Raw genomic sequence first — 55,506 nt, 5'->3', positions numbered from 1 at the left:
CGGTGCAGCAGGTACCGCAACCCGTGCTGCCGCCGCAGCGCACGCCGCCGATGGTTCCACCCCAACCGCCGGCGCAGCAGGTGCCGCCGACGCCGGTGCAGCAGGTGCCGCAACCGGTACTGCCCCCGCAGCGCACGCCGCCGATGGTCCCGCCGCAGCCTCCGGCGCAACAGGTGCCGCCGACGCCGGTGCAGCAGGTACCGCAACCCGTGCTGCCCCCACAGCGCACGCCTGGCCCCGCGACGGTCATTGTCCGGCCCGATATGCGGCCGCCGATTCCGGTGCAGACAGGTCCGGTCGCGATCACCAGGCCAAGACCGGTTACCGTACAGACCGTGACGGTACCGATGCGAGGCCCCGATACTCTGGTGAGACCGGTCACCGATATCCCGCCCCGTCGCGGCTTCGTGGCGGTCGAGCCCGGCCGGCATGACCCTCATGCCCTGCCCAGCTTCGAGGACGATCGCGGGACGCACCAGTGCCTCGCCAGCGGCTTCGGCCGACGGCATGTTCCGGGCGATGGCGACGAGACGCGCGCCGCCGGCGTCGTTCCGATATTACGGACCCCCGACATGGTGATGCGCGACATTCCCGCGTTGCGCCACCGCGGCGCCGAATGCGTGATCCTTATCCGGCGGCGTCACACCGGGGAATGAGGGCCGCGCAGGCCGCCGGAACCTTATCTTGGCTTCATGCGCTCTATTCCTGCCAAGGCGCGACGTTCAGCGCCTCAGAACCGATGGAGTAACCGTATGAAAACGCTCGCTATCATAGCCGCCGCCCTCACCTTCACCGCCACTGCGGCCTGCAACACCGTTCAGGGCGTGGGTGAGGATGTCGAATCGGTCGGTGAAACCGTCCAGGACGCTGCCGAGTAAACACCATGTCCCCCGGCTGCCGCGCGGCGGCCGGGGCCGTTTCCCCCTTTGCGGCAACGCGCATTTGCCCGGCCGCCCGTCTCGCCCTATCGATACCGTCCGATCATAGAGACGAGATGGGGACCTGATCATGCGCATATCGATACTGGCTCTGGCGGCGACACTTGTGCTGGCGACGCCGGTCGAGGCGCAGGAAGACCTGTCGGCACAGGTCGATGCCGATTACGAGGCTCTACTCGAAGACCTGTTCCTCGATTTCCATCGCAATCCCGAACTCAGCTACATGGAAACCCGGACGGCCGGGATCATCGCCACGCAATTGCGCGAAGCGGGCGCCGAAGTCACCGAAGGCGTCGGCGGCACCGGCGTCGTCGGCATCATGCGCAACGGCGAGGGGCCGACCGTGCTCGTCCGGGCAGATATGGATGGCCTGCCGGTCATGGAGGATAGCGGGCTCGACTATGCGTCGACCGCGCGCCAGACCGGGGTCGACGGCGTCGAGGCGCCGGTCATGCATGCCTGCGGCCATGACGTGCACATCACTTCGCTGATCGGCACGGCGCGGCAGCTGGCGCGGCTGCGCGACAGCTGGAACGGCACGGTCGTCCTGATCGCCCAGCCCGCCGAAGAGCGGCTCGGCGGAGCGCGGGCGATGATGGAAGATGGGCTCTATGAGCGCTTTCCCAAACCCGACTATGCCCTCGCCTTTCACGTCTCCGCTGCACTGCCGACCGGCAGCATTGCGATGCAGCCGGGCCTGATCGCGTCGTCCTCGGACAGCGTCGATATCACGATCCACGGCGTCGGCGCGCACGGCGCCTATCCGCATATGGGCATCGATCCGATCGTGATGGGCGCGGAAATCATCATGAGCCTGCAGACGCTGGTCAGCCGCACCGTCTCGCCGCTCGACCCTGCCGTCATCACGGTCGGCGCGTTCCAGGGCGGCATCAAGCACAATATCATTCCGGATCGCGCGACGATGCAGCTGACGGTCCGGTCCAACGATCAGGAAGTGCGTGAGACTCTGCTCGAAGGCATCGCGCGGATCGCGGAGAATGTCGGGCGAATGAGCGGGATGCCCGAGGACCGGCTGCCCGAGGTCGTCGTATCGAACGAGTCCACACCGCCGACGATCAATGATGAGGCCCTGTCCAACCGGCTGCGCGGCGTTTTCGCGGACGGGCTCACCGACGCCGTGCTGCTCGATCCGATGGAGCAGACCGGCATGGGCGCGGAGGACTTCGCCTATTTCGTCCAGCCGGACACGGGCGTCCGCGGCGCCTATTTCAGCGTCGGTGGGACCCCGCAATCGGCCTTCGACGCGGCCGAAGCGGGCGGCCCGCCAGTGCCCTCGCACCACAGCCCCTTCTTCCGGATCGACCCCGAACCCTCGGTCACACTGGGTACGGAGGCGATGGTAATCGCCGTGCTGGACCTGCTGGCGCCGGAAACAAGCGGCGCGGACGACTAGCGCCGGTCGAGCATTCCAAGCGCCGTATCGACGATCGAGCGGGTGCTGTCCGCATCGCGCTTCAGGCGGAAGATAACTGCCGACGCGGTGATCGTTCCGATCAGAAACCGCGCAAGTTCGTCGGCGGGCCTATCGGCCATTATCTCCCCGGCCTGCTGGGCTTCGGCGATCAGCGCTTCGAGCTGCCCTTCGATCGTACGGAAATGATCGCGTAGCAGCGTGTAGATCACGCTATCCTGCTGATAGCCGAATTCGACCGCGCTGTTGGTCACAAGGCAACCGGCCGGTGATGCCGGGTCGGTCGCGATCCCGATAAAGCTCTCGACGAACGCGCGGACCCGCGCCATCGGCGTGCCGTCGCAGGCTTCCGTCGTCTCCTCGAGCGCGGCTTCGAGCTTGGCGAGATAATGGTCATAGGCCTTGTGGAACATAGCCTCCTTGTTGCCGAACGTATTGTAGAGGCTCTGCTTCTTCACGCCGGTTGCCGCGACCAGATTGTCGAGCGACGTCGCTTCATATCCCTGTCGCCAGAAGACGCTAAGGATCGAGTCGAGAACCGCGTCCTCGTCGAATTTTTTCACATTGGCCATGGCCGGCCTCCTGCATTTCCGTCCGTCTTCAGGTCCCAAAATAATTATTTTGACCAGATAGTCAAATTATCTTGACCGTTCGGTCTATTTTGACTATCTGGTCAAATATGCCGCCGGGACAGCCGACAGCACAACGCGAAAATCGGAAAGGAAAGATCATGAGCAATCGACTGACAGACAAGACAGCCATCATCACCGGCGGCACGACCGGCATCGGTCTCGAGACCGCCAAACGCTATATCGCGGAAGGCGCGCGGGTCATCATCACCGGGCGCACCCAGGACAAGGTCGACGCGGCGGTCGCCGAACTCGGCGAAAACGCATTCGGGATTGCCGCCGATTCCACGAAACTCGACGATCTCGACGCGCTCGCCGTCTTCGCCAGGGAAAAGTTCGGCACGGTCGATATCCTGTTCGCCAATGCCGGCAACGGCATGTTCGCACCGATCGCCGATGTCGACGAGGCGCTCTATGCGCGCCAGTTCGATCTCAACGTCAAGGGCGCCTTCTTTACGGCACAGAAGATCCTGCCGCTGCTCGCAAAGGGCAGCGCGATCATCTTCACCGCCTCTGCCGTGCACGCCAAGGGCGCACCCGGCGCGAGCCTCTATTTCGCGAGCAAGGCGGCCGTGCGGTCCTTCGCGCGGACGCTGGCGGCCGAGCTTGGCGGCCAGGGCATCCGGGTGAACACGATCAGCCCCGGCATCGTGCCGACCAATTTCTTCGACAATTCGAATGTCGGCACCGAGACCTTCGACCAGTTCGAGGAGATGGCCGGCAAGTCCGCACCGCTCGGCCGGGCCGGCACGCCGACGGAAATCGCCAACGCCGCGGTATTTCTCGGCTCGGACGAAGCGAGCTTCGTGACCGCAGAGGATCTCGTCGTCGATGGCGGCTGGATGAATGTGTGACCGGGCGCGCGGGCCGGACGCCCCTTCCGCCCGGCCCGCCCCAAACGTGAAAGGATAGGATCATGACTGACATTGCTCTTCAACAGCCCCGCCGCCCCGGTATCGGCTGGGTGGTGCTCGCCATCGCCGCACTATGGGGCGGACTCGTTACGCTCGGCTCGCTCTCGGGCTTTCTCGGGCGGTTTCCCACCGAGCTGGTCGCGCCGGCCGCGGCATTGCTCTTGGGCGGCGTGCTGCTCGCCTATTTCCGGGTCACCGCCTTCCAGCAATGGGTGGCCGAATTCGGGCTGCGGCGGCTGAGCGCGCTGCATATCTGGCGCATCGGCGCGACCGCTATCTTCTTCTACTATGGTGCGCACGCCCTGCTGCCCGAACAGTTCGTGTTCAATGCGGGTTGGGGCGACCTCATCGCCGGTCTGCTCGCGATCGTCGCGATCAGCCTGCCCTTCAGCCTAAAAACCTATTGGACGTTCCACACGATCGGCTTCGCCGATTTCGTCCTCGCGGTGGGCACGGGCATGTTCTTCGCGGTGACGGGCGGACCCGGCATCGAGAATCTCGCCAGCTTCCCGCTCGCGCTGATCCCGCTTTTCGGCGTACCGATCTCAGGCGCCACGCACATCATGGCGTTTCACATGATGCGCAAGGGCATCACGCACTGATCGCAAGAAGACGAGAAGCCGGCGCGCTTGCCCCTCTAGCGCACCGGCTTCCCGCCTGTCCGCTAGAAGCGCATCCGTGCGCTCGCAAAGGCGCGGAAGGGATCGCCGTAAAAGGCGGTCAGCGTGCCTTCGAGGCCCAGCGTCGGGACGAAGCCGCCCATCCCGTCCGGCGCGACGAAGTTGTAACCCGAAACGATATAGCGGTGATCGGTGATGTTCTTCAGATGCACGCCGAGCTGCCAGTGATCGTCGTCCGACGTCCAGACAAGGCTCGCATCCCAGAGTGCATAGCCGGGCTGATCGAGCGGGCTCCGGACTTCGAACTGGCTCGTTTCGCTGCGATAGCTGAGCGTCGTCAGGAAATTGAGATCGCCATCCCATAGCGGCACCGAATAATCGAGCGTGCCGGAGAGCGTCCATTCGGGCGTGTTCTGGAACACGCGCTGGTCGGCAACATCGACGCCGAACGCATCGATAAACTCGTCATATTCGGCGTTGATATAGCCGGCCGCCCAGTTGAAGCCGAGCCGGTCGCCGGCCGCCGCGAGATCGCGGCCGACACGCGCCTGGCCTTCGAACTCGATGCCCCAGATCGTTGCCGCTCCGGCATTGGACGTGATGCCGATAAAGCTGTCATTGACCCCGTCCCCGGTCGTATCGACGCCGACCGAACCCGGAATCTGGATATCGGTATAATCGGCATAGAAACCGGCGAGCGCGAGATTGACCGCGCCGTTCGCCAGCGAGGCGCGATAGCCGAGCTCGAAACTGTCGACCGTTTCGGGGTCGAAGCGCATGAACTCGAAAATATCGGCATCGTCGATATCCCCGTCGCCGTCGAGATCGGGCGCGGCGGTCGTCTGGCCGCGCGGATCGAACCCGCCGCCCTTGAAGCCGCGGGCATAGCTGAAATAGATATTGTGATCGGGCGTCGGCCGGTAGGAGACGGAGGCACGGGGCGTGAACTCCTCGAAGGTTTCCGTGCCGTCGAAATCCGACGTCGTCGCGATCAGCAGCGCATTGTTGCCGCCGAACTGCGCGGTCGGGCCGAACAGGAAGGTCTGGCGCAGGACGCGCGACGAGCGCTCGTCATGGGTAAAGCGGCCGCCGACCGACACGCTCCACTGATCGGTGATGTCGAAGGTGAAATCGCCGAAGATCGACCAGGTTTCGGTATCGACGTCGCCGAAGGTCTTGGCCGTCAGCCCGGGCAACGGGCCGCCGGGCGGCGGAATGATCGCCCCGGTCGTCGCCAGGATCACGTCGAAATCGGTCGAGGCCGTCGCGTCCAGATAGTAGAAGCCGAGCAGGCCCGCGAGCCGGCCGTCATCATAGACGATCTGGAATTCCTCGGAGAACTGGTCGTTCGCATAGGCCGCGGGCACGTCGAGATCGGCCGCCGGGAGGCTGTCGAAATCGATCGGCGTCGTGCTCTCATCGTCGCGATAGGCGATGATGTTGCGCAGCGTGATATAGTCGCTGACCTGCACCTCGATGGTGCCCGAAATGCCCCAGGCCTCGACGCGCTGGCGCGGAAACTCCAAGCCGGCGCGCGTATCGAAGACATTGTCGAGTACCGGCGCGCCGGTAAACAGGCTCGGGATCAGCCGGTGGCCCTGGCGCGGGTTCGACCGGTCATCGGTATAATCGCCCGTGATCCGCACGAAGACATCGCTGTTCGGGGCATATTCGATCGTGCCGCGCGCGGCGAACACATCCTTGTCGTAATTGTCGATGCCGAGATTGAGATTGTCGCCGAAGCCGCCCCGGGTCAGCAGCGCGGCCGCGCCGCCGACATAAAAGCCGCTATCGCCGACGGGGATGGCGAGCGAGGCGATGCCGTCGAACTGGCCATAGGTGCCGGCATTGGCGCGGAATTCGCCGAGCGGGCTATCCTCCAACCGCCGGGTGACGAATTTCACCGCGCCGCCGATCGTGTTGCGGCCGTACAGTGTGCCCTGCGGCCCGCGCAGCACTTCGATCCGCTCGACATTGAACACATCGAGCACAGCGCCCTGCGGCCGGTTGAAATAGACATCGTCGACATAGAGGCCGACGCCGTTTTCGAAGCCGGCGACCGGATCCTGCTGGCCGACGCCGCGGATGAAGGTCGTCAGCGTCGTATTGGTGCCGCGCGAAACCTCGAACGTCACGTTCGGCACGCTTTCGGCGATTTCGGTGATGTCGAGCGTGCCCGTCTGTTCGAGCTGCTCGCCGCTCACCGCCGTGATCGACAGCGGCACCTCGACCAGCGCCTCGTCGCGCCGCCGGGCGCTGACGATGATCGGCGGATTGTCGCTCGTCTCGGCGCCCGTCGTTGTTTGCGCCTGGGCGGCGCCGGGCAACGCGAAGGCGAGCGGCGCAAGGGCGATCCCGCTCAGATAGCGGATGGCGCGGTTGCTGCGATTGGTCATTTTTGGCTCCCTGTCAGATATCGTTTTCATTGGTCGCTGCCTTCCATGAAGGCGCGGACATCGGCGGCGGTCTCGGCCGGTATTTCCTCCTGCGGCGCATGCCCCACGCCCGGATAGGTGATGAGCCGCGCATCGGGGATCGCGGCTTCGATCCGCCGGGCATGGTCGAGCGGGATCACCCGGTCTTCGTCGCCCCAGAGGATCAGCGTCGGCGCGGCGACGCGCGCCAGATCGGCTTCGGGATCGGGCAGGACGAACTCTTCGAGATGCCCGACAAACGCCTCGCCATTGCCGGGGTGCGCCATCATCTGCTGGATCTGTTCGATCCTACCTTCGGGCAGGCGCGCCGGATCGGCGTAAATCTGCATCGCCGAAGCCTGCACGCCGGCGAGCGGCACCGTGAGCAGATAGCCGCGCATCGCATCGGGCACGGGCACCGGATTTTCGGTAACCCCGTAGATCGAATAGGCGCCGCTATCGACGAGGATCAGCCGCTCGACGCGCTCGGGATTGGCGGCCGCGAAACGCCAGGCGACGAGCCCGCCGAAACTGTTGCCGCCCAAGGTCGCGCGCTCGATATCGAGCGCATCGAGCAGCCGCCCGAGCACTTCCACCCGCTCGTCCGGCGCATAACGTGCCAGCGGATCGGGCCCGGTCAGGCCGTGACCGAGCAGGTCGTAGCGGACGATGCGATAGTCGCCGGACAGCCGTTCGGCCCAGCCGTCCCAGCTTTCGAGGCTCATCGTGAAACCGTGCAACAGGACGATGACCGGCGCGTCGGCCGGCCCTTCGAGACGGACGCGAATTTGCGCGCCGTCCATTTCGATCATGCGGGTTTCGGCCGCCGCTTCGCTTGCTGCCACTGTTTGCGGACCGGCGGTTTCGCTCGCGCAGCCGGACAGGGCCATCGCGGCGGCGGCCAGAACGGCCGAAAGAGCAATCATGCTTTTCATTGCATCCCGTATCCGATGGGCGGTGCCCAGAAAGCGCCGGCTATTGCTGCCAGCTTCGCGCCGTTCCTAGCCGCGCGAAAGCGCGCCGGTCGATGACGGGTTCGATCAATTTGAAAGGGACATTTTCGCTCACGACTTCCGTGCGGCGGCGCGATACCCGCTTGGCGACCGGCCGGTCCAAGCGTGAAAAGCGCGGGCGAAACTGCGTCCGTCGCTAAAGCCCAAACTCTCGGCAACGAAGCCTATCGGCTCGCCATCATCGAGCCGCCGCATGGCGATTTGAGCTAGTACGTCCGCACGAAGCTCGCGGAACCGGGTTCCTCGCTCCTCCAAACGACGCCGCAGCGAGGCGACACTCATGCCGAGATGGCGCGCGACGTTACGCTGATCCACGAGTCCGTCGCGTAGCGCTTGGGTCACACGAACGACAATATCGCCGCGCACTGGTTCGCTATCATCTAGGCTATCGAGCGTCCGCGCGATGCCGCCATAGATGGTGCGCGACCCTAACACCGGGCAAGCGGCGGGGTCGACCGGCCAGTCGGCTATCGCGGCATCGTAATGAATGGCGAAATGGCGCGCGCCATGGACGAGCGGCACGCCCCATGCGGCAAGCGGGCTTGGCGCTATCGCCTTCGCCCGCCGGGTGCGCAGACTGCGGACCGGCAGCGGCCTCTCCGTCGTGCTGCTCGATTGCAGGAGAACATGGATGTAGACGAGCAACGCCTCGAGCGAGAAGAGGATGAACGGATCGTCCTTCTCCATCGCATAGGGAAAGTCGCTATCGTCCATCACGAAGCACAGCGCATCGCGCGCCGTCGCCACCCGGTTGTAGCGGCCGCCATGGATGACATTGTAGCTCTCGGCGATCGTATCGAGCATGTCGCGCACGGTTTTCGCGTTCCGCAGCCGGTCGCGGATGAAATCGGACGTGCCTAGCATCAGCGGACGGGCCGACACATGGATCGTCTCGTCGCCGATCGCGAGCGCGATCTGCTCGGTAAGCCGGTAATAATCGGCCAGGCTCGCGCTGCTATCATGCCCGGCATCGAGAAGGTCGGCCGGCAGATGGGCGGCCTCGAGCACGCCCGCCCTGTCCAGCTCCGCCTCCGCGATGATCGCGCCGAGCGGCCGCAGCGTCGCCGAGGCGACCCGCACACTTCCCAGTCCGTGCGCTTCGATCATCATGCGGCACTCTATAGGTGAGCCGGGCGCGACTGTCTTGCGATGGGTCAAATGGCAGGCGACCCGCGCTTGGGATCGCTTCGAAACGATGGTGGAGCTAGGGGGATTCGAACCCCCGACCTCTGCAGTGCGATTGCAGCGCTCTCCCAACTGAGCTACAGCCCCGCACCATCGGTTCCGCCGCTTTCGCGCGGCGGGCGCCCCCTTTAGCTCCGCTCGGCACAAGGCGCAATGGCGTTCCGGCAGACGGCAGACGCCTGTACTGCGTCGGCAGGGCGGCGTACCGCACGATCCTCGCCGCCGGTTATCCAACTTTCCCGGATTTTCTCAGGAAATATCGGAACAATCTCCGGATTAACCCGTTTTATCAATAGATTGCGCGCCGGATGTGGAACGTCCCATCCGTTGAAGCGCATGACAATCCTGACCAACGGAAAGGATCAACCGATGAAAAACCAGACTATGCAACGCAATGCAACGCGCGGACCGCGCACTAACGAGCGTAGCCCGATCGCCGATATCCCCGAAGACTATGATTATGACGAGCGCGGCCTGTTCTCGCGGACGGCCGACGAAATCATGTCGTGGTTCGGCGACGACGAAGCCGAAGCCCGGCGCAAGTTCGATACGCTGATGGATCGGCGTTTTGGAACGGGCAGCGCGACGCGCAGCTTTTCCGCACGCCCCTGGAACCGCCATCTGACCGCGTTTCGCGACCACTGGTCGTCGGTCATGAGCGGCGCGACGGGTCTCAACACGCGAGACGCCGATGACGAACAGTTCAGCGACGATTATGTCGCCTGGCGCAACAGCCAGATAGCCGCCTATGATCGCGACTATGAAGAATTCATGCGCGAGAAGCAGGAGCGCTTTAATCGCGAATTTTCGCAATGGCGCAAGAAGCGCTACGAACAGCGCCTCGCAGTGGGCACCGTCAAGGAAGGCCAGGAAGTAACGGGTTCGGACGGCGAGAAAGTCGGCACTGTCGACTATATCCGCGGCAGCTCCGTGATCCTCGCGAAGAACGATCCGCAGGCTAATGGCCACCACCATTCGATTCCATCGACATGGATCGACGAAGTAACTGATAAGGTCATCCTCAACCGGACTGCGGAAGAAGCGCAGGAAGAATGGCGCGATATCGAAGCGCGCAAGGCGTTCTTCGAGAGCGACTATGAAAGTGATGATCCGAACATCACCGAAAAGACCTATGCACGTACGCTGCATGACAAGGTCTAACTGCCTGTAACCACAAACATTCTCGCTCCATGAGCGAGGCGAGAGCCCGGCCTCCAACGGCCGGGCCTTTTCGTTTCGGCTGGCGATACGCGCTTGGCCTGCTACGCTCGGTTGCAATCGAAAACCCGAGTCGTACCAGGAGAGACATATGGCCACTGCATGGCACCTGAAATCCCGCCCCGAAGCGATGCCCGCGCATGAGAATTTCGAGCTCAAGGAATTCGAGCAGACGCCGATGGGCGACGGCACGATCCGCGTCGCGAACAAATGGCTCTCGGTCGATCCCTATATGCGCGGCCGGATGCGCGACGTGAAAAGCTATGTCCCGCCCTTCGCGATCGGCGAACCGATGCAGGGCGGCGCGATCGGCGAAGTCGTCGAGAGCAATGCCGACGGGTTCGAGGTCGGCGACATGGTGCAGCATATGATGGGCTGGCGCGACGAGGCCGTGGTCCCGGCCGCCGAAGCCCAGAAGCTGCCCGATCTCGGCATTCCGATTCAGTCTTTTCTCGGCTTTCTCGGCATGCCGGGCATGACGGCCTATTTCGGCCTGCTCGAAGTCGGCCAGGCGAAGGAGGGCGATATCGTATTCGTCTCCGGCGCGGCGGGCGCTGTCGGCTCGACCGTGATCCAGGTCGCCAAGGCCAAGGGCATGACGGCGATCGGTTCGGCCGGCGGGCAGGATAAATGCGACTGGGTCAAATCGCTCGGCGCCGACGACTGTATCGATTACAAGGCAGAAGGCGAATTGCTCGACAAGATGATGGCCGCGATGCCCAACGGCCTCGACGTCTATTTCGACAATGTCGGCGGCGAGCATCTGGACTGCGCTTTCGCGGTCGCCAATCAGGGCGCCCGCTTTTCCGAATGCGGGATGATCTCGGGTTATAACAGCACCGAGCCTATGGAATTCCGCTACATCATGAACCTGATCGGTAAGGGCATCACCATGCGCGGCTTCATCGTCACCCAGTTCATGGATCGGATGGCCGAGTTCCACCAGGATATGGGCGCGATGCTGCAGGCCGGGAAGCTGACCAGCCAGGAAACCGTACATGAGGGGCTGGACAGCCAAGTCGATGCGTTCATCGGCCTGTTTACCGGCGGCAATACGGGGAAGATGCTCGTCAAGGTCTGACCGTTTCGGGCGCGATTTCAAGCGCCTCCGCTTGATCCGACTCGCAGCTTCGCTGCATCCTCCCGGCCGAGGAGGCGTGCGTGCGCAAGGTCGGTCTGCTTTTTGTCCACGGTATCGGCGAACAGGAGCGCTTCGACCATCTACGCCACTCGGTCGGCGAGCTGGCTGAAATCATCAAGGGCGAGGGCAAGCGCCGCGTCACGGTCACCGACCGGACGGAAGGATGGAAGCGCGAACCCGACGCGCCCGAATTCGGCGCCTATGCGACCGCACCGATGACCGTGCATCTCCACGATCAGGCGGAGACCGACCCGATCGTGCAGATCGACTGCCACGAAGTGTGGTGGGGCGATCTCGGCGCGCGGACCACGCTATCGGAAACCATCGGCTTCTGGTCCTGGGGGCTCGGCCAATGGGCAGCGCCCATCTATCGCGAGCTGGACCCGACGGGCATGCGGGAATCGCCCGAGATCCGTTCGACCACCCAGCCGCAGCAGCAAACCCGGCCCGATGCGCCGCTACATGGCGAACCGCCCGAACCGGAAATCCTGATGCCGCGCGGCGGCGGAGAGTTTGTCGAGGATTTCTGGGTGCGCGCGCGCCTCGCAGCCGCCGCCTTCGCAACCATCCTCAGCGTCTTTTCCTGGACGCTGCTCGGCAAGCTGGTCAGCATGATCGCCCGGGTGCCCTTTGCGAGCCTGCTCGTCCAATATGTCGGGGATGTGCGCGTCTATGAGCGGCGCGCCTATCCCAATAACAGCCTGCCGAGCGACCCCGGCCAGCCGCTGCGCGTGCCGATCCGCCGCCGCATGGTGACGCAGATGGTCGCGATGGGCACGCATCATTACGACCATTGGGGCGTCGCGGCGCACAGCCTGGGATCGGTGCTCGCCTATAACGGGCTGACCGAGACGGGCCATGCCCTGCCCAACTATCTGACGCAGAAAGCCTGGGCCGAGCTACCGGGCTTTTACAAACACGACCCGACGCAATGCCGCCGGCGGCCGGAGACGATGCACCGGATGATGCCGGCGCGGCCGACCTGGCTCGCCGACGAAGAGTGTATCAGCCGGCGCAAGATATTCGCCGGGCTCAGATGCTTTTTCACCTATGGTTCGCCGCTCGACAAATTTGCCGCGGTCTGGCCGCGGATCGTGGCGACCCCCGACGACCAGGTGCCCCTGCCCGCACCTGACGGCACCGAAGAAGAAGATCACAAGCCGCGGCGCGCCTTCCCGCCCGAATGCCGCTGGGTCAATCTCTACAGCGACAACGATCCGGTCGCGGGCAAGCTCGACGCCTATCAGGCCGAAGGGCTGCCCGAGCTCCTGCCGGACCTCACAAATGTCGGCACGCGCTGGGACTTTCATGTCGGCATTTCTCATGTCCGCTATCTGCTTTCGCGCGAACGCACGGACAGCGGGGCCAAGCGCGTCGTGCAGCGCCGCGCAATCGCCAACTGGCTGATCGACGGCGTTGGAAGCGAAGATGTCCCGGGCCATGCCGGGGTCGGCACCTTCTGGTTCGCGACGGCGCAATTTGTCGCAACCGGCGGGTTGCTGCTCTTGCTCACCGGTATCGTGGCCGCGATCGCTGGCGGGGTATTGGCCTGGCTCGGCATAGAGACGCCGGTCCCGACGGATAGTTGGACCGGCTGGCCCCCCGTTCTCGCCGTCATCTCCGGACTGACGCTTGCGGGGATCGCACTGGTAGGCCTGAGCCGCTGGCGGCGCGAGGCCGCACTCAACTGGGATCTTGCCCGATCCGATAACAAGCCGAAGCTGACCATCGCTTTTCTCGGAACGCAGAGCATCGTATCGGCGCTGCTCTTCACGCTGGCCGCCCCGACGCTGGACGTCGCGGCGCTCGCCAATCTGGGCTTTCTGGATCAGACGCTGTTCGTAGCGCTCCCGCCATGGGCCACTTTGGCGCTCGCCGCCATCCTGCTCGGCATGGCGCTCGTCGCGCAATCGGCGATCACGTACATCTTCACCCGCATTTCCGTGCGCAGGGTCGAGAAAGAAGGGGCCGCCGCTAAAGCCGGTTAGTGCCGAACGTGTCGCAGGCCGCCGGATCGCCGGTTTCGAGGCCGCGGCGCAGCCAGCGCATCCGCTGTTCGGACGTACCGTGGGTGAAGCTTTCGGGCACCGTATAGCCCTGCGCCTGGCGCTGCAGCGTATCGTCGCCGATCGCGTTCGCCGCCTGCATGCCTTCCTCCATGTCGCCCGGTTCCATCCGGTCGCGGTTGCGTGCGGCCCATACCCCGGCATAGCAATCGGCCTGCAGCTCCATGCGCACCTGCAGCGCATTGCCCTCTTCCGAACTCACGCTCTGCTGCCGCGTGCGGACGTCCCGCGCGACGCCGGTCAGATACTGGATATGATGGCCGACCTCGTGCGCGATAACATAGGCCTGGGCGAAATCGCCGCCCGCGCCCATCTCGCGCTCCATCTGGTCGAAGAAGCTCGTGTCGAGATAGATGCCCTGGTCGGCCGGGCAGTAGAAGGGACCCATCGTGGCCGACGCTGCACCGCAGCCCGAGCGCGTGCCACCCTGGTAGAAGTTGAGCGTCGGCGGCGCATATTGCGACCCGTTCCGCCGGAACAAGTCGGTCCACGTCTGTTCGGTCGAAGTCAGCACGCGGCAGGCGAAGAGTTCTGCCTCGGTATCGCAGGCCTGCGGCGTTCCCGTGCCCTGTTCGGCGGAACCCGACGGCGCGACGTTGCCGACCTGCAGCCCGCCGCTCGAAAACAGGAAATAGCCGATAATCGCGATGACGATGATCGTGCCGAGCCCCATGCGGCGGCCGAGCAGCATCGGCAGCAGCCCGATCAGTCCGCCGAGCCCGCCGCCCCTGAAGCCACCACCGCCGCCGCCACGCCCGCGGTCACGCGTATTCCGGCTCGGATCGAGATCGTCGAGACGCATGGCAAATTCCTCCCTCGGCCAGAACGACCTGGAAAGACAATGCGCGGGCGCAGCGCAAGTTGCAATTTTTCCGTGGATAGGCGCCGCATGCCGTTGCAACGCGCCGCCAGCTTTACGATAAGCGGCGGTAATCATGGCGGATATCGAACCCATGCGCGAACCGGCCCTGCCGCTCCCCGAACAGACGGCGCTCGTCCTGCAAGGCGGCGGCGCGCTCGGCTCGTACCAGGCCGGCGTATTCGAGGCGCTCGCCGGAGCCGGCATCATGCCGGACTGGGTCGCGGGCATATCGATCGGCGCGATCAACGCCGCGATCATCGCGGGCAACCCGCCGGAGAATCGCGTCCGCCAACTCCGCGAGTTCTGGGAAGAGGTGACGGCGGCGCTGCCCAGCTTCCCGGTCTGGCCCGACGGCTATATGCGCGAAGCGCTGCACCAATGGTCGGCCGGTTTCGTTGCGACCTTCGGCGTGCCGGGCTTTTTCCAGCCGCGGCCCATGCCGCCCTTCATCGCGCTCCCCGGCACCGACGCGGCACTGAGCTTCTATGACAGCGCGCCGCTACGCGAGACGCTGGACCGCTATATCGACTGGGAGCGTATCAATAGCGGCGCCGTCCGCCTGTCGGTCGGCGCGGTTAACGTCGAAACGGGCAATTTCCGCTATTTCGACAGCGCGCTCGAGCCGCTCGACGCCCGGCACATCATGGCGTCGGGGGCGCTGCCGCCAGGCCTGCCGCCGGTCGAGATCGACGGCTGCCTGTGGTGGGACGGCGGGCTCGTATCGAATACGCCGCTCCAGCATATCGTCGCCGAACGCGCGGCGGACATGCTGGTCTTCCAAGTCGACCTGTTCGCCGCATCCGACGGCCGCCCGGAAACGATCGACGATGTGCTCGCCCGCGAAAAGGAGATCCGCTATTCGAGCCGGACCCGCCAGATCACCGACCAGTTTCTCGAACGCAGCAGGACGGCCGACACGATCCGCGCGGCGCTGAACAAGCTGCCCGAGAGCCTGTGCGACGATCCCGATATCGCCGCGCTCAAGGCGCTGGCCGAAGAACCCGCACTCAACATCGTTCACCTCATTCACAAGGCCAATGCCTGGGAGGGCGGCGCGCGCGACTACGAATTTTCGCGGCGTACGATGGAGGAGCATTGGGCGGCCGGCCGCGCCGCCGTCGCGGCGACGATGCGGCAGGGCGACGTCATCGCGCGCAATATCGTCGACGGCAAGAGCGCCGCCTTCGATCTCGGCACCGTTTAGAGAAGAAAGCGATTTCCATGTTTCTTAAAGGCAAGACCGCGATCGTTACCGGCTCCACGTCTGGCATCGGCCTCGCCTATGCCAAGGTGCTGGCGGGCGAAGGCGCGAGCGTGATGATCAACGGTTTCGGCGACGCCGACGAAATCGAAGCCGAGCGCGCGGCGCTGGAAGAAACGTCAGGCGCCAAGGCCGCCTATTCCGATGCGGACATGACCGACCCCGAAGCGATCGAGGCGATGGTCGTCCGTTGTGCGGAAGAACTGGGCACGGCCGATATCGCGATCGCCAATGCCGGCATTCAGCATGTCGCACCGATCGAGGATTTCCCGGTCGGAAAATGGGACGCGATCGTCGCGATCAATCTGTCATCGGCTTGGCACCTTGCCCGGCTAACCGTCCCGACGATGAAGCAGAAAGGCTGGGGCCGGATCATCTGCACCGCGTCGGCCCATTCGCTCGTCGCGAGCCCCAACAAGTCGGCCTATGTCGCGGCGAAACACGGCATTGCCGGGCTGGTCAAAACGCTGGCGCTCGAAACCGCGCAGCACGGCATCACCGTGAACTGCATCAGCCCCGGCTATGTCTGGACCCCGCTGGTCGAGAAGCAGATTCCCGACACGATGCGCTCGCGCGGTATGACGCGCGAGGAAGTGATGAACGACGTCCTGCTCGCCGCCCAGCCGACCAAACAGTTCGTCACGCCCGAACAGGTCGCCGCCCAGGCGCTCTATCTGTGCCGCGACGAAGCCGCATCGACGACCGGCGCCAATCTCGTCATCGACGGCGGCTGGACAGCGCAGTAGCGGCTATGCCGGACGCACGGGATCGGCTAGGCTTTCCAGCATGATGGGGCGAGTGCTTGCAATAATCTCCGCGATTACAGCGGCTTTGCTGACCGCGTCCTGCGCTTATACGACCGGCGTCACCGGTACGCCCGCGGGCGCGAATCCCGATCAGGAACTGCCGACCATCTGGCGCTCGATCGCGACGCAAGACGACCGGAGGCGGATATCCAATGCCCGCCGGTCCTTCCGCGAGGGCGTCGCCGATGCCTCGGCGGGCGGCCATGCGCACGAGGTCGCGCAGGAAGGCGTGCTGCTGCAGCCGGATGCCGGCCTCGCCGATCCGCGCCCACCGGCCGGCTATTATCGCTGCCGCTTCGTGAAGCTCGGATCGCAGGGTAGCGTGCCCCTCTCTTTCGTCGCCTATCCCTGGTTCCGCTGCCGGATCGACGATCAGGGCGAGACCCTGCGCTTCGAAAAGCTCACCGGATCGCAGCGGCCGAGCGGCACCTTCTACCCCGATAACCGGCTGCGGATGGTCTTTCTCGGCGTGCTCGTGCTCGGCGACGAAACGCGCGCCCATGTCTATGGCCGCGACGCGACGCGCGACATGTCCGGCATCCTCGAGCGGATCGGCGACGCGCGCTGGCGGCTCGTGCTACCCTATCCGCGCTTTGAGTCGCTGGTCGATGTGATCGAGCTGGTGCCAGAGGACTGAGGGAGGGGCGAATGACGGCCTGGACGATCGACGGGACGATAGAATCGGCGGATGAGGGTCGGTCGGGGCTGGCACAGACGATCTATCGCCGGATAGTGTTTCGCGACGTCCACGGCGAGACGATTGAGCATAGAAAGCTGGTCGCGCTCCCGAAAATGAAAGCCATGATCGCGCCCGGCCTGTCGGGGCGCTTCTATCTGTTCAAGGCCGGAGACCAGCGGGGCATATATGCGGCCCGCACCGCATCCGGAGAAGAATTGCTCGCCTTTCCCAATCTCGCGACATGGATCTATGCGATCTGCTTTTTCGTAAGCCTGCCGATCTTCCTGCTGAACTGGTCAGAAGATGGCATTGCCAGCCTTTTCACCCTGACGCCGCTGATCGCGACCGTGATCGGCGCGGTCATGCTCCCGATCCAGTTGCGGACCCGATCTCAGGCACTCGCCCAGTTCGAAGCCGATGCCGGTTTCACGGCGAAAGCCGGACACGCGCCCAACCCGTAACGCCATTTCGAGGATATCGACATGAAACACCTGCTCTACGCCCTTCCCCTCCTCTTCGCGGCCACGCCAGCGCATGCAGACGCGCTGAGCGATGCGATCGCCGCAGACATGCCGGAGCTGATGGAACTCTACCGCCATCTGCATGCCAATCCCGAACTCTCCTTCCAGGAAGACGATACGGCCGCGCATCTGGCCGCGATCGCCGAGGAGCTGGGCTTCGACGTGACGACCGGGGTCGGCGGGCATGGCGTCGTCGCGGTCATGGAAAACGGCCCGGGCCCGACACTGCTCCTCCGCGCCGATATGGACGGGCTGCCGGTGCGGGAGGAAACCGGCCTTCCCTTTGCGAGCACGGTCGTCGCGACCACCGATGAGGGCATCGAATCGCACGTCATGCACGCGTGCGCGCACGATACGCATATGACGGCCTGGGTCGGCGCGGTCCGCCAGCTCGTCGCGCGGCGCGATCAATGGTCGGGCACGCTCGTCGCGATCCTCCAGCCGGCCGAGGAACGCGGCGCCGGCGCGCGCATGATGCTCGAAGACGGGCTCTATGAGCGCTTCCCCCGGCCCGACTATGCGCTCACCTTCCATAACGCCGCCTCGGCCCCGGCGGGCACAATCGGCGTCGTATCCGGTTTCGCCATGGCCAATGTCGACAGCGTCGATATCCATGTGCGTGGCGTGGGCGGCCACGGCGCCTATCCGCATACGACGCGCGACCCCATCGTGCTCGGTTCGCGGATCGTCGGCGCGCTGCAGACGCTGGTCAGCCGCGAGGTCGATCCGCAGCAGCCCGCCGTCGTGACCGTCGGCAGTTTCCGCGCGGGCTCGAAACACAATATCATTTCGGACGAAGCGCAGCTGCTGCTTACCGTCCGCAGCTATACCGACGAGGTGCGCGAGCAGCTGCTGAGCGGCATCGAAAGGATCGCACGCGCCGAGGGCATGGTTGCGGGGCTGCCCGATGACCTGCTGCCCTTGGTGACGCGGCGCGACGAGTATACGCCCGCGGTTTACAACACGCCGGAAATGTCGGGCGAACTGATGACGCTGTGGCGCGGTCGGTTCGGCGAAGATCGCGTGCTCGAAGGCGAGCCTGTCATGGGTGGCGAGGATTTCAGCCGCTATTACCGCGCCGACCGAGACAATGTGCAGAGCGTGCTCTTCTGGGTCGGCGGCGTGCCGCACGATCGCTGGGAGGCCGCGCAACGCGGCGAGATCGAGCTGCCCTCGCTCCACAGCGCGCACTGGGCGCCCGATGCCGAAACTGTTGTTGGCACGGCGACTGAAGCGCTCGTCGTCGCGGCGCTCGATATTCTGCAACCGGAAAGCAACGCGGACTAGCGCCGATAGGGCTCGCAGCCGATCCCGTCATTGTCGCGGTCGAGATGCGGGCCGTAACCGGGCTGGCCGCGATAGACGGGCGCGGCCCCCGCCGCCCGCGCCGCATCGCAATTGACGAACGCGCCGGATGCTCTGCGCGTGGCCGGTGTCGAGCGCGCTGCGCCATCGCAATGACGCACACCCGTCGAGCCGTCCCTATGACATCTATCGGCGGCCAAGCCGCCCGGATGGAGCATCATCGCGGCAATGGCGATCGACAGCGACATGACATCCTCCTTCCGCCGAAGCGGTGCGAGAATATCAGACGGTCCTTTCGAAAGATTAACGTGCAGCGGACCGTTCGAAACGCGGCGCGAAAAATTCAGCCGTTATGCATAGCTCGGGTCGAGATCCTGGCCGTGATCGACGAGCCATTGCAGCGCGGCGGCGACATCGGCCTCTTCAGGGTCGTATACATCGGACATCGCGTGAATCAGCGTGTCGCGGAACTGCCACTGGCTCTGCGCCGAAAAGTGGAGGGGCGGCAGGTCTCCGTGGCGATACACACCCATCGAGCGCGCCGTTACGATATGTGGAGGATAAACCCGCACACCGACGCCGAACCAGTGGCGTTCATCGAACCGCTTGTCGAACCCGCGTACCGATTTCGCGAAGCCGGCGATGACGGCATCGCGGCCCGAAAGCGCGCACGCGAAGCTCGTTCCCGACACAGTATAGCGGACGCCCTCGGCCAGAAACGCGGCCAGCCGGTCCCATCCATCGTCATCGCAGCAGGCATCGAAAGCCGCGATCCATTCGCGCCATCGCTCGATCATATCACTCTCCTCCAGACAAATGCGCTTGCCTTGTCGGCACCCGACATAATAGAATCAATTACCTATAGATCATGAAGCAAGAGACTGTCGCATTCGGGCCAGTGCTCGCGCGCTATCGCCGGGCGCTCCGTCTATCGCAGGAGGGGCTGGGAATGCGCTGCGACCTGTCGCAGCGTCATATCAGTTTCCTCGAAACCGGCCGCGCGCAGCCTGGTCGCCAGGCACTGCGCAAGCTGGTCGCGGGCCTTGGCCTGAGCGGGAGCGAGGCCGCAATGTTGCTCGCGGCGGCAGGGTTGCGTGCCGCCCGTCATCCGCTGCGCTGGAACGATGGGGTGATGGCGCCGATTCGCGACAGCCTCGCGCGCCTGGTGGATAAATACGAACCCTGGCCGAGCTATGTATTCGCGGCCGACGGCACGGTCCTGCTGCGCAATAGCGGCGTCGATCGTCTGCTCGACTGGCTTTCGCCGGACAGATGCTTGTGGAGCGAGACCGCCGCAGACGGCACTCTCAACATCTTCGATCTCAGCCTGCATCCGGCGGGCGTCTCGCAATGGCTGGTCGAGCCCGAGCGAACCGTTCCGCATATCTTGCGCCGTCTCCGCAACGCCGCGCGCAACGATGCCGGGGCCAGACGGACATTCGAACGCGTATCCCGCTATCCCGCCGCGCGCGCCGCCCGCATCACGGAAGAAGAGTGTGCGGACGACCCCGCGGCCGTCATCATGGAATGCTATCGCACGCAGGACCGCACGTTCCGCTTCCACGCCACGCTCGCCCATTTCGGCGCCGCCGAAGACCGGACGGCCGAGAATATCACGATCGAAACGCTGATACCCGCCGATACCGAGACGGCCGCAGCACTCGAATCGCTGTCACCCGTTCCGGCGGCATAAGAAAACGCCCGCCTGGATTGCTCCGGACGGGCGTCTCTTCTCCTCCCCAGGAAAAGCTCGGTAATCTGGGCAGGCACCCTCTCCCATAGGGTGTTCAATACAAAAGATGGGGGCACCTGCCCCCATCAGTAAGCTTGTTTACTCGGCCGCCTCGACGAACTGGTCGGCTTCGGTCGATTCGGCGAGTGCCGTGGTCGAGCTCTGGCCGCCCGTGATCGCGTTGGAGACCATATCGAAATAACCGGTGCCGACTTCGCGCTGGTGACGCGTCGCGGTGTAGCCATTTTCTTCCGAATCGAACTCGGCCTGCTGCAGCTCCGAATAGGCCGCCATGCCGCGATCCTTGTAGCCGCGGGCGAGTTCGAACATGCCGTGGTTGAGCTGGTGGAAACCGGCCAGCGTCACGAACTGGAACTTGTAGCCCATCGCGCCGATCTCGCGCTGGAACTTGGCGATCGTATCCTTGTCGAGATTGGCCTCCCAGTTGAAGCTGGGCGAGCAGTTATAGGCCAGCATCTTGTTCGGATATTCCTTCTTGATCGCTTCGGCGAAGCGGCGGGCATCGTCGAGATTGGGCTTCGACGTTTCCCACCACAGAAGGTCGGCATGCTCGGCAAAGGCGAGGCCGCGCTTGATGCAGTGATCGACGCCCGTGCCGTCCTTGAGACGGAAAAAGCCTTCGGGCGTGCGCTCGCCGGTCATGAACTCATGATCGCGCTCGTCGATGTCCGAGGTCATGAGCTTCGCACTCTCTGCATCGGTGCGGGCACAGATGACCATCGGCACGCCGCAGACGTCCGCGGCGAGGCGCGCGGCATCGAGATTGCGAATATGCGCCTGGGTCGGGATCAGCACCTTACCGCCGAGATGGCCGCATTTCTTTTCGCTCGCGAGCTGGTCTTCATAATGCACGCCCGCGGCGCCGGCCGTCACATAGGCCTTCATGATCTCGAAACAGTTGAGCGGTCCGCCAAAGCCAGCCTCGGCGTCGGCGACGATCGGCGCGAACCAGTCGCGCTCCGCCCCGCCTTCCGAATGCTCGATCTGGTCGGCGCGCTGCAGCGTGTTGTTGATCTTGCGCGCCAGCTCGGGACCCGCATTGGCCGGATAGAGCGACTGATCGGGATACATGGCGCCGGCCGTGTTATTGTCGGCCGCGACCTGCCAGCCGGACAGGTAGATCGCCTGCAGCCCGGCGCGCACCATCTGCATCGCCTGATTGCCGGACAGCGCGCCGAGCGCGTTGATATAGTCTTCGCTGTGCAGCAGCTCCCAGAGCTTGTTCGCGCCCTTGGTCGCCAGCGTGTAATCGATCTTCACCGACCCGCGCAGCGCCGCGACCTTGTCGGGGCCATAGGGACGGGTGATGCCGTCGAAACGGCCGGGTGCGGCGGGAATCAGCTCTTCGAAAGTCGCCATTGCAGTTAATCCTTTACATCTCTTTTCGCTTGGGGAGGAACGGCTTTGCGCCGCGCTTCGCTAATTCTCATAGCCGATTCGCGTTCCAGCGCCCATGCTGCAGTGCGATATATTCGGTTCGGCTGTCGGACATCTCGCGGCTGGCTGTGTATTTTTGTAAAGTTATTGACAAGCGTCTGGCCACGGCCGAGAGGAAGACATGGCCGACCCCAAGCTCTTTGCCGGACACCGGATCAAGCGCGTCCGCCGCCAGGCCGGGCTCACCCAGGCGGCGATGGCCGAGACGCTCGATATCAGCCCGAGCTATTTGAACCTCATCGAGCGCAACCAGCGGCCGCTTTCGGCAACGCTGCTGTTGCGTCTCGCCGAACAGTTCGATTTCGATCCGCGTAGCCTGTCCGACGATGAGCCGGGCGGCGGCGAGACGGGGCTCCGGCGGCGGCTCGCCGATCCGCTCTTCTCCGACCTCGACATCGACCGCAACGAGCTGCTCGAATGGCTGGCCGCGGCCCCGGGTGGCGCGGAGGCCTTCGCCCGCACCTTTGACCGCATGGTGCAGGGCGGTGGCAGCGGCGATCCGCAGGCGCTGGATCCGATCATCCCCGTCCGCCGCGAGATCGAGCGCTGGAAAAACCATTATGCCGATCTCGACAGCCAGGCCGAGGCGCTCGCCGATGAGTTACGCCTCGGCGCGGGCGATCTCTACGGCGCGATCGCCGAACGCCTGCGCTCCAAGCACCAGCTCACGATCCGCATCCTGCCCGCCGATGTCATGCCCGACCGGCTGCGGCGGCTCGATCTGCACGCGCGCCAGTTGCAGCTTTCCGAAATGCTCGACCAGGCGAGCCGCACTTTCCAGGCCGGCTTCCAGCTCGCCCAGATCGAAGCCAAGGCCGAGATAGACGCGCTGGTCGCCGGGGCCGAATTCGCCGAAGCCGTACAGGAGCGTTTCTATCATCGGCACCTCGCCGGCTATTTCGCCGCCGGACTGATGATGCCCTATCGCCGGTTCCTGCGCGCCTGCGAAGGGAGCGGTTATGATTTCGAGTTGTTGCAGCGGCGCTTCGGCGCGGGATTCGAGCAGGTCGCGCATCGGCTGACGACGCTGCAGCGTGTCGGCGAGCGCGGCCTGCCCTTCTTCATGATGCGCATCGACCGGGCGGGGACGGTGTCCAAACGCTATGCCGGGGCCAGCGGATCGCCGCTGACCGATGCGACGGGCTTTTGCCCGCTCTGGCATATCCACCGCGCCTTCGACCGACCCGGCGAATTTTCGCGCCAGCTGGTTGTCCTCGAGGATGAGAGCCGCTGGCTGACGATTTCGCGCACCGTTCATCCGGTCAGCCGCGCGCCGAGCGGCGTGCGCGCCGAGTTCGCAATCGGGCTTGGGCTGGCGGCCGAGCACGCCGGATCGCTGGCCGAGGCACGGGGCATGGACTTGCAGGCGGGCACGGCGACGCCGATCGGGCTTGGCTGCCGCGCCTGTACGCGCGCCGATTGCCCGCAGCGCAGCGCACCGCCCTCGGGCCGCGCGCTCCTTATCAACGAACGCGAACGGGCCTTGACGCCCTTTGCTTTTGCAGGCGATTAACCGGGCATCCCAACGCTCGACCGGAGGCCTGAAAATGCAGAGATTTTCGACCCTTATGCTGTCCGCAGCGCTGCTCGCCATGCCGGCGACGGCTGCAGCCGAACCGACGCCGATCACGGTCCGCGTCCTTTCCGACGATGCGAAGTTCATCGGTACGACATTGGGCGGCGCGCATGTCGTGATCCGCGATGCCGAGACCAATGCCGTGCTCGCCGAGGGCGTGACCGCAGGCACCACCGGCAATACCGACCGGATCGTCAATACGCCGCGCGCCCGGCACGGCAGCATTGCGGGCGAAGGCGATGCCGGCTTTTCCGCGACGATCGATATCGACGCGCCGACGCGCGTACGGATCGACGCCCATGGGCCGGTCGATCATCCGCAGGCCGCAACCGCCGCCTCGCAGACGCTCTGGATGATACCGGGCCGCCCGCCGCATGGCGCGGACGGGGTGATCCTGACCCTGTCCGGCCTGATCGTCGATCTCGGCGCGCCGTCCTCCTTCGGCCGCGAGTTTTCGGCGGGGACCGAAGTGCCGATCGCGGTCGAAGTCGCTCATCTGTGCGGCTGCCCGCTGACGCCGGGCGGGACATGGGACGCGGACCAGTATGAGATCAGCTACAGCGTCACGCGCGACGGCGCGGCCGTGACCGACGGCGATCTCGCCTATGCGGGAACGGCCACGCAATTCGCGGGCGCGTTCACGCCGGCCGAAAGCGGTGTCCATACGATATCGGTGATCGCCTATCACCCGATCACCGGGAATACCGGTGTCGGTAGCCGGACGATCACCGTCCGTTAGAGAAGCCCCTTTGGATCCCCGTTCGCCTTAAGCGCTTCGACCACATCCTTCACGCGCTGGCTTTCGCCGCGCGGCAGGATGAGAACGGCATCGCCGGTCGCGACGACAATCAGGTCGTTGACGCCGACGGCGGCCACTGTCGGTCCGTCGGAGTGGATAAGCGTATTCGCGCTGTCGATGGCTAGGGCGTCGCCCGACAACGCATTCCCGGCCGCATCCTTCTCCAGCAAATCGTGCAGCGCATCCCAACTGCCAAGGTCCGACCAACCCATGCTGACCGGCACGACGGCGACACGGTCGGCCTTCTCCATCACCGCATAGTCGATGGAAATGGACGGCGCGGCGCCGAACGCTGCGGCGTCGGGTTCAACGGAATCCGCATCCGCCGCCACATCCGCCATCGCCGCGCGGGCCGCTGCCGCAATCTCCGGCGCATGGGCGTCGAGCCCGTCGAGATAGGCGCGGGCGGTGAACAGGAAGATGCCGCCATTCCAGTGATAGCCGCCTGCGGCCAAAAACCGATCGGCCGTTTCGCGGTCCGGCTTCTCGACGAACCGTTCCACCGCGAACGCGCCATCGCCGATGGCCCCGCCTTCCAGAATATAGCCATAGCCCGTTTTCGGCCCGTCCGGCGCGATGCCGAACGTGACAAGCCAGTCTTCCGCCGCCAATTCGGCCGCCGTCTCGACTGCCGCCTGAAAGGCCGGGACGTCGGCGATCACATGGTCGCTCGGCATGACCAGCATCAGCGCATCCGGGTCCAGCGCGAGCGCGGCGAGCGCAATCGCCGGCGCAGTGTTGCGCGCCATCGGCTCGAGCATCAGGCGCGCATCGCCGCCCAGCGCGCGCAGCATATCGGCCTGCGCCGCGCCGCCAACCAGCATCGGCCGCGTGAACCGGTCCCCGGTCGTGCGCGCGATCGTCTCTTCGAGCATCGTGCGCTCGCTTGCCAGCGGGAGGAACTGCTTGGCGCGCGCCTTGCGCGAGAGCGGCCAGAGCCGCGTACCGCTGCCGCCGGTCAGGATGACGGGAGTGATCAGGGGTTTCGCCATGCACGGCCTTATGGCGGTTTAGCCCGCGCGGCGAAAGCCGTTATGCCACGGACCGGTAATAGTCGCGCCAGATCGCCTGGCCGCGTGCATTGTAACTCTTCATCGCTTCGACCAGCCGGTCGCGCGGACCATTGTCGACCATCGCGCCGGGCAGCAGCGGATCGAGGTTGATGAGCCGGATCGCGGCCTGGCCGAGCAGCAGGGATTCGCGGGCGGCGGCACCGAGCGGCAGGTCGCCTAGCCGGGCGGCGCTCGTTTCGATGACCGCCAGCGCCTCGGCATAGCGCGCCTGCAGCTGCTCGGCGTCCCACAACGTTGCGAAATCCATGCCATCGGGCGCGGCATAGTCGGCCAGTTCGAACAGCATCGCGCCCGCATCGAGACCGATCCCGATCAACTCGGCGCGCAGCGTCTCGATGTCCATGGCAAGATTGGCAGGGCGCACCCAGAGATCGGGCTCGGCCTCGGCAAAGCCGTTGAGCTTGAGGGCCTGGGACCGCGCTGCCAACTGCTTGCGATCGGTACGTCCGAGATTGCCGGCGGGCACGGCGAGCCAGCCGCCCGCCCAGTCCCGTGTGCGTTCGCGGACATTGCGCCAGCCGCGGACCTGATCGCGCAAGGGCCGCGATACGGGGCCGGATACGTATAGCCCGCGCCCCGCGCTCTCCAGCAACCCCTCCTTGATCAGCCGCGTCGCCGCCATGCGCATCGCGCTATCCTCGATCTCGAAGATCGAGCCGGCCGCGACGAGCTGCGCCGCCGTCATCTGCCGCGTGCCGACGGCGTTCATCAGCGACAGGATGAGGCTGCGCCCCGTCATGTCTGCGCCGTCCGGCCGATCGAATGAAACAGAAATTGACATAATATGTGATTATCAGTTATAAGTTTTGCGGTCACCTTGCAAGGGAGCGATCATGTCCGAACCGGTCAGCCTGTCCGACGCCGTCAGCAAGGACGAATTGCGCGCGCTGATGAAGACGTCCGACGTCAAGGCGCTGGGTATCCTCGCGATCAACTACTCGATCATCGCCGGTGCATTCGCGATGGCAATCCTGTGGCCCAATCCGCTGACGATCCTGCTCGCTATCGCACTGCTTGCCGGGCGTCAGCTCGGCCTTTCGGTGATCATGCACGATTGTGCACATCACGCTTTCTTTTCGAGCCGCCGGGTCAACGAGTTCGTCGGCCATTGGCTGGCGGGCGGGCCGATGAACGTTTCGCTGCGCGCCTATCGCAAATATCATCTGACGCATCACCAGCATGCCGGCACGCCGAAGGATCCGGATATCGCGCTCGTCAAAAACTATCCGGTGCCGCGCGACAGTTTGCGCCGCAAGTTCACGCGCGATTTCACCGGGCGCACGGGCATTCGCGACCTGATCTTCAAGCTGCGCAAGCTGAAGCTGCCCAAGGACCTGCCCTGGCTCGCCTTTCATGCTGTGCTGTTCGCTGCACTCTGGCTCGCGGGGGCGCCCTGGGCCTATGCGCTGTGGTGGGTGGCCGAGCTCTTCGTCTTCCCCGCCGTCACCCGGCTGCGCAATATCGGCGAGCATGGGGTGGTGAAGGACCGGCTGAGCCTCGAACCGCGCGACAATACGAACACCACGATCGCCAACCCGATCGAGCGGCTGTTCCTCGCGCCCAACTACGTCAACTATCATTGCGAGCATCACCATTTCGCGGCCGTGCCGCCCTATAACCTGCCCAAGCTGCACAGGTTGTTGCGCGAACGCGGCTATTATGACCGGCACGACTGCCTCTCGCGCGGCTATCGCGACGTCATCCGGCGCGCCATCCGGCCCGAACCCGTAGCGGCGGCGGCCTGACATGGCGCGGGGCGAAGAGGGCGTCGCGGAAAGCGACATCGCGCAATGGCTGGGCGGGCGCAGCTTCGCCGACTGGAAGGCCGAGTTCGACGAAACCGGTTATCTGATCTTCGAAAACGTACTGCCGCCCGAAGAGGTTGATCGCCAGCGCGCGGCGCTGCAGCCTTGGCTCGATGCGGACGTCACGGGCCGCAACGATTTCGAGGGCATGAAGTCCAATCGCGTCTATGCGATGCTCGCCAAGTCGCCGGTCTTCGCCGATCTCGTCACCCATCCGTTGGCGCTCGCCTTTGCCGAGGCCGATCTGGGTAAGAGCTGCCTGCTCTCCGCCTGCCTCGCGATCAAGCTGCAGCCCGGCGAGACCGTCCAGCCTTGGCACTATGACGACAGCCATTTACGCGTCGATCGCCCGCGCCCGTCCTTCGGTGTCAGCACCTTCTGGGCGATCGACCCGATGACCGAGGATAATGGCGCGACCGAGCTGCTGCCCGGCAGCCATCTCTGGCCCGAAGACAGCATTGCCGGCGCGAACAGCGCCGCCGATTTCGCCAACACCGAGATCCGCGATGTCGATGACGATCCGGCCGCACGCGACGACGCGATCAAGGCGATCATGCCGTCCGGCTCGCTGATGGTGACCAAGGGCACGCTTTGGCATCGCGGCGGCGCGAACCGGTCGGACGCGCCGCGCCTGATCGTCACGCCCCAATATTGCACGGGCTGGGCGCGGCAACTTGAGAATATGGCGATGACGATGACGCCCGCTCAGGCGGCAACCCTGCCCGAGCGCGCCCGCGAATTGATCGGCTATTCGATCCACCCGCCCTTCATGGGCTATGTCGACGGCATGCACCCGAAGCGTGTATTGGAGGATACGCAGCAACAGGGAGGGTGAATCATGGCCGGATCGGCAATTGTTCTCGGCGTCGGTGCCGAACGCGGGCTCGGCGCGGCAATCGCGCGGCGGTTCGCCGCCGAGGGACTGCACACGATCGTTTCCGGCCGGACCAAGGACAAGCTCGATGCGGTCGTCGAAAGCATCGCGGCCGATGGCGGCAGCGCGGAAGCGCTGGCCGGCGACGCGACCGATGCCGGCGACATCGCGGCGCTGTTGGACCATGCGGCCGCGCAAGGAGCCATCGACGCGGTCATCTACAATGTCGGCAATAATGCGATCATCCCCTTCGCGGAGCTGACGAGCGAACAGTTCGAGCAATTCTGGCGGGTCTGCTGTCTCGGCGGCATGCTGACCGCCAAGGCGGCGATGCCGATCCTCGCCGAACAGGGCCATGGCTCCATGCTGTTCACCGGTGCGTCTGCCTCGCTGCGCGGGCGGCCCGCTTTCGCCCATTTCGCCGCCGCCAAGGCGGGGCTGAGGATGCTCGCCCAGTCGCTGGCGCGCGAATATGGGCCTGAGGGCGTCCATGTCGGCCATGTTGTCGTCGATGGCGTGATCGACGGTGAAATGGTGCGCAGCCGCTTCGGCGAATATCTCGAACAGCTGGGCGAGGATGGCAGCCTCGATCCGGACGCGATCGCGGAAAATTTCTGGCATCTGCACAGCCAGCACCGCTCCGCATGGACGCACGAAATCGACCTCCGGCCGTTCAAGGAAAACTGGTAGCCCGATGAGCGTGCTCAAAGTCGATAAGCATGGCGCGGTGGCAGTGCTGACCCTAAACCGCCCGGATTCGATGAACGCGCTGAGCAACGGCCCGGACGGCGCGGAAATTGCCGCCGCGTGCGACGAGGTGACAGCCGATCCCGATATCCGCGCGGCGATCCTGACCGGCGCGGGCCGGGCCTTCTCGGCCGGCGGCGACATCAAGGCGATGGGCAAACGCGATGGCGCGTTCGGCGGCGCGCCCGACGATATCCGGCGCAGCTATCGCGGCGGCATCCACAAGCTGGTGCGCGCGCTCTACCATTTCGAGCTGCCGCTGATCGCCGCGGTCAACGGCCCGGCCATCGGCCTGGGGTGCGACGTCGCCTGCATGGCCGATCTCCGGATCGCCTCGGACAAAGCGAAGTTCGGCGTGACCTTCCTGAAGCTCGCGCTGATCCCGGGCGATGGCGGGGCATGGCTGTTGCCGCGGATCATCGGCCATGCGCGCGCAGCCGAGCTGCTCTACACCGGCGATGTGATCGATGCCGAAACGGCGCTCGAATGGGGGCTGGTTTCGCGCGTCGTGCCGGGCGAACGGCTGATGGACGACGCCATGGAGCTGGCCGAAAAAATCGCCGGCCAGCCGCCACAGGCGCTGCGCCTCGCCAAACAGCTGATGCGGCGCGGCGCGACCAGCGATTTCGACACGATCATGGAAATGTCGGCCGCGAGCCAGGCGCTGATGCATGTGACCGAGGATCATATCGAGGGCATCGACGCCATTCTCGAGAAGCGAGTCCCTGATTTCAAAGGAAAATAGCGCGTTTCACGCCGAGCGGTCCAACCCGCCGCCGTAAAACATCCCGACAGGGCTATTGTGTCGGATTTCTTTACGATTTGCGGCTAAGACAGTCTGAATTGCAGGCAATAACGGGCGTTTCCGGGCGTGATCAGGCTGTTCAAACATTATGTGCCCAATGCGGTGCTGCTGCTGGGGATCATGGATTTCATCCTGCTCTTTGTCGCGGCGGAGCTCGGATGGGTCTATCGGCTCAGCCAGATCGGCGCGATACCCGAACCGGTAACGACGCGGATTCCCGAGCTGCTCGCCTTCGCCGTCGCACTCGAAATCGCGATGATCGCGGTCGGCGTATACGGCACCGAGGCGCTCAATTCGCTGCGTTTCGCGCTCGCCCGCCTGCTCGTGGCGATCTCGATCGGGATCATCTGCCTTTCGGCGATCTTCTTCCTCGTGCCCGATCTCTCGCTCTGGCGGTCCAATCTCTTCTACTCGATGATCATCGCAACCGTCCTCCTGTTCGGGATGCGTATCCTGCTCGGCAAGACGCTGGGCGGCGCAGCCTTCAAGCGGCGCCTCGTCGTCCTGGGCGCGGGCAGCCGGGCGCAGCGGATCAAGGATCTCGCCAAGGATCCGGGTTCCGGCTTCGTCGTCGTCGGTTATATAGCGATGAACGACGGGCGGCAGGAAATCCCCGAAGCGATCAATCGCGAGGCGATCTACAATCTCGCCGACCATGTCGTGCTGTTGAATGCGAGCGAGGTCGTGCTGGCGCTCGAGGAGCGGCGAAACGCGCTGCCGCTCGACGATCTGTTGCGGATCAAGACGACGGGCGTGCACGTTAACGACCTGTCGAGCTTCCTCGAACGCGAAACGGGCCGGGTCGATCTCGACAGCGTCAATCCGAGCTGGCTGATCTTCTCCGACGGCTTTTCGAGCGGGCGGCGGATTTCGAGCGCGCTCAAACGCCTGTTCGATATCGTCGCCAGCGCGCTACTGCTGGTCGTCACCGCACCGATCATCCTCCTGACCGCGATCGCCATCAAGCTCGAAAGCAAGGGCCCCGCTTTCTTCCGCCAGAAGCGCGTCGGCCAGTACGGCCAGGAGTTCGAGCTGATCAAGCTCCGCTCCATGCGCGACAATGCGGAGAAGGATGGCGAAGCCGTCTGGGCGCAGAAAAACGACCCGCGCATCACCCGGGTCGGCCGTTTCATCCGCAAGATCCGGATCGACGAGCTGCCCCAGGCCTGGACCGTCCTGAAGGGCGAGATGAGCTTCGTCGGCCCGCGCCCGGAACGCAAACAGTTTGTCGACGATCTGGCGACCAAGATGCCCTATTATGCCGAGCGCCATATGGTGAAGCCCGGGATCACCGGCTGGGCGCAGGTCAACTATCCTTATGGCGCGAGCCTGGAGGATGCGCGGCACAAGCTCGAATATGATCTCTACTATGCCAAGAATTACACGCCCTTCCTCGATCTGCTGATCCTCCTGCAGACCGTACGCGTCGTGATCTGGCCCGAAGGCGCGCGCTGACATGATCGAGACCGCCGGCATCTGGGGCCATGCGATCGCGGCCATGTTGTTCGCAGCGATCGCCATCTGGCAGCTTGCCGACCGCGAACGCCGGTCCGGAAAGGCGATCCTCGGCATCGCCTTCCTGCTAACCGCGGTCTGGGCGGCGCTCGCGGCCGTCTATGGACCCGGCTCTGTCATGGCGAGCCTTGGCGAGACGGTGCGCAACCTCGGCTTCCTGACCTTCATGTTCGTCCTGCTGCGGCAAGGACTCGGTGAGGACAGACGGCCGTTCGTCGGGCTGATCTACGTCGCGCTGTTCGCCGTCGCGCTCATGCAGATGCTCGCCAACGGCATGCTGAGCCTGTTGCCCGACAGCGCCGCGTTACAGGCCTTCGCATCGCAAAGCACGGTGATCCTCGATCTGTGTTTCACGATCGGCGCGCTGCTGCTGGTGCATGCGCTCTATTCCGCCGCCACGCCCGAAACGCGCTGGGGGATTCGCCTGACGATGATCGCGATTGCCGCGATGTGGGTCTACGACCTCAATCTCTACACCTTCGCCTGGCTGACCGGACGTCCGGCGATCGAGCTGCTCGCGCTGCGCGGCGCGCTGATGATCGGTCTGGTGCCGACCTTCCTGCTCGCCGCGCGCCGCAATACCGATTCCAAGCTCAAACTGTCGCGCAAGGTAACCTTCCGCTCGCTCTCGCTGATCGCGATCGCCGGCTATTTCCTCGCCATGTTCCTGGCGACACGGATCATCGACATGGTCGCCGGCAACAGCGCGGTCCTCGTGCAGGTCGCCCTCGTCTTTCTGTTCTCGGCCGGTGCGATCGTTCTGCTCCCCTCGCAGCGGGTACGCGGCTGGCTGCGCGTCAAGGTTGCCAAGCACCTCTTCGAACATCGCTACGATTACCGGGCCGAATGGATCCGCTTCAACCACACGCTGGCGCGGCCGGGCACCGGTTCCGATCCGCTCGACGCGCGCGTCGTGCAGGCGCTCGGCGAGATCACCGAGGCGCAGGGCGGTCTTTTGCTCGCGGCGCAAGATGACAACCGCCTACGGCCGGGCGCGCGCTGGAATTGGGACGGGCTCGACAGCGCCGCGCCGACCGCGGACGGCGCGCTCGGACGCTGGCTCGCGGCGAGCGGCCATATCGTCGAGCTCGATCCGCTGCGCCGCGGCGATCACGGCGATCCCGACGAGATCGCGACGCTCGTCCCGCGCTGGATGATCGACGAACCGGACGCATGGGCGCTCGCGCCGCTTATCCACCGCGACAGGCTAGCCGGCGCGGTGCTGCTCAAGCGCCCCAAGGTCGACCGCACGCTCGATTGGGAAGATCTCGACCTGTTGCGCATCGCCGGCCGGCAGGCCGCGAGCTATCTCGCCGAAGCACGCAGCCAGGACGCGCTCGCCGAAGCGCGGCGCTTCGACGAATTCAATCGCCGCTTCGCCTTCATCCTGCACGATATCAAGAATCTGGTCAGCCAGCTCAGCCTCGTCGCGCGCAATGCCGAGCGCCATGCTGACAATCCCGAGTTTCGCGCCGATATGGTCGCGACGCTGCAGGATTCGGTGGGCAAAATGAACGACCTGCTCGCCCGCCTCGCGCCCAAGGACCGGGCCCGCAGTGAGGCGCCCCGCGCGGTCGGCTTGCGCAAGATGGCCGAACGGATCGCCGCACAAAAGGGCCAAGCACATCCCGTTCGCATCGTCGGCGGGCCGGAATGCGAGGCCATGGCCGATCCGGTCCGCCTCGAAACCGCGCTCATCCACATGGTGCAGAACGCGATCGACGCGAGCCCGGCCGACACGCCGATCTGGCTCGTGGTCGGCGGCGACGAGACGGAAGCGTGGATCGCGGTCGAGGATAACGGCGCGGGCATGGACCCCGAATTCGTGCGCGAAAAGCTGTTCGAACCCTTCCACTCCTCCAAGACCGGCGGCTTCGGCATCGGCGCGTTCGAGGCCCGTTCGCTCGTCGCGGAAATGGGCGGCCGCATCGAGGTCGACAGCCGCAAGGGCGAGGGCACGCGCTTCACCATCACCCTGCCCGCCGCGGCGGCATGCGAAACCGATCGGGAGATCGCCTGATGGCCGACACCAAACCTGTACTCCTGATCATCGAGGACGATGAAGGGCTGCAGCGACAGTTGCGCTGGGCCTATGAAGATTATGAGGTGGTGATCGCAGGCGACCGCGAGACGGCAATCGATATGCTGCGGCAGCATGAACCGGCGGTGGTGACGCTAGATCTCGGCCTGCCGCCCGATCCTGATGGCACGAGCGAAGGTTTCGCGACGCTCGATGCGATCCAGACATTGAAGCCCGATACGAAGGTCATCATCGCTTCGGGCCATGGCGCGCGGGAAAGCGCGCTCCGGGCGATCTCAAGCGGGGCCTATGATTTCTACCAGAAGCCGGTCGATATCGACGAGCTCGGCCTGATCGTCGCCCGCGCGTTCCAACTCCACGCCATCGAGCGCGAGAATGAACGGCTGGCGAGCCAGGGCGGCGGCGACGAAACCGTGCTCGGCGGCATGATCACCGCCGCGCCGGACATGCTCAAGGTCGCGCGGACGATCGAGCGCGTCGCCTCGGCCAATGTCTCGGTGATGCTGCTCGGCGCATCGGGCACGGGCAAGGAACTGCTCGCGCGCGGCCTGCACGATGAAAGCCCGCGCGCCGACAAGCCGTTCGTCGCGATCAACTGCGCGGCGATCCCGGAAAACCTGCTCGAGGCCGAGCTGTTCGGCTATGAAAAGGGCGCCTTCACCGGCGCGGTGAAGACCACCGAGGGCAAGATCGAACTCGCCGAGGGCGGGACGCTATTACTCGACGAGGTCGGCGATATCCCGCTGCCGCTCCAGGTCAAATTGCTGCGCTTCCTGCAGGAACGGGTCGTCGAGCGGATCGGCGGGCGCAAGCCGATCCCCGTCGATGTGCGTATCGTCTGCGCGACGCATCAGGATCTCGATACGATGATCGCGGAGAAGAGCTTTCGCGACGATCTCTATTACCGGCTGGCCGAGATCGTCGTGACGATACCCGCACTTGCCGAACGGCCCGGCGACCCGACCCTGCTCGCGCGGCATTTCCTGCGCAAATATGCGGGCGAGATGAATGCGAGCGTCAAGGGCTTCACGCCCGAAGCGCTGGCCGCGATCGAAGCGTGGGACTGGCCGGGCAATGTCCGCGAACTCGAAAACCGGGTGAAGCGCGCCGCGATCATGGCCGACGGCAAGCTCGTCACCGCCGCCGATCTCGATTTCGAGGAAAGCGGCGAGAGCGAACCGCTGAACCTCAAGGCCGCGCGCGAAATCGCCGACCGCAAGGCGATCCGCCTTGCCCTGTCGCGGGCCGAGAACAATATCTCGCAGGCCGCGAAACTGCTCGGGATCAGCCGCCCGACGCTCTACGACCTGCTCAAACAATATGATCTGAGCCCATGAGCCGGCGGCGGCGCAAACGCTCCTCGCGGCCCCGCCTGCCGACCATCCCGTTGCGCACAGCGATCTGGCTGGCGGGCGGCGTGGCCGTTGTGCTCGCGCTGGTCGCTTTCGTCGCGATGCGCGGCAATGATCCGGCGGGCGCGTTTGCCCGCGCCGAAGCCTTCGAGGCGAGCGGCAATCATCGCGCGGCGCGCGTGGAGGCGATGAACGCCGTCGATCATGCGCCGGAGGATGAGGCCGCATGGCGCCTGCTTGCGCGCAGCCAGCTCGCGCTCGGCGACGGGACGGGCGCGCGCGCGACGGTCGAACGGGCGCGCGATGCCGGCATCGCCCCGTCCCACACCCGGCATCTGATGGCCGAAGCGATGCTTATATCCGGCGAACCGGAAGCTGCGCTCGCCGAAACCGAAAATGTCCGGATCGATCCCGAATTTTTCAGCGAGGCCGTGCGCATACGCGGCCGCGCTTTCCAGATGTTGGGCCAGACTCAGGCCGCCGCCGAAGCCTTCGACATGGCGATCGAGGATGATCCGGAGAGCGCCGGACTGTGGCTCGATATCGCGCGCTTCCGCCTGGCGACGGGCGAGCAGGCAGGCGCCATCGAGGCCGTGAACGAGGCGCTGACCTTCGATCCCACTGATATCGACGCGCTGATCCTCAAGGGCCGGATGGTCCGCGATCAATATGGGCTGGTCGCCAGCCTCGCCTGGTTCGATCGCGCGCTCGCGATCGACGATCGGCATATCCCGGCCCTGCTCGAACGCGCGGCGACGCTCGGCGAGATCGGCCGGATGCAGGACATGCTGGCGGCCACACGCGCGGTGCTGCGGCTCGATTCGGGCAATCCGCAGGCACTCTATCTGCAGGCCGTGCTAGCGGCCCGGGCGCGCAACTTCGCCCTCGCCCGGCGGATCGTCGTACAGACCGGCGGCCGGATCGACGGCCAGCCGTCCATGATCCTGCTCCAGGCCGCGATCGATTATGGCGAGCGGAATTACGAGGCGGCGATCCGGCGGCTCGAACGATTGCTCGAATTCCAGCCCGCCAACCGCACGGCGATCCGCCTGCTCGGCGCGGCGAAATTCCATGCCGGCGACATGCGGGCCACGATCGCCGCGCTGGGCCCGCTCGCCGATCGCCCCGACGCCGATAGCCTCGTGCTCACGCTGGTCGGCCGTGCCTGGGAACGCGAAGGAGACTTCACGCGCGCCGCCCCCTATCTGACTCGCGCCGCGCGTCCGGCGCGCGACGGTTTGGCGCCTTTGGGCGCGCCGCCCGAGGACGCAGCCGCGCTCGCCCTGATCGAGCGCGACGCGCTGCAAGGTGGGGCTCGGGCCGAGGTCGAGCTGATCCGCGCCTATCTCGCGCTCGGCCGCACCGGCGACGCACTCGCCCGCGCCGAAGCCCTGCGCAACGCCAATCTTGGCGCGCCGGACGCGCATCTCGTCTATGGCGACGCGCTCGGTGCTGTCGGCCGCTATGGCGATGCGGCAGCAGCCTATGCGAGCGCCGCCAATATCCGCTTCTCCGAACGCGCGGCGCTCGGCATGTACGAAGCGCTGCAGCGCGTCGGCCAGCCCGAAGAGGCGCTGCGCGTGCTCAGCCTCTTCCGCCAGCAGAACCCGCGCAACATCGCGACCGCGATGATCTCGGCTCAGCTCAACCTGCAGGCGGGACGCTGGCCGCAGGCGGCCGCGATCCTTGAGCAGCTGCGCCTGCGGCTCGGCGACCGCGACGCGGCCTTGCTCGCCAATCTAGCCTGGGCGCGATACGAAATGGGCGATGCGGACCGTGCGCTTGCGCTGGCCCGCCGCGCCTATCTGCTGCTCCCCATGAACGCCTCGACGAGCGAAATTTACGGCTGGATCCTCGCCGATGGCGGCAGCGATCCGGCGCTGGGCGTCGCGATGCTCGAAAAGGCGCAGAGCCTGGCGCCGGACGATCCGCAGATCGCGGAGAGGCTCGCCGCGGCGCGCGCCGGCCAAACATAGCTGGCGCGAAACGCGCTTCGGCGGCTACAAGCGCCGCATGACCGAAGACGCCCTTTCCCGCATCGCCGATGCGCTGGACCGGATCGCGCCGCCGCCCAGCGCGCCCGCCGATCCGCGGGCGCATCCCGCCTATGTCTGGCACGGCGCGGCGCTACATCCGGCACAGCATTTCGCGCCGCTGCCGCTCGACCTGCTGACCGGGATCGATGCGCAGAAAGGGGCGGTGCTCGAGAATAGCCGGCGGCTCGCGCAAGGCGCGGCGGCGCACGATATCCTACTATGGGGCGCGCGCGGTTCGGGCAAATCGATGCTTGCCAAGAGCGCGCTGGCCGCGCTGCAGGCGGACGGAGAAAATATCGCATTGGTCGAGGTCGCGACCGACGCGCTCGATACGTTGCCGGACCTGTTCGCGCTGCTCGCGCCGGTACCGCGCGCCTTCATCCTGTTTATCGACGATATCGGTTTCGACGGCGATGCCGCGGCGGCCCGGGCCCTGCGCTCGCTGCTCGAAGGCGGAGCCGAAGCGCGGCCCGCCAATATGCGGCTCTACGTCACCTCCAACCGCCGCCATATCGTCCCGCGCTCGATGGCCGAGCAGGACGATCCGGTGAACCCGCGCGACGCGCGCGACGACAGCCTGGCCCTTTCCGACCGGTTCGGCCTGAGCCTCGGCTTCCACGCCGCCAGCCAAACCGACTATCTGGCGATGATCGAAGCTTATGCGGCCCATTTCGATCTCGAATACGACGCGGCGGACGCAATCGGCTGGGCAACCCGGAGAGGCAGCCGCTCGGGCCGCGTCGCCTGGCAATATATCGTCGAACTGGCCGGCCGCGCGGGGCGCTCACTGACCGACGCGAAGAACATTGACTGAGAAGGACACAGCATGACCCAAGTCGACGGTACCGCCGACCCCAAATTCGCCGCCCTGCGCGAGGAATTCGAACGTAATTTCGCCGAGCGCGGCGAGGTCGGCGCGTCGGTCTGCCTGAGCGTAGAGGGCGAGACGCTGGTCGATCTGTGGGGCGGATCGGCGGACCCGGACGCCGGCACGGACTGGGGCGAGGATACCGTCTCTATCGTCTTTTCCTGCACCAAGGCGGCTGTCGCGTTATGCGCGCACATGCTGATCGACCGCGGCCAGCTCGAGCTGCACCGGCCCGTCGCCGATTACTGGCCGGAATTCGCGCAAAAGGGGAAGGAAAGCGTCACCGTCCAGATGATGCTCAACCATCAAAGCGCCGTGCCCGCGCTGCGCGAGCCGGTGAAGCCGGGCGGCTTTCTCGACTGGGATTACATGATTTCGCGGATGGAACAGGAAGAAGCCTGGTTCGAACCGGGCGTCACTGCCGGCTATCATATGGTCAATTTCGGCTGGACGGTCGGCGAGCTGGTGCGGCGGGCCTCGGGCAAGGGGCTTGGCCAGTTCTTCCGCGAGGAGGTCGCCGAGCCGCTGGGCGCGGATTTCTGGATCGGCATTCCCGAGGATTTTCCCCACCCCATCGCGCCGATCCGGCTCTACCAGCCGACGGGGCAGGAAACGCCGATCCCCTTTACCGTCAAACTGCTTACCGAACCGAACTCGCTCCAGGCGTTGAGCTTTCTCAACACAGGCGGCTGGAGCCCCAACGACGCCGACGGGCATCGCGCAGAGATCGGCGGCGGCGGCGGCATCGCTAATGCGCGCGGGCAGGTCGCGATGTACACGCCGCTCGCCAATGGCGGATCGCATAACGGGGTCACGCTCGTGTCCGCCGACCAGCTCGCGATCATGGAGCGCTGCTCGGTCGCGACGGGCATCGACGCGACCTTGCTCAGCCGCACGCGTTTTGCTTCGGGTTTCATGAAATCGATGGACAATCGCGCCTATCCGGGCGGCGAGCAGATGAGCGCGATCATCGGCGAGCGCGCCTTCGGCCATGTCGGCGCGGGCGGATCGATCGGGTTCGCCGATCCCGAATGCGGCGTCGCCTTCAGCTATACGATGAACCAGATGGGCCCTGGCATCATGCTCAACGATCGGGGCCAGAGCCTGATCGACCGGGCCTATGAGATACTGGGCTATCGTTCGAACGCATCGGGCGCGTGGATACGCTAGACCGGGCGCCTGTCTCGGACGCACCGACCCAGCGAAAAGGAGAGCCTCCCCAATGAAACTCTATTACAGCCCCGGCGCCTGCAGCCTCGCCAGCCATATCGCGCTCATCGAAAGCGGCGGCGATTTCGAGGCGGTGCGCGTCGATCTCTCGACGCATGAAACCGAGCATGGCGACGATTTCTACGCGATCAGCAAGCGCGGTTACGTCCCCGTGATCGAAACGCCGGACGGCATGCTCACCGAAAACCCCGCCGTCCTCGCCTATATCGCGCGGCATGTCGGCGCGGCGCCGGAGGGCCGTGCCTGGTACAAGATGATCGAGTGGATCGGCTATATCGGCTCGGAGATTCACGGCGCCTATGGTCCGCTGTTCGGCGGCGCCGATGCGGACGCCCAGGCCGCAGCGCGGGACAAGGCCGCGCAGAAATACCGGCTCGCCGTAGACATTCTCGACCGCGACGACTGGCTGGTCGCCGACCGTCCAACCGTCGCGGACAATTATCTGTTCGTGACGACGCTCTGGGCGCGCAAGATGAATGTCGAAACGCCGGACTGGATCGCCGATTTCCGCGACCGCAATCTCGCGCGGGAGAGCGTGCAAAAGGCAATGGCGGCCGAAGGGCTCGGCTAGCTCGCTTCCAGCGCTTCGGCCATTTCGGCGACCTCCAGCCAGCGCTTCTCATACGCTTCGCGCGTCGCGCGAGCGTCCTCGATCTCTTGCGTGAGCGCGTGGAAGCGGTCGTGGTCGCGCTGGTAGAGATCGGGATCGGCGAGCGCGGCTTCGGCCTTCGCGATCGCCGCGTCGATCTTCTCGATTTCGCCCGGCAGCCGGTCGAAGTCGCGCTGGTCCTTATAGCTGAGCTTGGTCGGCTTCGATGGCGGCGGGGGAGGTGGCGCCTTCGCTTTCGACTTGGACCCGTTGCTTTGCTTTTCGGGAGCCGGTTTGCGCTTGCGTTCCCAGTCGGCATAGCCGCCCGCGACGATATCGACCTTTCCCGAACCATCGAGGCCGAGTGTCACCGTGACCGTGCGGTCGAGAAAATCGCGGTCATGGCTGACGATCAGCACCGTGCCCTCATAGTCGGCGATCACCTCCTGCAGGAGATCCAGCGTTTCCATGTCGAGATCGTTGGTCGGCTCGTCGAGTACGAGCAGGTTGGAGATTTTCGCGAATTCGCGCGCGAGCAACAGCCGCGACTTCTCCCCGCCCGAAAAGGTGCCGATCCGTGCGTCGGTAAGGCTCGAATCGAACAGGAAATCCTTCAAATAGGCCTCGATCCGCTTCGGCGTGCCGCGCACATCGATCCAGTCGCTGCCCTCACTGAGCACATCGCGGACGCGCTTGTCCGGCTCCATCAGCACGCGCTGCTGGTCGATGATCACGGCGTCGAGCGTCTTGGCGCGCTTGATCCGCCCCGCATCGGGCTCGATCTCGCCGGTCAGGAGTTTGAGCAGCGTCGTCTTGCCCGCACCGTTCGCGCCGACAATGCCGATCCGGTCGCCGCGCTGCACCTTGAAGGTGAAATCGTCTATGATCGTGCGGTCGTCGTAGCTTTTCGACACATGCCGCGCGTCGATAATGCTCTTCGTTTTCACCTCGTCGCTCTCGACCGCAAGCTTGGCGACGCCGGTCGGCGCCAGCATCTGTTCGCGCTGTGCGCGCATCTCGTAGAGCTTCGACAGCCGCCCCTGATTGCGCTTGCGCCGTGCCGTGACGCCGCGATGCAACCAGTGCATCTCGATCTTGAGCTTGGCGTCCATCCGCTCGGCGGCCTTCGCTTCCTCGGCATAGATTTTCTCGACCCAGGCATCGTAGCCGCCGAACCCGATTTCGGCGCGGCGGAGAGTGCCGCGATCCAGCCATAGCGTCGCGCGGGTGAGGCGCCTGAGGAACGTTCGGTCATGGCTAATCGCGATGAACGCGCCTTTGAAGCGGCCCAGCCAGTCTTCGAGCCAGTCGATGGCCGTCAGGTCGAGATGGTTGGTCGGCTCGTCGAGCAGCAGGATATCCGGGTCCTGCGCCAGCGCGCGAGAGATCGCCGCGCGGCGTCGTTCGCCGCCCGAGGCCGTGTCGGGATCGATGGAAAGATCGATGCCGAGTTGCCCGGCGATGGCGTCCACTTCATGGGGCGCGGGCGCATCATCGCCGGCAAGCGTCCAGTCCTTGAGCGTGTCGTACCCCGCCATGTCCGGATCCTGCTCGAGCAGCACGACATTGGTCCCCGGCTGGATCGTCCGCCGTCCCTCATCGGCCTCGATCTGATCGGCGAGCAGGCGGAACAGCGTCGTCTTGCCCGTGCCGTTACGGCCGATCAGCGCCAGCCGGTCGCGCGCGCCGATATGGATGTCGATGCCGCGAAACAGCCAGCCCGTGCCCTGATTGAGCCCGAGATTTTCGTAGGTGAGGAGCGGCGCGGCCATCGGGCGCATGTAGGCGGCGCGGCGGCGAACCGCCAGCCCGCGATCAATCCCGCCGGCGCCGAACCAGAGGCAGGCCGTTTTCCGGCTTCAGCGTCACCGTGCCGACGGGGCGGACCGTATGGCCGGGCGCGGATGCGAACCGCCAGGCCGCGAGCCAGTGCGCAAGGATCGTAAGCGCCTCGACAATCGAGAAGCGCATGCCGACGCAGATGCGCGGCCCAGCGCCGAAGGGTATATATTGGAAACGGTGCTGCTCGGCCTTCGCCTCCGGCAGGAAGCGATCGGCATCGAACATGTCCGGATCGGCCCACAGCGCCTTGTGGCGATGCAGCACCCAAGGCCAGATCGATATGATATCGCCGGGCTCGACCGTGGTGCCGCTCAATTCGTCTTCAGCAATCGCCTGGCGGTCGAACCGCGGGACGGGTGGGTACAAACGCAGCGTCTCGTCGAGCACGCGGCGGAGCAAAGGCACCCGGTCCGCCAGCGTCGCCGCGTCGTCCTCGGCGAGCGCCGCCCGCACTTCCTCTGCCACCTGCTCCTGCAGCTCGGGCTGGGCCGAAAGCGTGTAGAGCGTCCAAGTCACGGCATTGGCCGTGGTTTCATGCCCGGCCAGATAAAAGGTCGCCGCATTGTCCACGGCCAGCGGCAAAGCGTCCTCGCGCCCGAACTGATCGATCAAGTCGCGGATTAGTTGCCCGAGAAAGTCATCGCCGCCATCGGGAAAGCGATCGCGCACGACATCGGCCAGGGTGCGCCGCAACGCCTTCTGCGCGCGCTGCCCCTCGCGCATCGTCTTGTTCCATGGGAGCGGCGGCAGGCCGAGGATCGCGGTCAAACGCACCTCGCCGCCGGCCTTGAGCGAGGCGGCGATATTGCGCATCGCTTCGGGGGTCTTGAGGCGCGCATCGCCGCTGAACAGCGTATCGGCGATGATCGTCATCGTCGTCGCGGTCGCTTCGGCGGCCATGTCGCCGGTATCGCCGTCGCGCCACCCCGCCGCGTGGCTCTCCGCAACGGCGCCGAAGATCGGCGCGACCGTTTCGACCGCGCCCGGCGTGAAACTCGCCGCGACGATCCGCCGTTGCTTGCGCCACAGCTCGCCGTCGGACGATAGCAGCCCCCGACCGATCATCGGCGCGATCAGCTTCTTGACGATATCGGGTTTCGCATAATTGGTGGCGTTGCTCTGCAGCACCCGCTGCACGGAATCGGGATCGAGCGGGATATGGACGGTGAAGCGGAAGACCTGCCGCCGGATATGATCGATCTCGAACGCCTTTTGCGACCAGCCATAGACCGAGTTACGCGCGCGCTCGCCGAAAAAGCCCCGCCAGATCGGCACCGCTTCCGCCGTGCGCGGCGGATGGGGCGGGATGAACGCGCTGTCCGTCATCCCGATAGCGCGGCGGAGAATTGGCAAGACATGCCAAAAGCTTAATTGGCGCGCGCAGCCGCCTCAAGCCTGTCTCTCCGCACAGGCGCATGAATTTTCGGCGGAACGACGATTAAGCGTTGACCGTCCCGAAAGTCCGATCTAACTAATATTGCGAATCACTCGCATTAGCAGTTAATGCCTTGCAGGGGGAATTGGGTGAACCGTATCGTATCGCTTTCGTCCGCGGCCATGGTGGCGGCCTTGTGTGGCGGCGCGGCGCGGGCCGCGGACAGCGGCACCATGGCAGCAAGCATCGACAGCCGGCCCGTCATCACCGTCACCGCGACGCGCCAGCCGCTGTTGACCAGCGAAGTCCCGGTCACCGTATCGGTCGTCGATGACGAGGAAATCGCCGATCTGCTCGCAACCGATATCCGCGACGTGCTGCGCTTCGAACCGGGCGTCACCGTCCGCCGCGCCCCGGCCCGTTTCGGCGGCGTGCTCGGCTCGACCGGGCGCGACGGCAATGCCGATATCAATATTCGCGGGATCGGCGGCAATCGCGTGCTCATTCAGGTGGACGGCATCCGCGCGCCCAACGGTTTCACCTTCGGCGCGCAGGCGGCCGGGCGCGGCGATTATGTCGATATCGGCTTGGTCAAGTCGCTCGAAGTGCTACGTGGCCCGGGCTCGGCGCTGTACGGATCGGACGGCCTTGCCGGCGTGGTGAGCTTCGTGACCTCCGATCCCGAGGACCTGCTCGCCGGGCGCGGCGACGTCACCGGCGCGTTGCGCGCGACTTATGATTCAGCGAGCGACGAATTCTCCGAAACCGCGATCCTGGCCGCGCGTTCGGGCGACTGGTCGGCGATGATCGCCTATACGCGCCGCGACGGCGAGGAGCTCGACAATGAGGGCGATGTCGGCGGCGTCGGCGAAACCCGCACCCTGCCCAATCCGCAGGACACGCGCTCGGACGCGCTGCTCGGCAAGATCGTCTATGCCCCGCATTCCGATCATCGCATCCGGCTGACCGGCGAATGGCTCGACAGCCGGGTTTCGGGCAACATCCTGAGCGCACAGGTCACGTCGCCCTTCACCGGCGCATCGACCGACCAGCTGCTCTCGCGCGATACGATCGAGCGGCTGCGCTTCAGCCTCGACTGGCGCTACGATCCCGGGCCGGACCATGGCGGCGTCATCGATTCCGCGCGGATCGCACTTTACTGGCAGGACGCAGACAACCGCCAGTTCGCCGACGAGGACCGCAGCGGCCCGACCAACCCGCCCGACCGCTTTCGCATCAACACGTTCGACAACCGCGTCTATGGCGCCAATGCCGAGGCAAGCGCCGGTTTCACGACGGGCGCGATCGAGCACAGCATCGTGTTCGGCGGCGATATCTCCTTCACCAACCAGACCGGCCTGCGCGACGGCGACGTACCGCCGATCGGCGAGACTTTCCCGAGCGCGGCCTTCCCCGAAACCGATTTCATGCTCGGCGGCCTGTTCATCGGCAACCGGATGACGTTCGGCCCGGTCTCGCTCTTCCCGGCGCTGCGCTTCGATTTCTACGATCTCGATCCGCAAGACGATCCGCTGCTGCCGACCTTCGCGCCCGCCGGGCAGGACGGTTCGCGCGTGACGCCCAGAATCGGCGCGGTCGTCGATATGGGATCGGGCTTCAGCCTCTATGCCAATTATGCGCAGGGCTTCCGCGCGCCGGAGCCGAGCCAGGTCAACCAGTTCTTCGAGAATTTCATCTTCGGCTATACTTCGCTCCCCAATCCCGATCTCGATCCCGAAACCAGCGAGACCTGGGAAGGCGGCGTACGCTATGTCGGCGATATCTTCACCGGCTCGCTGACCGGCTTCATCGGCCGCTATGACGATTTCATCAGCCAGGAAGTCGTGTCCGGCACGTTCCGGCCCGGCGACCCCGGTGTCTTCCAGTTCGTCAATCTCGAAAGCGTCGATATCGAGGGCATCGAGGGCCGCGCGTCTTTCGATTTCCCGGGCGGTTTCGATGTCGATGCGAGCTTCGCGTGGGCGACCGGCAACGTGATCCAGCCGGACGGCTCATCCGCCCCGCTCTCGACGATCAACCCGCTCGAAATCGTGCTCGGCGCGGGCTGGCGCGATCCGGGCGACCGGTTCGGCGGCCAGGCGATCATGACCTTCGCCGCGCGCAAGGATCTGGACGACACGACCGGCGTCTGCACGGCCGAATGTTTCCGGCCCGACAGCTTCACCGTGTTCGACGTCACCGCTTTCTGGCGGATCAGTGACGCGTTCACGCTGCGCGCCGGACTCTTCAACATTTTCGACACCAAATATGCCTGGTGGGCGGACACGCGCGGCCTGACCGTCGACGCCCCCGATCTCGACGCCTTCACCCAGCCGGGCCGCAATGTGCGTGTCTCGCTGAGTGCCCGTTTTTGACCACGAACCGACCAAGGGGAATGACCATGACACTATCCCGTTTTTCCACCGCGCTGATGGCGGGCGCCATGATCGCCATCGCGCCGCTCGCGCCCGCCGCCGCGGAGACGAACCCGGCCGCAATGAGCGCTGAGGAACGCGTCGATTTCGAAGCGGCGCGCGCAGCGATCCTCGGTATGGCCGGCGACTATCGCGTCCGGTTCGACATGCGCGAGACGACAAGCTGGCGCGCCGATTACACGCCGCTCGAGGAGAAGATGTCCGGCGGCTTCGAGAGCGTGCGCGTGCTCGAGGACAGCGGCGATCATATCGTGCTCCAGCATCTGTTGATCGTCGGCAGTGAAGACAATCCGATGGTCGTCAAGCATTGGCGGCAGGACTGGACCTATGAGCCGGCCGATTATCTTTCCTATGCCGGCAATGGCCGCTGGGATCTCGTCGCGGTCCCCGAAGCGGAGCGCGAGGGCATTTGGTCGCAGACCGTCTGGCAGGTCGACGATTCGCCACGTTACGGCGGGATCGGGCATTGGACGACCGAAGGCGGCGTGCCGCGCTGGGAATCGAACTGGAGCTGGCGCCCGCTTGCCCGGCGCGATGCGATCCGCGATCCCATGTACGACCGCTATCTGGCGATCAATCGCCATTCGCCCGCCCCGGTCGGCTGGATCCACTGGCAGGATAACCTCAAAATGGGCGAGGAAAATGGCGAGACCTTCCCCGTCGTTCAGGAAATCGTACTCAACACCTATTCGGTGACCGAGGATTACGATCCCGCGCCCGCCGACGCCTATTGGGCGAATACCGAAACCTATTGGGCCGCCGTGCGCCAGGCCTGGGACGAGGCGATCCGCGCGGATAACGGCATCACGCTGACCGAGGAGCCCAATATGGGCAACACGCATGCCGCTACGCTCTACGGCCTTGCCGAAGCGATCAATGCCGGCGACCAGGATGTGGACGAGGCGATCGCCGAGGCGCGCGCGCTGATCCTCGGAGGCGCTGGCGATTAAGCCCAAACGGTAGAATCGCACCGCCATTCCTCAAACGGGCGGTGCGGGGCCGGTTTCCCCCTTTTCCGGCACTCCCGGGAAAATGACCGGCCTTTATGGGGCGCTTCGCGGATCGTGGTCCCGCGAAGCGCCCCTCTTTTGTCTAGTTCGCGCGCTGCGCCTCGACCATGCGGGCGACGCTCTCCAGCAGCGCGGGCGCGTCGTAGACAATGCCGTCCTTGATCGTCCAGCGGACGCCGCCGACGCGTTCGAGCTGGTTGGTCTCGCGGTTCAACCGCAAATGCCCGGTGCCATAGAGTACCTTCAGATTCTCAAGCGGGTTTTCGGGCACGATGACGAGATCGGCGAGCATCCCGGAGCGGACGATGCCGAAGGGCGGCTCCTCGCCCCGCGGCGCGTAGATCTCGCGCGCGCCGTTGATCGTCGCCGCCTGGATCACCTCGAGCGGCGTGAAACCTGCCTCCTGCAGCATCTCCAGCTCGCCGATATAGGCGAAGCCCCATGTCTGGTAGATATAGCCGGGGTCCGAGCCGACCGTGACGCGCCCGCCGCGATTCTTGAACTCGTTGGTAAGCTGCATCCAGGGCCGGTAGAAATCGCGCCAGGCCACCTCGTCGGCCGTCGACCAGTCGTGATAATAGGAGCCGTGATTGGTGAGGCTCGGCTGGAAGAAATTCCATAGCGACGGCAGCGTGTACCGCTCATGCCATTCGAGCGTCCGCGCGCGCATCACGTCGCGCGAGGCGACATAGATGTTGAAGGTCGGGCTCAGCGTGACATCGTTTTCGAGCAGCAGATCGAGATAGGCGTTCCATTCGTCACTGCCCGGCTCGACGATCTGCTCGGCCAGCCGCGCGACTTCCGAAAAACGCGATTGCTCGTCGAGATAGTTGTAATCGGTCGGGTAGCGGACGACCGCCCCATCGGCGAGCAACGATTCGAAATGGCCGTAGAAATGCGTGATCCCGGACAGGCCGAACTCCAAAGCGCGCGCCGCATTGACCTCCGCCACGCCGCGCTGGCCGAGATGCGCGACCGTGCCGAGACTATGCGCCTCGGCTTCGTCGAGTGCGGCTTCGAGGATCGCCGGCGGCTCCTGGTTGAAGAATTTGACGCCGTCATAGCCGCGCCCCGCCGCCCAGCGGACCCAGGCGCGGGCCTGGGCCGGGCTGTCGACCGCGCCGCCCGACCATTCGTCGCCGAACACCGCATAGGCGTATATGCGCGGCGCGACGATCGTATTGGCCCGGCTGCGCGCCCGGTCGCTGATCGCCATATTGTTGGGGCCGGAATAGATGGGTACGCCGCGCACGGTCGTCACGCCATGCGCGAGCCAGAGCCGGTAGCCGTATGACGCATTGGGCGCCTTGGACGGGTCGCCATTATGGCCGTGCGTATCGACGAAGCCGGGCAGCACATACATGCCCTCGGCCTCGATCACATGGTCGACCGATTGCGGCGAGCGCGCCCGGGCGTCGCCGCGATAGATGGCCTCGATCCGGTTCCCCGCGACGAGGATGTCGACCGGGCCTTCGGGCGGCGCGCCGCTGCCGTCAATCAGGGTCGCGCCGCGGATCAGCATCCGGCCGAACGGCCCAACGCCCTCGCCGGCCACGCGGTCCGGCACCCGCTCCATGCTGGGCCCGTTCTGTGCCGGGCTGTCAGGCGGGAGAATCGCGCTCGCCATGAGGAGGGCCGCCGCCCCTGCCACTGCCGAAAAGAGTTTGTTCATATGACGCCCCTGTTACACAATGCCGGTCCTAGACCGCCCTCCGACGCTTTCAAAGCGCGCGATGCTGCATAGTTGCAACAGTTTTTCCTGAACCGGAGCCGCTGCGGATATTCACCAGTTGTTCAATGCCCCCGATCTATGTCAGCCAGCATGGCAATGGGAATCCGTCTTGCTTTTGCGCCCATAGTCGCTGTGATGCTCGTCGCGGCGATGATCGCTGCGCCCGCGCCGGCGCTCGCCCAGCAGCGCAGCGAGCAGGACATGGTCTTCCAGAACCGCCAGGAGGGCCGCGTTATGCCCCTGCGGGTTATCGAGCGCCGCGTCGTGACGCAGATGCGCGGCTATGACTATCTGGGCAACCCTATTTATTTTGAACGCAGCAACACCTATCGCATGACGTTCATGCGGGACGGTCAGGTCATTCGCGTAGAGGTGGATGCCAGATCGGGCCGGATACGGAACCGAAGCGATAGGTAAACAACCATGCGCGTACTGATTGTCGAAGACGAACCGACGCTCGGGCGGCAGCTCCGCGCGACGCTCGAAGGCGCGGGCTATGCCGTCGATCTCGCAACCGATGGCGAGGATGGGCATTTTCTCGGAAGCACCGAAAGCTATGACGCGATCGTGCTCGATCTCGGCCTGCCCGAAATCGACGGGCTGACGGTCCTCGACCGCTGGCGCAAGGAAGACATCACGATCCCGGTGCTCGTGCTCACGGCGCGGGACTCATGGTCGGACAAGGTCGCGGGGCTCGATGCCGGGGCCGACGATTATCTCGCCAAGCCGTTCCAGACCGAAGAGTTGATCGCCCGGCTGCGCGCGCTCATCCGCCGCGCGAGCGGAAACGCGTCGAGCGAGCTCGTCGCCGGCGATGTCCGTCTCGACACGCGTTCAGGCAAGGTGACGCTGGACGGCGAGCCGGTGAAGCTGACCGCGCAGGAGTACAAGCTCTTGAGCTATCTCATGCATCACAAGGGCAAGGTGGTCAGCCGCACCGAATTGATCGAGCATATCTACGATCAGGATTTCGACCGGGATTCGAACACCATCGAAGTGTTCGTGACGCGCATCCGCAAGAAGCTCGGCGCAGAAGTCATCACGACGATCCGCGGGCTGGGGTATAGCCTGGAGGATCCAAGCGAGCGGCGGACGGAGTGAGATAACCCCGTTGGCCCTGAGCTTGTCGAAGGGCTGTCCTTCACTTTCACCGGTGCAAGAAAAAGGGCAGGGCTTCGACAGGCTCAGCCCTAACGGTGTTTAGGAGGACGGAAACGCCTTTGGACCAGCCGACGAAACATCTGCGAAAAGCGGGCGCGAGCCTGGACGCGGCGCGCAAGGGCGGTTCGCTGACCCGGCGCATGATCGGCATCGCGTCGCTGTGGATCGTCGTGCTGCTCGCGATCGGCGGCTTCGCGCTCGACCGGGTACTGAGCCAAGCCTTTACCCGCAATTTCGACGCGCGGCTCGAATATGTGCTCTCCGCCATGATCGTCTCGGCGGAGCTCGACCAGGACGGCGAGGTCCGCTTCATCCGTCAGCCGGCCGACCAGCGTTTCCTCGAACCCTATTCGGGTTTCTACTGGCAGGTCTCGGGCGGCGGGCGCGAACCGTTCCGCTCGCGCTCGCTCTGGGACCGCGCGCTGCCGGTCGGCGAGCCCCATCAGGATTTCGAGATTCACAGCTATAACGAGGATGACTGGGCGGAAGGGCCGCTGCGCATCCTGGAGCGCGATGCGATCCTGCCGGAGAGCGATACGCCGTTCCGCTTCCAGGTCGCCTCCTCGCGCGCCGTGCTGGACGAGCAGATCGCCGAATTGCGGCGCACGCTCGTCCGATCCTTCGCGCTGCTCGGCCTCGGCCTGATTGCGCTGGCCGCGCTTCAGGCAACCTATGGCCTGTGGCCGCTGCGCCGCGTGCGCGAGGCGATCACGGATGTCCGCACCGGGCGGCAGGCACGGGTCGACGAGACACTGCCGCGCGAGATCGAGCCGCTCGTCGCCGAACTCAACAATCTGCTCGACCATAATGAACGCCAGGCCGAAGAGGCGCGCCGCCACGCGGGCAATCTCGCCCATGCGCTGAAGACGCCGCTGACCGTGATCCAGAACGAAGCCGAAACCGGCGACCCGGACCTGCCCGACACGGTGATGCGCGAGGCGCGCATCATGCGGCGGCAAGTCGACCACCATCTGGCGCGCGCCCGGGCCGTAGGGCGGCGCGGCGCGGGCCAGTCGCGCAGCCCCGTCTGGCAGGCGCTGCAGTCCGTCGAGCGCGCCGTGCGCCATCTGCACGCCAACGTCACGATCGATATCGCGGGCGTGCAGGACGCCGTCGTCGCCGTCGAACGGCAGGATCTCGACGAACTCCTCGGCAATCTGATCGAGAATGCCGCGAAATATGGCGGCGGGCGCGTGTTCGTGACGGTCGAGAAGCGCGCGCGCCAGGCCGAGTCCGTGCCCGATTTCGTTGACATTCTTGTTGAGGATGACGGGCCCGGCATTCCCGAGGCCGAGCGCGCGGCAATCTTCGGCCGCGGCGCGCGGCTCGACACCAACAAGCCCGGTACCGGCCTCGGCCTCGCCATCGTCAGCGACGTGGCGGAGATTTACGGCGGCAGCGCGACGCTCGAAGAGAGCGAGGATCTGGGCGGCCTGCTCGTGCGACTGAGCCTGCCCGCGGCCGAGAGCGCGCCGCACGCGCCCGTCTGATTGTCGGCGGGGTGGGGGCTGCACATGATATCGCGATCGCCGGGTGCGGGCCGGGCGGGTTGGCGGCGGCGCTGTTCCTGCACCGGCTCGGCCATCGCGTCACGCTGTTCGAACGGTTCGAAGAGCCGCAGCCTGTCGGCTCGGGCCTGCTGATCCAGCCGAGCGGGCAGGCGGTGCTCGAGGCGCTCAGCCTCGCCGCGCCGATCCGTGAGAAGGGCGCGCGGATCGATTTCCTCAAAGGCGTTTCGGTGCCATCGGGCAAGCGTGCGCTCGATGTGCGCTATGGGGCGCTGGGCGATGATGCCTGCGCCTATGGCGTGCACCGCGCGCTGCTGTTCGACACGCTTTACGATGCCGTGCGCGCGGCAGGGATCGCGATCGAGACGGGACGGACCGTGACAGCGGTCGAGATCGAGGCGTGCGGCGGGCGATTCGGCTTTGCGGACAGCACATCATCGGCCCGCTTCGACTGCCTGATCGACGCGCTGGGCGCCCGCACACCGCTCGCGCCGCCGTCCGGCCATGATCTCGCCTATGGCGCCTTGTGGGCGACGCTCGACTGGCCGAACGGCACCGGTTTTCTCGATGATGCACTCGACCAGCGCTATCGGCGCGCCCATGAAATGGTCGGCGTGATGCCGATCGGCGTGAGCCCGGCGACGGGCACCGACGGCGCGGCATTCTTCTGGAGCGTCCGCGCCGACGCGGTCGAGGCGCTGCACGCGCGCGGCGTCGACCCGTGGCGCGATGAAGTCCTCGCACTCTGGCCGGAGACCGTGCCGCTGCTCGACCAGATCGCCGACACGCGCGGCATGGTGTTCGCCCATTATGCGCATCGCACCGTCCGCCGTCCGGTATCGGCGCGGTTCGCGCATCTCGGCGATGCCTGGCACTCGACGAGCCCGCAGCTCGGCCAGGGCGCGAACATGGCGCTGCTGGACGCCGCCGGTCTCGCCTCAGCCTTTCAGCAGCACAGCGATATCGCCGATACACTCGCCCATTATGCCTGGCTGCGCACCAACCATATCCAGATCTATCAGGCGCTGAGCCGCGTCTTCACCCCGCTCTACCAGGCCGGCGACGGCATCCGCCCGTTCGTCCGCGACCAGCTGGTCCACTGGTTCGCCGGCCTCTGGCCCGCCCGCACTCTCGTCGCCGCGATCGTCTCCGGCGGCATAGGCTGGCCGCTCCGGCCGATGGCGCTGGACGGAGAGCAAACCTTCACCGCCGAACGGGTCACAGCATCCGTTCCTTAAGCGCCGGATCGGCGATGCCGCACGCCGCCTTGCGGCCGAACAGGCGGTAGCGGTGGCGGGCGACGAGGTTGTAGAGCGCGTCGCGGATCGGGCGGGGGACGATGCGTAGGGCCGCGCCGGCCTTCCACGGCCAGCCGAGACGCCGGGCGATCTCGGCGATAGCGGTCGAGCGCTGATAGATCCGGCCATCGGCGATAAGCAGATAGGTTTCGAAACTATCGGTCGGCAGGCCGAGATGGCGATAGAGTGCCTGCCCGATTTCGCCCTGGGCCGGCGTCAAACGGAAGCGCCGTTCGCTGTCGAGCCGCAGGATCAGCCGCATCGAGCGCGAGCAGAGGACGCAATCGCCATCGAAGACGATCAGGGGGTGGCTGTCATCGAAATCGGGCACGGCTGGATCGCCGCGCCAGCTATGAGTGTTCGGCGGCGTCACCGGCGCTAGAGCGGCGAAGGGGCGTCGAAATCCTCGTCGCGGATCTTGCGATGGTGCGAGACGACCTCGTCGATGATGATGCGCAGGAACCGTTCGAGGAAATCGGGGCTGAGCCCGGTCTCGGACGCCAGCATCTGTAGCCGCTCGACCTGCCGCCGTTCGCGGTCGGGATCGACGGGCGGCACCGCGTTCTCGGCCTTCCATTTGCCGACCTCGGTCGTGATCTTGAAACGCTTGGCGAGCAAAGCGACCATCTGGCCGTCGATATCGTCGATCTGGTCGCGCCAATGGGCGAGGGGGTCGTCGGTCATGCCAAGGCTCCTGCTACCGCCACCTTCTCGCGACAAGCGCGCGCCGATGCAAGCACAGTCGCGCCAGTCCGGCACACCCGCTTGCATAATTGGATATTTTAGGAAATCTTGAATAACCTATTTGGTTATTCAAGGGAATCGCATGATGATCGACGACCGCACCGTACAACGCACATTGGCCGATGGCGGCTTCTATACGGGGCGGATCGACGGCCTGTATGGCGATGCCTCGCGCGGGGCCACGCGAAACGCCCTCATCGCGCGCGGCCATGCCATCGCCCCGTGGATCGATCCGCGCTGCCGCATTGCGCTCGAACAGACGATCATGGCTGAGGCGGGCATCGAAACCGGGCCGATCGACGGCCTGGCCGGCCCGCAGACGCGGATCGCGCTGGAGCGCTGGCAGGACAGAAGCCGCGCCGTCGAACCCGCGCCCGTCAATGTAGCGCACCAGCCCGATCTTTTCCCCCGGCAGAAAGACGTGCGCGCTTTCTACGGCGCGCCGGGCGAACATCAGACCGTGCTCGATCTGCCTTTCGCCATGCGGCTCGCCTGGGACACGGACACGATCATCCGCCGCTTTTCGATTCACGAAAAAGCGCATGACAGCGCCGCGCGCGCCTTTGCACGCATCCGCGATCACTACGGCGAAGAGAAGTTGCGCGCGCTCGGCCTCGACCTTTTCGGCGGCTGTCTCAACGTCCGCCGGATGCGCGGCGGGAAGGCGATGTCGATGCATAGCTGGGGCATCGCGATCGATTTCGATCCCGCGCACAATGCGCTGCGCTGGGGCCGTGACCGGGCGCGCATGGCGCGGCCCGCCTATGCGCGCTTTCTCGATATCTGGGAGGAAGAGGGCTGGATCAGTCTCGGCCGCGAACGCAATTTCGACTGGATGCATGTCCAGGCGGCGCGGCTCTAAGAAAGGGCTCGCCCGTCACGTCCCATAGCGCTGGCACAGCCGCATGCGAATGTGTAGGCACGGGCGCATGGACTTCGAAACGAACACAAATCCCGGTATTCCAGCCGCCACGCTCATCCTCGTCCGCGATTCCGATAATGGCGCGCCGGACGTGCTGATGGTCGAGCGCGCGCGCAAAATGGCTTTTGCGGGCGGCGCGATGGTGTTTCCCGGGGGGCGCATCGATCCCGGCGACCATGCGATCGCCGAAAATGACGCGATCGTGCGCGGCGCGCCCGGCGATCCGCTGCAGGCCGCAGCCCGCATCGCGGCGATCCGCGAAACGCTGGAAGAGACGGGCATTGCCGTTGCCTTCGATCCGCTGCCCGATCACGGCGCGACGGTGCAGTTGCGCGAGGCGCTGCACGAGGAAAGCGATTTCGGCGCGATGCTGGCGAGCGGCGGCTGGCGGCTCGATCTCGACCTGCTGACGCCCTGGGCGCGCTGGATGCCGAATTTCAAGCAGGAGCGGAGTTTCGATACCTGGTTCTTCGTCGCCAAGGCCCCGGCGCTCGCGAAGAACAAGGCCGATGGCGGCGAAAGCGTGTCGAGCCGTTGGGCGCGCGCGCAACAGGTGATCGACGAGGCCGAAGCGGGGCACTGTTCGATCATCTTCCCGACGCATCGCAATCTCGAGCGGCTCGCCCGCCTGGAGAGCTACGAAGAGACGCGCGTGCATGCCGAAGCGCATGAGGTGAAGATGATCACGCCCTGGGTCGAGGATCGGGACGGCGAGAAATTCCTCTGCATTCCCGACGACGCCGGCTATCCGGTGACGGCCGAAAAGGTGACGCGGATGGTCCGCGGATAGAGCTTCACGCGCGGTTCAGGCGCACGATAGAAGACGCCATTAGATACGATTTTCCCGGAGAGTGATATGCGACCGATCCCGTTCCTGTCCGCGCTGCTGCTCATCGGCACCGCGCTGCCCGCCGCCGCGCAGGACAGCGCGGAAGGCGCGATCGGACCGGCGGACATGCCGCGCGGCACCTATCTCGTCTATGCCGACGAGGCCGGATCGGCCTTCGCATCCTATGATCCGGCACTGGCCGGAACCGGCGTCTGGCCGCTCAGCTTCTTCTATTATCAGGAGGGTGCATTGGCGGGCAGAGCGCGGATGTCGGCCAGCCCGGAATGCGATCAGGGCATCGTGCGCGGCCGGCTGACCCATGCCACGGGCCCGGACGGCGCGCTGATGGAGCTGCCGCAAAATGCCGAAACGCCGCTGTTCGCCTTCGACCGCGCGGGTGGCGGGGGCGACCAGGCCATCGTCGATTTCGTCTGCGGTTCGCCGCAGGACCGGCTGATCCAGGCGCAGACGCCCGTGCACAACAGTCTCGAGGCGACGGCCAACAGCTATGCGCAGCTACGCGCGCTCGGGCTCGACAACCAGCTCGCCCGCAGCCTCGCGATCCGCGACCGCGAAGCGGCCGAACCGCTCATCGGCACGGCCGTGCCCGAAGCTTTGCGCGATCAGGTGCGCGCACTCATCGATCCGCGCTACTGACGCGCCGCTCAGTCGGCGACCGCGCCGCCCGGATAGGCGACGAACAGCGTTCCCGAATAATCGAGATCGGTATCGGCATCGGCGAGCCAGACGGTGCCCGGTTCGAGCGCCGCGCCGCCGATCGTTCCTTCGCCTTCCAGCGGGATCAGCCAGCGCGGCCGGTCCGCCGAGGCCGCCAGCGTCCGCTGCGCCGCGCCCGTCCAGCGCTCGATCACGAACTTGCGGCCCGCCGCGATGATATCGCGGCCCGGGGCAACCGCGCCCGGCGCGGCGGGCGCGACCCAGGGTTCGGCGCGCGCCACCGCCACCGCATCGTCGAGATGCAGCTCCCGCGGCCGGCCGTAGTCGTAGAGCCGGTAGGTGAGATCGATATTCTGCTGAATTTCGAGCAGCGTCACGCCCGCGCCGATCGCGTGCACCGTGCCCGCTGGCAGGTAGAAGACGTCGCCCGGCGCCACCGGCTTCCAGTCGAGCAGCGCTTCGACCGAC

The 55,506-nt window shown here is 65.5% G+C and carries 51 protein-coding genes, 1 tRNA gene and 1 pseudogene; 36 read left to right on the top strand and 17 right to left on the bottom strand.

Annotation, left to right across the window (positions count from 1 at the left end):
- The 3 genes from ACTS1Z_RS05490 to ACTS1Z_RS05480 form a co-directional block, all read left to right on the top strand.
- The coding region (locus tag ACTS1Z_RS05490; RefSeq protein WP_442623439.1) for a hypothetical protein at window positions 1-656 on the top strand (656 nt) is incomplete at its 5' end.
- 96 nt (window positions 657-752) lie between these two features.
- On the top strand, window positions 753-878 hold the full coding sequence (locus ACTS1Z_RS05485) for an entericidin A/B family lipoprotein (protein ID WP_442623438.1): 126 nt from the start codon (window positions 753-755) through the stop codon (window positions 876-878).
- Between the two features lie 130 nt (window positions 879-1,008).
- Window positions 1,009-2,352, top strand: a complete 1,344-nt coding sequence (locus tag ACTS1Z_RS05480; protein WP_442623437.1) for an amidohydrolase — start codon at window positions 1,009-1,011, stop codon at window positions 2,350-2,352.
- Here the strand turns inward: ACTS1Z_RS05480 and ACTS1Z_RS05475 are convergent.
- Window positions 2,349-2,942, bottom strand: a complete 594-nt coding sequence (locus ACTS1Z_RS05475; RefSeq protein WP_442623436.1) for a TetR/AcrR family transcriptional regulator — start codon at window positions 2,940-2,942, stop codon at window positions 2,349-2,351. The two genes, ACTS1Z_RS05480 and ACTS1Z_RS05475, sit on opposite strands and share 4 nt — an antisense overlap.
- A 158-nt stretch (window positions 2,943-3,100) precedes the next feature.
- Here ACTS1Z_RS05475 and ACTS1Z_RS05470 point away from each other — a divergent pair, with 158 nt between their 5' ends.
- Together ACTS1Z_RS05470 and ACTS1Z_RS05465 are read left to right on the top strand one after the other, a co-directional pair.
- Window positions 3,101-3,853: a glucose 1-dehydrogenase gene (locus ACTS1Z_RS05470; RefSeq protein WP_442623435.1), complete on the top strand. Its 753-nt coding sequence runs from the start codon at window positions 3,101-3,103 to the stop codon at window positions 3,851-3,853.
- A 62-nt stretch (window positions 3,854-3,915) separates the two neighbouring features.
- Window positions 3,916-4,515 (top strand): hypothetical protein, encoded by a 600-nt coding sequence (locus ACTS1Z_RS05465; RefSeq protein ID WP_442623434.1) that lies wholly within the window; start codon window positions 3,916-3,918, stop codon window positions 4,513-4,515.
- A 62-nt stretch (window positions 4,516-4,577) separates the two neighbouring features.
- On the opposite strand, the gene ACTS1Z_RS05460 is transcribed toward ACTS1Z_RS05465, so the two are convergent.
- From ACTS1Z_RS05460 to ACTS1Z_RS05445, 4 genes are all read right to left on the bottom strand, one after another.
- The gene (locus ACTS1Z_RS05460) at window positions 4,578-6,929 is read right to left on the bottom strand and encodes a TonB-dependent receptor (protein WP_442623433.1); all 2,352 of its coding nucleotides are present in this window, start codon (window positions 6,927-6,929) and stop codon (window positions 4,578-4,580) included.
- A 26-nt stretch (window positions 6,930-6,955) separates the two neighbouring features.
- Window positions 6,956-7,882 (bottom strand): alpha/beta fold hydrolase, encoded by a 927-nt coding sequence (locus ACTS1Z_RS05455; protein WP_442623432.1) that lies wholly within the window; start codon window positions 7,880-7,882, stop codon window positions 6,956-6,958.
- 129 nt (window positions 7,883-8,011) lie between these two features.
- Entirely contained in the window at window positions 8,012-9,070 is a 1,059-nt protein-coding gene (locus tag ACTS1Z_RS05450) for a helix-turn-helix domain-containing protein (RefSeq protein ID WP_442623431.1), read from the bottom strand.
- An 86-nt stretch (window positions 9,071-9,156) separates the two neighbouring features.
- A tRNA-Ala gene (locus ACTS1Z_RS05445) sits at window positions 9,157-9,232 on the bottom strand.
- Between the two features lie 282 nt (window positions 9,233-9,514).
- On the opposite strand from ACTS1Z_RS05445, the gene ACTS1Z_RS05440 reads away from it, so the two are divergent.
- The 3 genes from ACTS1Z_RS05440 (at window position 9,515) to ACTS1Z_RS05430 (ending at window position 13,492) form a co-directional block, all read left to right on the top strand.
- Entirely contained in the window at window positions 9,515-10,306 is a 792-nt protein-coding gene (locus ACTS1Z_RS05440; protein WP_442623430.1) for a DUF2171 domain-containing protein, read from the top strand.
- Between the two features lie 148 nt (window positions 10,307-10,454).
- Window positions 10,455-11,444: an NADP-dependent oxidoreductase gene (locus ACTS1Z_RS05435; RefSeq protein WP_442623429.1), complete on the top strand. Its 990-nt coding sequence runs from the start codon at window positions 10,455-10,457 to the stop codon at window positions 11,442-11,444.
- Between the two features lie 80 nt (window positions 11,445-11,524).
- Window positions 11,525-13,492, top strand: coding sequence for a hypothetical protein (locus ACTS1Z_RS05430; RefSeq protein WP_442623428.1), 1,968 nt, complete (start codon window positions 11,525-11,527; stop codon window positions 13,490-13,492).
- On the opposite strand, the gene ypfJ is transcribed toward ACTS1Z_RS05430, so the two are convergent.
- A complete protein-coding gene (ypfJ, locus tag ACTS1Z_RS05425; protein ID WP_442623427.1) occupies window positions 13,479-14,372 on the bottom strand; it encodes a KPN_02809 family neutral zinc metallopeptidase in 894 nt (297 codons plus the stop codon). The genes ACTS1Z_RS05430 and ypfJ overlap by 14 nt on opposite strands.
- A gap of 133 nt (window positions 14,373-14,505) precedes the next feature.
- Between ypfJ and ACTS1Z_RS05420 the strand changes: the two genes are divergently transcribed.
- The 5 genes from ACTS1Z_RS05420 to ACTS1Z_RS05400 are packed head-to-tail and all read left to right on the top strand — an operon-like array spanning window position 14,506 to window position 18,986.
- Window positions 14,506-15,636: a patatin-like phospholipase family protein gene (locus tag ACTS1Z_RS05420; protein WP_442623426.1), complete on the top strand. Its 1,131-nt coding sequence runs from the start codon at window positions 14,506-14,508 to the stop codon at window positions 15,634-15,636.
- A gap of 17 nt (window positions 15,637-15,653) precedes the next feature.
- Window positions 15,654-16,439, top strand: a complete 786-nt coding sequence (locus ACTS1Z_RS05415) for a 3-hydroxybutyrate dehydrogenase (RefSeq protein WP_442623425.1) — start codon at window positions 15,654-15,656, stop codon at window positions 16,437-16,439.
- Between the two features lie 43 nt (window positions 16,440-16,482).
- Window positions 16,483-17,136 (top strand): DUF4893 domain-containing protein, encoded by a 654-nt coding sequence (locus ACTS1Z_RS05410; RefSeq protein ID WP_442623448.1) that lies wholly within the window; start codon window positions 16,483-16,485, stop codon window positions 17,134-17,136.
- An 11-nt stretch (window positions 17,137-17,147) separates the two neighbouring features.
- Complete coding sequence (locus ACTS1Z_RS05405; protein ID WP_442623424.1) at window positions 17,148-17,639, top strand: hypothetical protein; 492 nt, start codon at window positions 17,148-17,150, stop codon at window positions 17,637-17,639.
- Window positions 17,640-17,660: 21 nt separating this feature from the next.
- The gene (locus tag ACTS1Z_RS05400; protein ID WP_442623423.1) at window positions 17,661-18,986 is read left to right on the top strand and encodes an amidohydrolase; all 1,326 of its coding nucleotides are present in this window, start codon (window positions 17,661-17,663) and stop codon (window positions 18,984-18,986) included.
- Here the strand turns inward: ACTS1Z_RS05400 and ACTS1Z_RS05395 are convergent.
- Together ACTS1Z_RS05395 and ACTS1Z_RS05390 are read right to left on the bottom strand one after the other, a co-directional pair.
- Entirely contained in the window at window positions 18,983-19,252 is a 270-nt protein-coding gene (locus ACTS1Z_RS05395) for an excalibur calcium-binding domain-containing protein (RefSeq protein ID WP_442623422.1), read from the bottom strand. The genes ACTS1Z_RS05400 and ACTS1Z_RS05395 overlap by 4 nt on opposite strands.
- A 102-nt stretch (window positions 19,253-19,354) precedes the next feature.
- Window positions 19,355-19,801 (bottom strand): hypothetical protein, encoded by a 447-nt coding sequence (locus ACTS1Z_RS05390; RefSeq protein ID WP_442623421.1) that lies wholly within the window; start codon window positions 19,799-19,801, stop codon window positions 19,355-19,357.
- Window positions 19,802-19,872: 71 nt separating this feature from the next.
- Between ACTS1Z_RS05390 and ACTS1Z_RS05385 the strand changes: the two genes are divergently transcribed.
- Window positions 19,873-20,697 carry an MmyB family transcriptional regulator gene (locus ACTS1Z_RS05385; protein WP_442623420.1) on the top strand — a complete coding sequence of 275 codons (825 nt, stop codon included), beginning with the start codon at window positions 19,873-19,875 and terminating at the stop codon, window positions 20,695-20,697.
- A gap of 138 nt (window positions 20,698-20,835) precedes the next feature.
- Here ACTS1Z_RS05385 and aceA read toward each other — a convergent pair whose 3' ends face one another.
- On the bottom strand, window positions 20,836-22,116 hold the full coding sequence (gene aceA / locus ACTS1Z_RS05380) for an isocitrate lyase (protein ID WP_442623419.1): 1,281 nt from the start codon (window positions 22,114-22,116) through the stop codon (window positions 20,836-20,838).
- A 199-nt stretch (window positions 22,117-22,315) separates the two neighbouring features.
- Here aceA and ACTS1Z_RS05375 point away from each other — a divergent pair, with 199 nt between their 5' ends.
- Complete coding sequence (locus tag ACTS1Z_RS05375) at window positions 22,316-23,707, top strand: helix-turn-helix domain-containing protein (RefSeq protein WP_442623418.1); 1,392 nt, start codon at window positions 22,316-22,318, stop codon at window positions 23,705-23,707.
- Between the two features lie 34 nt (window positions 23,708-23,741).
- Entirely contained in the window at window positions 23,742-24,509 is a 768-nt protein-coding gene (locus ACTS1Z_RS05370; protein WP_442623417.1) for a hypothetical protein, read from the top strand.
- Here ACTS1Z_RS05370 and ACTS1Z_RS05365 read toward each other — a convergent pair.
- The gene (locus tag ACTS1Z_RS05365) at window positions 24,506-25,561 is read right to left on the bottom strand and encodes a mannose-1-phosphate guanylyltransferase/mannose-6-phosphate isomerase (RefSeq protein WP_442623416.1); all 1,056 of its coding nucleotides are present in this window, start codon (window positions 25,559-25,561) and stop codon (window positions 24,506-24,508) included. The genes ACTS1Z_RS05370 and ACTS1Z_RS05365 overlap by 4 nt on opposite strands.
- A 40-nt stretch (window positions 25,562-25,601) precedes the next feature.
- On the bottom strand, window positions 25,602-26,381 hold the full coding sequence (locus ACTS1Z_RS05360) for a hypothetical protein (RefSeq protein WP_442623415.1): 780 nt from the start codon (window positions 26,379-26,381) through the stop codon (window positions 25,602-25,604).
- A gap of 94 nt (window positions 26,382-26,475) precedes the next feature.
- Between ACTS1Z_RS05360 and ACTS1Z_RS05355 the strand changes: the two genes are divergently transcribed.
- The 11 genes from ACTS1Z_RS05355 to ACTS1Z_RS05305 all read left to right on the top strand — a co-directional run bounded on the left by ACTS1Z_RS05355 (window position 26,476) and on the right by ACTS1Z_RS05305 (window position 39,486).
- Entirely contained in the window at window positions 26,476-27,387 is a 912-nt protein-coding gene (locus ACTS1Z_RS05355; RefSeq protein ID WP_442623414.1) for a fatty acid desaturase family protein, read from the top strand.
- 1 nt (window position 27,388) lies between these two features.
- Window positions 27,389-28,282, top strand: a complete 894-nt coding sequence (locus ACTS1Z_RS05350) for a phytanoyl-CoA dioxygenase family protein (RefSeq protein ID WP_442623413.1) — start codon at window positions 27,389-27,391, stop codon at window positions 28,280-28,282.
- A gap of 3 nt (window positions 28,283-28,285) precedes the next feature.
- Window positions 28,286-29,011: an SDR family NAD(P)-dependent oxidoreductase gene (locus ACTS1Z_RS05345; protein ID WP_442623412.1), complete on the top strand. Its 726-nt coding sequence runs from the start codon at window positions 28,286-28,288 to the stop codon at window positions 29,009-29,011.
- 4 nt (window positions 29,012-29,015) lie between these two features.
- Window positions 29,016-29,813, top strand: coding sequence for a crotonase/enoyl-CoA hydratase family protein (locus ACTS1Z_RS05340; RefSeq protein ID WP_442623411.1), 798 nt, complete (start codon window positions 29,016-29,018; stop codon window positions 29,811-29,813).
- A gap of 126 nt (window positions 29,814-29,939) precedes the next feature.
- A complete protein-coding gene (locus ACTS1Z_RS05335) occupies window positions 29,940-31,328 on the top strand; it encodes a TIGR03013 family XrtA/PEP-CTERM system glycosyltransferase (RefSeq protein ID WP_442623410.1) in 1,389 nt (462 codons plus the stop codon).
- Between the two features lies 1 nt (window position 31,329).
- On the top strand, window positions 31,330-33,408 hold the full coding sequence (prsK, locus tag ACTS1Z_RS05330) for an XrtA/PEP-CTERM system histidine kinase PrsK (RefSeq protein WP_442623409.1): 2,079 nt from the start codon (window positions 31,330-31,332) through the stop codon (window positions 33,406-33,408).
- On the top strand, window positions 33,408-34,766 hold the full coding sequence (gene prsR, locus ACTS1Z_RS05325) for a PEP-CTERM-box response regulator transcription factor (RefSeq protein WP_442623408.1): 1,359 nt from the start codon (window positions 33,408-33,410) through the stop codon (window positions 34,764-34,766). The genes prsK and prsR overlap by 1 nt, the downstream gene beginning before the upstream one ends.
- A complete protein-coding gene (locus tag ACTS1Z_RS05320; RefSeq protein ID WP_442623407.1) occupies window positions 34,763-36,757 on the top strand; it encodes a tetratricopeptide repeat protein in 1,995 nt (664 codons plus the stop codon). Before prsR ends, ACTS1Z_RS05320 begins: the two co-directional genes overlap by 4 nt.
- Window positions 36,758-36,794: 37 nt before the next feature.
- Complete coding sequence (locus ACTS1Z_RS05315) at window positions 36,795-37,631, top strand: ATP-binding protein (RefSeq protein WP_442623406.1); 837 nt, start codon at window positions 36,795-36,797, stop codon at window positions 37,629-37,631.
- Window positions 37,632-37,643: 12 nt separating this feature from the next.
- The gene (locus tag ACTS1Z_RS05310; RefSeq protein WP_442623405.1) at window positions 37,644-38,855 is read left to right on the top strand and encodes a serine hydrolase domain-containing protein; all 1,212 of its coding nucleotides are present in this window, start codon (window positions 37,644-37,646) and stop codon (window positions 38,853-38,855) included.
- A gap of 52 nt (window positions 38,856-38,907) precedes the next feature.
- The gene (locus tag ACTS1Z_RS05305) at window positions 38,908-39,486 is read left to right on the top strand and encodes a glutathione transferase GstA (RefSeq protein ID WP_442623404.1); all 579 of its coding nucleotides are present in this window, start codon (window positions 38,908-38,910) and stop codon (window positions 39,484-39,486) included.
- Here the strand turns inward: ACTS1Z_RS05305 and ACTS1Z_RS05300 are convergent.
- Both ACTS1Z_RS05300 and ACTS1Z_RS05295 read right to left on the bottom strand, forming a co-directional pair.
- Window positions 39,483-41,276 carry an ABC-F family ATP-binding cassette domain-containing protein gene (locus ACTS1Z_RS05300; protein WP_442623403.1) on the bottom strand — a complete coding sequence of 598 codons (1,794 nt, stop codon included), beginning with the start codon at window positions 41,274-41,276 and terminating at the stop codon, window positions 39,483-39,485. The genes ACTS1Z_RS05305 and ACTS1Z_RS05300 overlap by 4 nt on opposite strands.
- 43 nt (window positions 41,277-41,319) lie before the next feature.
- Window positions 41,320-42,672: a cytochrome P450 gene (locus tag ACTS1Z_RS05295; RefSeq protein WP_442623402.1), complete on the bottom strand. Its 1,353-nt coding sequence runs from the start codon at window positions 42,670-42,672 to the stop codon at window positions 41,320-41,322.
- Window positions 42,673-42,870: 198 nt separating this feature from the next.
- Here ACTS1Z_RS05295 and ACTS1Z_RS05290 point away from each other — a divergent pair, with 198 nt between their 5' ends.
- Both ACTS1Z_RS05290 and ACTS1Z_RS05285 read left to right on the top strand, forming a co-directional pair.
- Window positions 42,871-45,096, top strand: a complete 2,226-nt coding sequence (locus ACTS1Z_RS05290; RefSeq protein ID WP_442623401.1) for a TonB-dependent hemoglobin/transferrin/lactoferrin family receptor — start codon at window positions 42,871-42,873, stop codon at window positions 45,094-45,096.
- 26 nt (window positions 45,097-45,122) lie between these two features.
- On the top strand, window positions 45,123-46,106 hold the full coding sequence (locus tag ACTS1Z_RS05285) for a DUF6607 family protein (protein ID WP_442623400.1): 984 nt from the start codon (window positions 45,123-45,125) through the stop codon (window positions 46,104-46,106).
- 142 nt (window positions 46,107-46,248) lie between these two features.
- Here the strand turns inward: ACTS1Z_RS05285 and ACTS1Z_RS05280 are convergent, their stop codons facing one another.
- Entirely contained in the window at window positions 46,249-47,838 is a 1,590-nt protein-coding gene (locus ACTS1Z_RS05280) for an amidohydrolase family protein (protein WP_442623399.1), read from the bottom strand.
- Window positions 47,839-48,033: 195 nt separating this feature from the next.
- On the opposite strand from ACTS1Z_RS05280, the gene ACTS1Z_RS05275 reads away from it, so the two are divergent.
- From ACTS1Z_RS05275 to ACTS1Z_RS05260, 4 genes are all read left to right on the top strand, one after another.
- The gene (locus ACTS1Z_RS05275; RefSeq protein ID WP_442623398.1) at window positions 48,034-48,315 is read left to right on the top strand and encodes a PepSY domain-containing protein; all 282 of its coding nucleotides are present in this window, start codon (window positions 48,034-48,036) and stop codon (window positions 48,313-48,315) included.
- A 6-nt stretch (window positions 48,316-48,321) separates the two neighbouring features.
- Entirely contained in the window at window positions 48,322-48,999 is a 678-nt protein-coding gene (locus tag ACTS1Z_RS05270) for a response regulator (RefSeq protein ID WP_442623397.1), read from the top strand.
- 200 nt (window positions 49,000-49,199) lie between these two features.
- Window positions 49,200-50,549: a sensor histidine kinase gene (locus ACTS1Z_RS05265; protein WP_442623447.1), complete on the top strand. Its 1,350-nt coding sequence runs from the start codon at window positions 49,200-49,202 to the stop codon at window positions 50,547-50,549.
- An 11-nt stretch (window positions 50,550-50,560) separates the two neighbouring features.
- Window positions 50,561-51,805: an FAD-dependent oxidoreductase gene (locus tag ACTS1Z_RS05260; protein ID WP_442623396.1), complete on the top strand. Its 1,245-nt coding sequence runs from the start codon at window positions 50,561-50,563 to the stop codon at window positions 51,803-51,805.
- Here the strand turns inward: ACTS1Z_RS05260 and ACTS1Z_RS05255 are convergent.
- Both ACTS1Z_RS05255 and ACTS1Z_RS05250 read right to left on the bottom strand, forming a co-directional pair.
- The gene (locus ACTS1Z_RS05255; protein ID WP_442623395.1) at window positions 51,786-52,196 is read right to left on the bottom strand and encodes a thiol-disulfide oxidoreductase DCC family protein; all 411 of its coding nucleotides are present in this window, start codon (window positions 52,194-52,196) and stop codon (window positions 51,786-51,788) included. The two genes, ACTS1Z_RS05260 and ACTS1Z_RS05255, sit on opposite strands and share 20 nt — an antisense overlap.
- 47 nt (window positions 52,197-52,243) lie before the next feature.
- Window positions 52,244-52,549: a chorismate mutase gene (locus ACTS1Z_RS05250; RefSeq protein ID WP_442623394.1), complete on the bottom strand. Its 306-nt coding sequence runs from the start codon at window positions 52,547-52,549 to the stop codon at window positions 52,244-52,246.
- Between the two features lie 142 nt (window positions 52,550-52,691).
- On the opposite strand from ACTS1Z_RS05250, the gene ACTS1Z_RS05245 reads away from it, so the two are divergent.
- From ACTS1Z_RS05245 to ACTS1Z_RS05235, 3 genes are all read left to right on the top strand, one after another.
- Window positions 52,692-53,471 carry a M15 family metallopeptidase gene (locus ACTS1Z_RS05245; protein ID WP_442623393.1) on the top strand — a complete coding sequence of 260 codons (780 nt, stop codon included), beginning with the start codon at window positions 52,692-52,694 and terminating at the stop codon, window positions 53,469-53,471.
- 67 nt (window positions 53,472-53,538) lie between these two features.
- Window positions 53,539-54,321 carry an NUDIX hydrolase gene (locus ACTS1Z_RS05240; RefSeq protein WP_442623392.1) on the top strand — a complete coding sequence of 261 codons (783 nt, stop codon included), beginning with the start codon at window positions 53,539-53,541 and terminating at the stop codon, window positions 54,319-54,321.
- A gap of 66 nt (window positions 54,322-54,387) precedes the next feature.
- Window positions 54,388-55,017: a hypothetical protein gene (locus ACTS1Z_RS05235; RefSeq protein ID WP_442623391.1), complete on the top strand. Its 630-nt coding sequence runs from the start codon at window positions 54,388-54,390 to the stop codon at window positions 55,015-55,017.
- An 8-nt stretch (window positions 55,018-55,025) separates the two neighbouring features.
- On the opposite strand, the pseudogene ACTS1Z_RS05230 reads toward ACTS1Z_RS05235, so the two are convergent.
- A pseudogene (locus ACTS1Z_RS05230) lies at window positions 55,026-55,506 on the bottom strand (phosphoheptose isomerase); the annotation flags it as partial.

This window comes from Parasphingopyxis sp. (genome assembly GCF_052168295.1).
Taxonomy (GTDB): Bacteria; Pseudomonadota; Alphaproteobacteria; order Sphingomonadales; family Sphingomonadaceae; genus Parasphingopyxis.
This window is presented reverse-complemented; position numbering and strand designations above follow the sequence as displayed.

Coding starts and splice junctions, on each gene's coding strand:
- ACTS1Z_RS05485 (WP_442623438.1), top strand. CDS start 753: ATGAAAACGCTCGCTATCATAGCCGCCGCCCTCACCTTCACCGCCACT.
- ACTS1Z_RS05480 (WP_442623437.1), top strand. CDS start 1,009: ATGCGCATATCGATACTGGCTCTGGCGGCGACACTTGTGCTGGCGACG.
- ACTS1Z_RS05475 (WP_442623436.1), bottom strand. CDS start 2,942: ATGGCCAATGTGAAAAAATTCGACGAGGACGCGGTTCTCGACTCGATC.
- ACTS1Z_RS05470 (WP_442623435.1), top strand. CDS start 3,101: ATGAGCAATCGACTGACAGACAAGACAGCCATCATCACCGGCGGCACG.
- ACTS1Z_RS05465 (WP_442623434.1), top strand. CDS start 3,916: ATGACTGACATTGCTCTTCAACAGCCCCGCCGCCCCGGTATCGGCTGG.
- ACTS1Z_RS05460 (WP_442623433.1), bottom strand. CDS start 6,929: ATGACCAATCGCAGCAACCGCGCCATCCGCTATCTGAGCGGGATCGCC.
- ACTS1Z_RS05455 (WP_442623432.1), bottom strand. CDS start 7,882: ATGAAAAGCATGATTGCTCTTTCGGCCGTTCTGGCCGCCGCCGCGATG.
- ACTS1Z_RS05450 (WP_442623431.1), bottom strand. CDS start 9,070: ATGATGATCGAAGCGCACGGACTGGGAAGTGTGCGGGTCGCCTCGGCG.
- ACTS1Z_RS05440 (WP_442623430.1), top strand. CDS start 9,515: ATGAAAAACCAGACTATGCAACGCAATGCAACGCGCGGACCGCGCACT.
- ACTS1Z_RS05435 (WP_442623429.1), top strand. CDS start 10,455: ATGGCCACTGCATGGCACCTGAAATCCCGCCCCGAAGCGATGCCCGCG.
- ypfJ (WP_442623427.1), bottom strand. CDS start 14,372: ATGCGTCTCGACGATCTCGATCCGAGCCGGAATACGCGTGACCGCGGG.
- ACTS1Z_RS05420 (WP_442623426.1), top strand. CDS start 14,506: ATGGCGGATATCGAACCCATGCGCGAACCGGCCCTGCCGCTCCCCGAA.
- ACTS1Z_RS05415 (WP_442623425.1), top strand. CDS start 15,654: ATGTTTCTTAAAGGCAAGACCGCGATCGTTACCGGCTCCACGTCTGGC.
- ACTS1Z_RS05410 (WP_442623448.1), top strand. CDS start 16,483: ATGGGGCGAGTGCTTGCAATAATCTCCGCGATTACAGCGGCTTTGCTG.
- ACTS1Z_RS05405 (WP_442623424.1), top strand. CDS start 17,148: ATGACGGCCTGGACGATCGACGGGACGATAGAATCGGCGGATGAGGGT.
- ACTS1Z_RS05400 (WP_442623423.1), top strand. CDS start 17,661: ATGAAACACCTGCTCTACGCCCTTCCCCTCCTCTTCGCGGCCACGCCA.
- ACTS1Z_RS05395 (WP_442623422.1), bottom strand. CDS start 19,252: ATGTCGCTGTCGATCGCCATTGCCGCGATGATGCTCCATCCGGGCGGC.
- ACTS1Z_RS05390 (WP_442623421.1), bottom strand. CDS start 19,801: ATGATCGAGCGATGGCGCGAATGGATCGCGGCTTTCGATGCCTGCTGC.
- ACTS1Z_RS05385 (WP_442623420.1), top strand. CDS start 19,873: ATGAAGCAAGAGACTGTCGCATTCGGGCCAGTGCTCGCGCGCTATCGC.
- aceA (WP_442623419.1), bottom strand. CDS start 22,116: ATGGCGACTTTCGAAGAGCTGATTCCCGCCGCACCCGGCCGTTTCGAC.
- ACTS1Z_RS05375 (WP_442623418.1), top strand. CDS start 22,316: ATGGCCGACCCCAAGCTCTTTGCCGGACACCGGATCAAGCGCGTCCGC.
- ACTS1Z_RS05370 (WP_442623417.1), top strand. CDS start 23,742: ATGCAGAGATTTTCGACCCTTATGCTGTCCGCAGCGCTGCTCGCCATG.
- ACTS1Z_RS05365 (WP_442623416.1), bottom strand. CDS start 25,561: ATGGCGAAACCCCTGATCACTCCCGTCATCCTGACCGGCGGCAGCGGT.
- ACTS1Z_RS05360 (WP_442623415.1), bottom strand. CDS start 26,381: ATGACGGGGCGCAGCCTCATCCTGTCGCTGATGAACGCCGTCGGCACG.
- ACTS1Z_RS05355 (WP_442623414.1), top strand. CDS start 26,476: ATGTCCGAACCGGTCAGCCTGTCCGACGCCGTCAGCAAGGACGAATTG.
- ACTS1Z_RS05350 (WP_442623413.1), top strand. CDS start 27,389: ATGGCGCGGGGCGAAGAGGGCGTCGCGGAAAGCGACATCGCGCAATGG.
- ACTS1Z_RS05345 (WP_442623412.1), top strand. CDS start 28,286: ATGGCCGGATCGGCAATTGTTCTCGGCGTCGGTGCCGAACGCGGGCTC.
- ACTS1Z_RS05340 (WP_442623411.1), top strand. CDS start 29,016: ATGAGCGTGCTCAAAGTCGATAAGCATGGCGCGGTGGCAGTGCTGACC.
- prsK (WP_442623409.1), top strand. CDS start 31,330: ATGATCGAGACCGCCGGCATCTGGGGCCATGCGATCGCGGCCATGTTG.
- prsR (WP_442623408.1), top strand. CDS start 33,408: ATGGCCGACACCAAACCTGTACTCCTGATCATCGAGGACGATGAAGGG.
- ACTS1Z_RS05320 (WP_442623407.1), top strand. CDS start 34,763: ATGAGCCGGCGGCGGCGCAAACGCTCCTCGCGGCCCCGCCTGCCGACC.
- ACTS1Z_RS05315 (WP_442623406.1), top strand. CDS start 36,795: ATGACCGAAGACGCCCTTTCCCGCATCGCCGATGCGCTGGACCGGATC.
- ACTS1Z_RS05310 (WP_442623405.1), top strand. CDS start 37,644: ATGACCCAAGTCGACGGTACCGCCGACCCCAAATTCGCCGCCCTGCGC.
- ACTS1Z_RS05305 (WP_442623404.1), top strand. CDS start 38,908: ATGAAACTCTATTACAGCCCCGGCGCCTGCAGCCTCGCCAGCCATATC.
- ACTS1Z_RS05300 (WP_442623403.1), bottom strand. CDS start 41,276: ATGGCCGCGCCGCTCCTCACCTACGAAAATCTCGGGCTCAATCAGGGC.
- ACTS1Z_RS05295 (WP_442623402.1), bottom strand. CDS start 42,672: ATGACGGACAGCGCGTTCATCCCGCCCCATCCGCCGCGCACGGCGGAA.
- ACTS1Z_RS05285 (WP_442623400.1), top strand. CDS start 45,123: ATGACACTATCCCGTTTTTCCACCGCGCTGATGGCGGGCGCCATGATC.
- ACTS1Z_RS05280 (WP_442623399.1), bottom strand. CDS start 47,838: ATGAACAAACTCTTTTCGGCAGTGGCAGGGGCGGCGGCCCTCCTCATG.
- ACTS1Z_RS05275 (WP_442623398.1), top strand. CDS start 48,034: ATGCTCGTCGCGGCGATGATCGCTGCGCCCGCGCCGGCGCTCGCCCAG.
- ACTS1Z_RS05270 (WP_442623397.1), top strand. CDS start 48,322: ATGCGCGTACTGATTGTCGAAGACGAACCGACGCTCGGGCGGCAGCTC.
- ACTS1Z_RS05265 (WP_442623447.1), top strand. CDS start 49,200: ATGATCGGCATCGCGTCGCTGTGGATCGTCGTGCTGCTCGCGATCGGC.
- ACTS1Z_RS05250 (WP_442623394.1), bottom strand. CDS start 52,549: ATGACCGACGACCCCCTCGCCCATTGGCGCGACCAGATCGACGATATC.
- ACTS1Z_RS05245 (WP_442623393.1), top strand. CDS start 52,692: ATGATGATCGACGACCGCACCGTACAACGCACATTGGCCGATGGCGGC.
- ACTS1Z_RS05240 (WP_442623392.1), top strand. CDS start 53,539: ATGGACTTCGAAACGAACACAAATCCCGGTATTCCAGCCGCCACGCTC.
- ACTS1Z_RS05235 (WP_442623391.1), top strand. CDS start 54,388: ATGCGACCGATCCCGTTCCTGTCCGCGCTGCTGCTCATCGGCACCGCG.